Below are 44,947 nucleotides of genomic sequence, written 5' to 3'. Positions count from 1 at the left end.
AAAAACCCCCCCCCCCCCCCCAAAACCCCCCAGGGGGGGGGGGGGGTGCCCCCCCCCCCCCCCCCCCCCCCCCCCCCCCCCCCCCGCCCCCGGCTCCGGGGAACACTCCGACCACGCCACGCCCGAGGTGCGAGTCTTGCGGACACATGTCAGTCGTTACGCCCATCCCGCTCTGTGTGCGGCGATCGCCCTCGGCGTCGGAGCCGGCATCGGCGGCTGCGCAGCGAACCGTGATGGTCAGGAGCCGTTGCCTGCCACCCTGGAGGTGCCGCCCCCGGCCGTCAGTCAGTTCCCGGCGATCGCCGACGGCCGGATCCCGGAACTCCCGTTGGACCCCTATTTCCTCGACCCGCAGGAGCATCAGACACTGCTGCGGTCGCTGAGACTGCTGACCGGTGAATGCATGGCCGGGGCCGGAATCCCGATGCCTCCGGCGCCGGCTGCGCCGGCCCCCGCCGACACCGGTCGCAACGACCGGCGATACGGCCTCATCGACTCGGCCGAGGCGGCGGCCGGCGGGTATCACCCGCCGTCGCAGCCGGCGCAGGCGGATCCGCCGCTCACCCAGGAGCAACTGGACGCCCTGGCGGGAACGCCGGACGGTGGGCCGGGGCCCGGTGGTTCCCCGGCCATCGGCTGCAACAGCGCGGCAGCCCTGCAGATCACCGGCACGAGGGACTATCCGGCGAACGACCAGGTCGTGCGGGAGATCAACGTGGCGTCGTTCGAGCTGTCCCGCAAGGATGACCGGGTGGTGGCCGCGATCAGGAGCTGGTCCGCCTGCATGACCCGTTCCGGGCACGCCCAGCCGGACCCTCTGAACATCGACGGAATCTCCGAGGCCGGGGCGTCCGATGCCGAGAAGGAGATCGCCGGGGCCGACGTGGCATGCAAGCGGGAGACCGGCCTGGTCGCGGTCTGGAACGCCGTTGAGACCGCGTATCAACATGAGCTGATACAGAAGAACAAGAAGGCCCTTGACGAGGTCCTCGGCAAACGGGCGGCACAGTTGAAGAAGGCCCAGGACGTGCTGGCACGCCGGTGACTGCGGCGGCGCAGTAGGCCGCCCTCACGGACGTCCACGCGTCTGGCCGCCCCTGGACAGCTGAACGCTGTCGGCGCTGAATGACCGGGAGCCGAGGCCCGGGTCTGCCGCCCCTGCGGGACGTCCTCCTTCACAGCGGGGTGAGGATGTCCTGGTGCGCCCCGTCGAGGACGAAGCCGTTGTCCAGCCGGACCCGGACCGTCACCCGCCTCCCCTGCTCCCGGTACGCGGCCCACTCCGGCTCCAGCGCGGCGATCTCCGCCTCCAGCCGCTTCCGGCTCGCCTCCGGCATGGTGTGCCCGTAGTCCTCGAAGAGCGCTTTGAGTCGTTGGTACTCGCGGACCTCCTCGCTCTCCGGGAGTTCCCCGTCCACCCGCTCGACGGTGCCCTCGATCCCGGCTCCCAGCGAGAGGAACCCGACGACGGCCCCGGGCTCCCCGGCGACCGCGTCACCGATCCCGAGCTCCTCGGCCAACCTGACGCGCCGGCCTTCTTCCAGGGTCATCCGTTCTCTGCCTCTCCGTCGATCGGTGCCGCCGGCCCAGCCGGCCCGCGGCCCCGGCCATTATCCGCCGGGCGCGCCAGAGCGCCGGGCAGCTGACGCGGGGTGGGCCGTGCTTGCCGATCGCGCAGTCCTGGACGTCCTCGCCCGGGGCGGGAGCCGGCCCGCGCGGCCGGGCCCGGCCCGGGTCCGGACCGCGACGGCGGGGCTGCCACCGGGCGCCTGTATGTTGATCACCCGCCGACCCTGTCGGTGCCCCGTCCCAGGGTGTCGATGTGCGGGTCCGGCCTGGGCCGGTGACTGCTTCCCGGATATCGGGTCGCTGTCGCCGGGGGGATCAGAACAGACTTCGGCGTCGGGCTGAACATCCGCTCGTCATCTCAACGTGCTTGAAGGATTTCGCATGACCATTCCTGCCCCGCCCGACAGCCCGCAGCCCGCCGAGGGACCGGCCGACACCAACCCGTGGGCACCGCCGAGCCCGCGTCAGGGTGAGGGCCGGGGCGGGGCTCCGGGGCAGGGTGGGGCCACGACTCCTGCCACGGCCACGCATCCGGTCTCGGTCCCGACCCCAGTCCCGGTCGCGGTCCCGGTCCCGGTCCCGACCATGGCCACGGCCCCGGGCGAGCGCCCGGGTGTGCCGTACTGGCCGCCGTACCTGGCGCCGGCGCCGCAGCCTCGCAACGGCGTGGGCATCGCGGCCATGGTGCTCGGGATCGTCGGTGTCGTTCTCAGCCTGGGCGTCATCCTGTTCTGGCTGTCCTGGCTGCCGGCGCTGCTGGCCGTGGTCTTCGGTGTCGTCGGGCTGGGCCACGCGCGCAAGGGGCTGGCGACCAACCGGGCGATGGCGCTCGCGGGCGTGATCCTGGGTGTTTCCGGCCTGCTGGTCTCGGCCGGCACCGGGGTGCTCGTCGTGGCAAAGGTGCAGGCGGTCAACAAGGAGCGGCAGGCGGAGGAGGACGCCGCGCGCGCTCGCGCCGAGGCTGCGATCGAGGCAGCGAAGGAGCGGGCGGCGAAGGAGAAGGAGCGGATCGACGCCGAGCGGAAGAGGATCGAGGCCGAGCGGGAGAAGGAGGCTGCGGACGAGAGGGCCCGGCGCCTGTCGTTCGGCCAGTCCTACACGTACGGGGACGGGCTGAAGGTCACGATGGCCGAGCCGGAGCCGTACGTTCCGAGCACAACCGTGTTCGAGGCCCCCAAGAACGCCACGGTCATCCAGGTGAAGATCACCGTCGTCAACACCGGGTCGGAGGAGATCTCGCTCTACGGGTCCGGGATGCCCTCCGTCAAGGACGCCAAGGGCAACCCCGTCTACCTGCTGATCGACGGAAGCGGACGGTTGAAGATCCTCACCGGCTCTCTCGCTCCCGGCCAGCAGGCCACCGGCCTGTCTGCGTACGCCCTGCCGAACGACGCGGCCGACCGGTTCTCCGTCGAGTTCAACCACAGCTCCGGACTGCAGCGCAAGAACGTCATCTGGTCCGGTTCTCCCGGCTGACCCGAGGGCGCTCCCGCCGAAGCCCGCTGCGCGACACCGGCCCGCGCGGAACCGTCAACCGCCGCACGGGCGCCCGGGCGTGGGCCACGAGGTCGGGCTGACCTCGGAGGCCGTGGAACGCGGCCCTCTATGCTGGGGTCGTGACACCGAGAGCCGGGCAGGGACCAGTGCTGCGGGCGGATGCCGCGCGCAATCGTGCCCGGGTGTTGCAGGTCGCCCGCGAGCAGGTGGCCGCCGGTGACGACTCGCTCCAGCTGAACACCATCGCCCGGCTCGCCGGCGTGGGTGTCGGAACCGTGTACCGGCACTTCCCCAACCGCCATGCGCTGGTGGAGGCGCTGTCGGCGGAGCGCTTCCGGGAGCTGGTCGGCGAGGCGCAGGCGGCGGCCGTGGCCGAGGACGCGCTCGCGGGCCTGCACCGCCTGCTGCGCTTCACGCTCGACCGCGCGCTGGACGATGCCGGTTTCGCCGCCGTCCTGGAGTCCGCGAGCGATGCCGAGGAGCAGACCTCGGCGATGAAGGCCGAGCTGGACCGGGCGGTCGCGGACCTCTTGGACCGTGCCCGCCTGGCCGGCGTCGTCCGGGCCGGCGTCGAGGCGGACGACGTGCGCCGCCTGCTCTGCGGCGTCGAGCATGCCGTGCGCTCCGGTGACTGCGACCCCGCGCGCCGAGAGCTCTACCTCGACGTCCTTCTCGGGGGCCTGCGCCCGCCGCGCTGACGGCGGCACGCGCATCACGTCGGAACGCATCACGTCGGCATCGGCATCGGCATCGGTGCGGACCGGTACCGAGGACGCCCGACGGGCCAGTGCGCTCCCAGCTGACCGGATAGCTATCCGCTTGTGCTAGCGTGCCGCCATCGAAACGGATAGCTATCCGGATGCGGAATGACGGAGGGCAGAGCGGTGGGCCAACGGGCAGTGGTGACGGCGGGGACCGGGGGCATCGGCCTTGAGACCGCGATCGGACTCGCGGCGCGCGGGCTCGACGTCACGGTGGTCGGCCGAAACGCCGAGCGCGGCGCCCGCGCTCTCGAGCGGATCGCGGCGGTCGCGACGGGAGCCGCCCCGCGGTTCCTGGCCGCCGACCTCGCATCGCTCGACGACGTACGGGCGCTCGCCGCGCACCTGGCGGCCGAGGGACCGCTGAAGGTGCTGGTCAACAACGTCGGCGCGATGTTCGCGCAGCGGCAGCAGACGGTCGACGGGATCGAGGCCTCGTTCGCTGTCAACCACCTCTCCCCGTACCTGCTGACCGAGCTGCTGCTCGATCAGCTCCGGGCCGGCGGGCCCAGCCGGATCGTCAACGTCACCTCCGGTGCGATCAAGGTCGCCAAGCGCACCTTCGACGCCGTCGAGCCGCCGGGCGGCTACTACGCCTTCCACTGGTACGGGCGGGCCAAGCTCGCCAACCTCGCCTACACCCTGGAGCTGGCCGAGCGCCTGCGCGGCACCGGCGTCACGGTCTTCGCCGCCGACCCCGGCGGCGCCGCGACCGACATGACCGACGGCACCATGACCTCACCGACCATCGTCTCCCCGGGGCTGCGCCTGCTCTGGCCGCTGGTTCGCCGCACCTTCCGGCGCTCCACCGCCGGCCCGGCGTCCGTTGCCGCCCGGCCGTCCGTCCGCGCCGCCACCGACCCGTCGCTCGACGGGCAGACCGGCCTGCTCATCGGCCCCCGGACCCACCCCGTGCCCGCCTTCCGCGGATCCGCCGACCCCCGGGTCGTCGGCAACGTCCTCAGGCTCAGCCGAGAGCTGGCGCCGCTACGCGGAGGCTCCGACGTCCAGCCGGGGTGACGCCGGAGGGGCAGGCCCTGGGGTGACCAGCCTGACGGGAGTCCGGTCTGCTCAACCGTCCTTCCGGGGCGCCACACGCCGGATCGACTCCAGTTCCTCTGCCTGGACTTCGGCGGTGGCACGCTGCAGGCCTTCGAGCGGGCCCCGCACGTCAGCGGCGTCGCGGGCCGGCACGACGAGGAGCGGGTGCGGCGCGCGGTCGCCGAGGTCGGTCAGCTGATCACCGAACGCGAACGGCTCTTCCGGGAGCTGGGCATCGACGCGGTCGCCGAGTTCCGCCGCCGCCGGGACGCGGGCGAGCTGCCCGAGGGCACCCGCGCCGCCGACCTCCTCCTCCTGGTCGACAACTGGGGCGCGGCCCGCAGCGAACTCGACGGCCTGGACGCCGTCCTGCTCGACATCGCCGGCCGCGGCCTCGGCGTCGGTGTGCACATCGTGCTCACCGCCAACCGCTGGGCCGACCTGCGGATGGCGCTGCGCGACGCCTTCTCGGCCCGCCTCGAACTGCGTCTCAACGACCCGGGCGACTCCGAGCTCGACCGCCACTCGCCGCTCGCCCCGCTCGCCGACTACCTCCCGCAGGCCCGCGAGATCGGTCTGCACCTGGTGATCGCCCGCCGGGTCTCGGGAGCGGGCCGCCAGGCGCTCACCGAGACCCTGCTGGCCCGCATCCGTGAACTCGGCGCCGCCGGGCTGGTGCTCTCCGGCGACCCGCGCGAGGGCGTGCTGATCGGCAACGAGCGCGCGGCGCAGCGCCCGCCCGGCCGCGGCGTCCTGGTCCGCCGCCGGGACCCGTCCACGGTGGTCCAGCTGGCGCTCGCCGAGCCCTCGGCCGACGCCGGGTCCGATTCCGTCTCCGGCAACGACGCCGGGCCGAGCGCGTGAGCGGACGCGGACCTCGTCGTCCGGCCGGACCGGCTGCGCGGTCCTCCTGCCCGAGCCGCACGGCCTCCTACTTGGAGTCGACCCGCCCGAGTGGGTCGGGGCCGGCCGTGAGCGCGTCACGCGCCGTCTGCCACGCGGGATCCCCGGGGCGGAACGCGGTGCGGAGGAAGGCCCAGGTGAGCCGCTGGACCACTGCGACCCGCTCCGGGCTCTCGTCCGTGGTCTCGGCGACGTCGTATCCGGAGACCCCGCCGAGCCCGTGCTCCGCGTCGAAGAGGGTGAGCAGGGACTTGGGGCCGGGGGAGAGGACGTACGGATCGGTGTGCCATTGCGGGCCGCGGACCGTCAGGTGGTCGGAGGCGTCCTTGTCGCCGGCGACCACGAGGGTGGGCGTCGTCATCCCGGAGAAGTCCGTGGTCGAGAAGAAGGGGTAGTTCTCGGCCACGAACGTGGTGAGCGCGTCGCCGCCCCTGCCGGGCGCGGCGAGCAGGACACCCGCCTTGATCCGGGGCTCGGCCAGGTCCACCACCGTTCCGTCGTGCGGGTCGGTGAGCCGCGCGCCCAGCAGCAGGCTCGCGGTGTGTCCGCCCATGGAGTGCCCGGCCACCGCGACCCTGCTGTGGTCCAGGCGCCCGAGGAGCTGCGGGACGGCCGCCTCGATCGCGTCGAGCCGGTCGAGGATGTGCCGCATGTCCTCGGCCCGCGAGCGCCAGTACATCGGAGCCCCCGGGGTCCCGGGATCCAGACTCAGCGTGCTGGAGCTCAGATGGGTGGGCTGGATGACGGCGAAGCCGTGCGCCGCCCAGAAGTTGACGAGGGGCGCGTAGCCGTTCAGCGAGGAGAGGTTGTTCGAGTGGCCCTGACCGTGCGAGAGGAGGACGACCGGTAGGTCGCTCCCGGTCACCGGCGCGGAGACCCGCACCTGCAGATCGACGGCCCGGCCGGGAGCCGGCAGTACGACCGGACTGACCGACAGGACCGGAGTGGGCGGGCCGAGGATGTCGGCGGCGTGGGAAGACTCGCTCATGATGCACGTGTCCCTTCAGCGGCCTCTGCTGCCGGTCCCATCGGGCCGGCGGCGGTCGAGGCGGGCGGGAGTGTCCGGCTTCACCTGCGGTAGAGTCGGAACATTGTTCCGCTTAATGTACGGAACAATGTTCCGCTTCGTCAACTGTCATGGGAGGAGAGCGTGGTGCCCAGTTCCAGCCCGTCCGGTGAGGTGCCCGCCCGAAGCAGGCGGGCCGACGCGCTGCGCAACCAGCAGACGCTGCTTGCCGCCGCTGCCGAGGTCTTCGTCACCTCCGGCGTCGACGCCCCGATCCGTGAGATCGCGGCCAGGGCGGGCGTCGGTCTTGGGACGATCTACCGGCACTTCCCAACGCGGGCGGACCTCGTCGTCGCCGTCTACCGCCACCAGGTCGAGGCCTGCGCCGAAGCCGGCCCGACGCTGCTGGCCGGCTCGGGCTCCCCCCTCGCGGCACTGCGGCAGTGGGCCGACCTCTTCGTCGACTTCCTGGTCACGAAGCACGGACTCGCCAACGCGATGCAGTCGGACAGCAGTGGGTTCCTGGCGCTGCACACCTACTTCCTCGACCGCCTGGTACCCGTCTGCGCTCAGCTGCTCGACGCCGCGGTCGACGCCGGCGAGATCGGCCCGGGCATCCAGGCCTACGAACTGATGCGCGGCATCGGCAACCTCTGCATCGGACGCGACAGCGACCCGCGCTACGACCCCCGCCGATTGGTCGGACTGCTCCTTCAGGGGCTTCGGCCCGCGCAGTCATCGCTCTGACGCCGACGACACCCGATGGACCGGCCGGGCCAAGCGTCCGGCTCGGCCGTGGAAGTCGCCGGCGGCCGCCGGCGGCGGTCGTGTTGCCGGGGTCGGTCATCGGCCCTGTCGGCGGAAGTGGTCGCCGTGTTCGCGCAGGAAGGCGTCCAGGGTGCGGGGCGGGCGGCCGAGGATGTCGGCGACGGTGGTGGTGGGGGTCTCGGGCCGGGCGACGGCGAGTTGCTGGATCTCCGTCACGTGGTCGGCGAGCCAGGTCGGCAGGTGGGCGTGGTGGACGAGGTTGTCGCGCAGTTCGTTCGGGCCGAGGTCGACGTAGCGGATCTCCCTGCCGGTCAGGGCGGACAGCCGGGAGGCGAGTTCGGGGTGGGATACGGCTTCCGGGCCGGTGAGGGTGTACGTGCCGCCGGCGATGTCGGGCCTGGTGAGCGCGGCGGCGGCGACGTCGCCGATGTCGCGGCAGTCGACGTAGTTGCAGGGCGCGTCGCCCATCGTGCCGAGGATGATGCCCTGGGCGAGGGTGGGCGCCGGCCGCAGGAGGTTCTGCATGAACGCGTAGGGGCGCAGGACGGTGTGGGTGAGCCCTGAGGCGCGCAGGTGGTCCTCGACGGCGTGGTGTCCGCGGGATATGGCGACGGGGGAGTCGGGTTCGGCTGCGGGCGCGGAGATCTTGACGATGTGCCCGATGCCGGAGTGGGCGGCGATGTCGATGACGCGGGTTTCGAGTTCGACCTGGGCGGGGCTGTTGGCCATGGCGAGGAAGAGCCCGCTCGCGCCCTCGAAGGCGGCGCGCAGCGAGTGGGGGTCGGCGGCGTCGGCGTACCGGACCTCGACAGGCGGACGGTGTGCGCCGGTAAGACCGGGCAGCGGCCGCTGCGGGGCACGGGTCAGCGCGCGAACGGGTTCGCCGAGTGCGAGGAGGCTGTGGAGAAGGGCGTTCCCGGTGGCTCCGGTCGCTCCCATGACAACGATCATCGGTGTTCTCACTTCCTGGTGGGTTTCCTGGTGGGTTCCCGGCGGCGGGTGCCGCCGGGGTGGACCCGGCCGGGCCCGGGCCCGCGGGGCGGGCAGTCGGGCAGGCGGACGGGCAGTCGGCCAGTCGGCCAGTCGGGCAGGCGGACGGGCAGTCGGGCAGGTCCGGTGCCGCGGTGGGCTATGGCCGGGATGCGGTGGTGGTGGTGGTGATGATGCTGCGCCAGCGCAGGGTGACGATGGTGGTGGCGAGGGCCGCGGAGACGGGCAGGTCGATGCGCAGGCGTTCCAGCCAGGGGCCGGCCGGGGCCGGGGTGTGGGCGGGCAGCCATCGGGCGGCGACCCACCCCAGCAGGGCCGCTGCGCCGGCGGCGGTGACCACGAGTACGGCGGTCAGGGCGACGCGCGGTACGGCGGTGGTCCACCGCCGCGGCTGCCCGCCGTGCCCCAGCCAGGCGCCGACCAGGAACGCCACCACGGCGGAGGTGCCGGCGATGGAGGTGCACGCCGCAACCGCCAGGTCCCGCTGCCCGGTGACGACCCCGGCGGTGCCGGCCATCAGCGCGGGGGCGGCGTAGGCGGTCAGTACCTCGCGCCACAGGATGAACGGCCGGGACGCCGCCCGGCTTCGGCCGGCTCTGTCCTTCATTGCGGGCATGGGGCCTCTTTCTCGTCAGCGTGAGGAAAGCGAAGGGTTGCTGCGGGGTGGCCGGTGGACTTACCGGCCAAAGAAATTAGGTGGCTAACTATATGTTCGTGAAAAAGGCCCTGCCCGGAGGGCGGGGCCAGGGACGACCGGGAACCGGGTCAGTCGGCGGCCAGGGCCGCACTGCCGCGCACCACGCGCGCGAGCAGATCGAGGAACACCGCGCGCTCCTCGACGCTGAGCCCGCCCACCATCGCCTCCAGTCGCCCGAAGTGCTCGGGCGCCATGTCGCGAAGGCGCTGCGCACCGCGCGCCGTCAGAACGGCCACCGTGCCGCGTCCGTCCTCCGCGGACGGGCGCCGGGCGATCAGGCCCTCGCGCTCAAGGCCGTCCAGCAGGCCGGTGATCGTGGCCCGGGAGACGTCGAGGTCTGCCGCAAGGCGTGAAGGGGACTTCTCTCCGCCGTGGGCTTCGAGGTCGGCGAGCAGGCGGTAGCGCCCCGTCGACAAGCCGAACCTGGCGAAGTGCGCCTCGGCCGCCCGGCCGACCCGCGCGCCCGCCGAGATCAGTCGTACGGCGACGAGTACCGCCTGCGGATCGGTCTCCAGGCCGTAGTGCTCGACCTGCCGCCTGGCCTGGTCCAGCGTGGGTACCTCGTCGTCGACCCCATCCCTCGTCATGCAGGTAATATGGCGGCTAATTACCTTGGTTGTCAAGGCACCCCGGCACTTGGCCGCCCTGGCCGGACCTGACCCCCGGCGACCGGCTCGCTGACCCTGTGATCGGCAGGGGACCGGGCGATCACCTCCATGCCGAAACCCGGACCGTTGTAGACGCCGCCCCACGACCCGAAAGCGATCGGCAGACGGCGCAGCGCCAGGGACGTCGTCGCGAAGGTACCGGGGTAGTGCGCATCACCGGTACTGCCGCGGCCCTGCGCGACGATCAGCGCCGGCGTGCCCTGGCCTTGGTCCCAGTCGGCGTTCTCCCGGTACTCGATGACGTAGTTCCGCCCGCCGGGGGTCAGCACTTCCAGCGCCTGCGGAGGCAGAGCGGTGTCCCGGACGAGCCAGTGCCGGCTGCGCAGGGTGAACTCGGCGGCGCCCGCGGTGGCCGGATCGTAGGTGTGCACGTGGATCCACCCATGGCCCGGCGCGGTCGTCGCGTTCAGGCTCGGGCCGAGCCCCGAGTACTCGGGCCGGTTGTCTCGTGGCGTGGCCGGGAAGGTTCAGCGGCTGCCCTGCCGGGAGGCCGAGGAGAATGACGGCAGTTCGGACGACAGGCACGATCGGGCTCCATCATGCGTGGTGGCCGTGGCCGGGTCTGGTGCTCAGGACGCTCACGGCCCCGGAACTGTCCCACAGGCTGGTTGCACGAGGTCTCGTCACCGCAAGCAACCGGCGTGTTGCCCGGGTGTCGTCGGATCAGCCCGGGCGGGGCGCCGCGCTCGACACCGGCAGGCTCCCTGCGAAGACCGGATGCGCCCATGTCTGACCTGGGGAAACGTTCAGGCTGCGTGGCAGAGTGCCCCGGGGCCGGTCGGAGCCGGGGTGAGGGCAACGGTCGCGTGCACGGGAGGGGCATGGCGGACGGTGGCCGCGGCCTGCGAGCGGCTCCGCGTGAAGACGACCAGGCGCAGCACCGCGAAGCGCGCGACGCCGGCGAGTGCGGAGGCCGTCAGGTACACGGCCTGTTGAAGCAACGCACCGGGCGCCGCCGCCACCTGCTGCAGGACGAGCATCGCCAGGCAGGTCACCGCGTACGCCGCTGCCGCCGACCCGGCCGACTGGGCGTGCTGGTGCCACGTCGCGCGCCCGCCCGCGCCGAAGGTGAAGCGGGCGTGCAGCTCGGTGGCGAGGAGCGTGGAGACCACGGTGATCAGGGCGTTGGCCAGGATCCAGGGAATCCAGGAGGCGAGGGCCGTCACGGCGAAGCTGGAAGCCAGCCCCACCGAACCGCCGAAGAGGACGAAGCGGGCGAAGGCCGTGACGGCTCCGGGTGCCACCTGCTGCCGGCTCTGCACTGTCTCCATGATCCCCCCGCTGATGACCCACCCGCGCACCGCACGCCCGTCGGTCTGCGAGACCGGAGGGCACGCCGCCCGGGGCACCGGCCCACGACCCGCTGCCGCTGTTTCTGACGGTGGAAACGCTACGTTGCCTTCAGGCTTCACGCAACGAGACAGTTGCATGGAAACACTGTTGATGCAGGCCACGGCGTTAATATCGTTGCAATCGTCTCGCTTCTAACGCAATGACAGGTGCCCGATCGTTGCACCGGGTTGACGGTGAACGCTATGCCAGGATCGGGGAGACGTGAACGCATCCGCCGTGCGGCGGGGCGGATCGATTCGCCCCACCGCACGGCCCGCCGACCACCGCCCCGCCCTCCCGCTCCCGTGCGCGCATCGCCTCGCGCCTCGCGGTTCGCAGTTCGCGGTGCGACCAGCGCTTCCGGTCAGTCGTCGTCCTGGCCCTGGTCGTCGTCGCCGTCGCCGTGGTTCCCGGTGGCGCGGGCGAAGACCTGGTAGTCGGCGGTCGCCGGGCCGCCGGTGCCGGCGAGCAGGTTTCCGCTGGTCGAGCCGAACACCACCGTGTCGCCGTGGGCGTCCACGACCGGGTCGATCGAGGAGCCGTTGCCGAGCGAACCGTCCGGCGCGGTGGCGATCCGCTCGGTGCGGCCGGTCTTCAGGTCCTGGCGGTAGACGTCCCAGCCCTGGCGCTGCGGGCCCGCCACCAGGTTGTCGGCGGCGGAGGAGAAGTAGACCCAGCGGTTGTCGGCGGTGATCCGGCCGTGGTCGGAGGAGCCGACCGAGGTGGTCCCGGGCAGGCCGCCGCTGATCTTCGTCACGATGCCCTTCCTGAGGTCCCGGACGTACAGCACTGTGTGGTACCGGTGGCCGTTGGTCGACCCGCCGGGCTCGGGCAGAGCGTAGATCGCGCGCCGCCCGTCGGGGCTGATCGTCGCGTCGAAGCTCGCGTAGCCGAGCTTGCCGTCGAGGTCGAGGCTCGCGGCGGCGATGCGGCCGGAGTCCACGTCGTACGTGTAGTAGGCGCCGGTCGTCGGCCGGGCCAGGTCCGGCTGGACCAGGCTCGTCCGGGCGCTGCGGGGCACGGCCGCGGCGATGCCCGGGGCCGGCTCCACGTCGGCGGCGGCGCCCTCGGCAGCCGGGGCGGCGAGGGCGGGGGTCTGCTCGGCGGGCAGCAGGTTGCCGGCGAAGGAGGTGAAGCCGATGGTGCGGCCGTCCGCGCTGATCGTCGGGTTGAGGGACATGCCGTCGCCCGGCTTGCCGTCGACGCCGCGGGTCACCAGCCGGGTCTTCCCGCTCCAGCGGTCGGTGACGTAGATGTTGTAGTCCCAGGTGTAGGGCCTGGCCAGCGACGGGTCGCCGCCCTGGGGGCCGGGGACGAGGTCGGTCCGGCTGGAGACGAAGGCCACGTAGCGGCCGTTCGCGCTGACCGAGGGCGCGTACGAGGCGTGGAACCGGTCGGTGTCGGTGCTGGTGGGCCCACCGCTGACCAGCTCCGTGCGGCCGGTCCGCCGGTCGCGGATGTACACCTCGTCGCGCCCCTGGACCTGCATGCCGGGCACCACGTTCGCGGAGTCGCTGTCGAAGGCGACGTACCGGCCGTCGGCGTTGATCGCGACGTAGTCGGTGAAGCCGTCCAGCACGGCGCCGTCGTCGGACAGGTTGATCCGCTCGGTGCGGCCGGTCCGCAGGTCGCGGACATAGGCGTCGCGTCCGCTCTTCGCGGGCTGGGCCACCAGGTTCGTGGCCCACGAGGTGAACAGGGCGTAGCGGCCGTCGGCGCTGATCCCCCGGCTCCGTGACTGGTTGTCCGGCACGGCGCCGTTCAGCCCGACGCTGACCTGGACGGTGCCGCGCGGTGCCGGGTCGGCCTGGGCGGGTGCGGCGGACGCGGCGAGGACGGCGGCGGTCGCGAGGATGCTGCCACCGACGGCCGGCCACCGGTTGCGGGTGGTACGGGTGCTGCGTGCCATGAGGTCTGTCCTTCCCCCCTGTGATCGCCCGGCCGGGCTCCCTCCCGGCGGCGGGCTTCAGGAGAGCCAAACCGTCGGGAGGCACGGCGGTCAACGGTCACGGATGACCTCGGCGGGAAATACGTCAACAGGTGTACACCGCATGGGAGTCGGGCCCGCCTGCCGAGCGTCCCGGCCTCGGGGGGACAGGCGGAGCGGGAACAGTTCCACCCTCCGCGCCCGCTGTCCAGCGGCTCCGCGCTCCCGTACCGCTGCGCCGGCCCTGCCCCGGCAGCGTGTCGACCGTGCCCGCCACGGACGTCCTGGCGTACCTGCACACCGAGCGGGACGAGGCGGCCTACCAGGCAGTCGGCGAGCTCGCGACACTGGTCAACGACGCGAGCGTCCGTCCGGCACCGGTCGAACTGGACTCGGTGGCCCACGTGACGATCCCGGACGGGCCGCTCGCACCGCCGGGCCGCGAGGCCTTCCCTGGTCGACCTGACCAGGCCCCGGAGATCAGCTGCACCCTGTCGGCGCTGCCCCGCCGAACCCGGCAACCACCTCCCTGCGTCAGACTCCGAAACCGGTCACGGGGCCCATGAAATCCCAGGTCGGACCGTCTGTCAGTGCCGCCTCGTAGTGTGGGATCAACGTTGGAGGGGCGCCGGAAAGGCGTCGAAAAGGGCGTTGGAACAGGGGCAGAGGCATGTCGGTGAACAGGATCAAGCACAAGGTCAACCACGTTTCGCTCGTGGTCGACAAGTCCGGCTCGATGCGCCAGCACGAGGCGCAGCTCGTCCGCGTGGTGGACGAGTTCGTGAAGGGCCTTCAGGAGGAGTCCGACCGGCTCGGCCACGAGACCCGCATCAGCCTCTACGCCTTCGATCACGAGGTGCAGAACCTGGTCTGGGACATGGACGTCAAGCACCTGCCGTCCCTGCGGGGCCTCTACGCGGTCGACAACGGTGCGACGGCGCTGATCGAGGCGGCCGTGAAGTCCGTCGACGACCTGAAGAACATCTGGGAGGGGTACGGGGAGCACTCCTTCCTCCAGGTCGTCGTCACCGACGGCGAGGAGAACGCCTCGGGCTGTTCGGAGAGCGGCCAGATGCACACCCGCATGGCCGGTGGCAAGGGCACCGCGGTGCTGCGCAGCTGGATGGACCGGATCCAGGGTGCCATGGACGACCTTCCCGACCACTGGACCTCGGCGATCCTGGTCCCGAACTCCCTGGCCAAGCGCACCGCTCAGGAGTACGGCTTCCCGGCGGGCAACATCGCGATCTGGGACGCGGATTCCAGCAAGGGCGTCGAGGAGGCCATCGGCACCGTCAAGGCCGCTGCCACGAGCTTCCTGCGGGGCCGTGAACAGGGCGTGCGTGGCACCAGGAACCTGTTCGCCATGGGCCAGGACCTGAACACGGCCGAGGTGAAGGCCAATCTTGACGCCCTGGACACCGGCAAGTACATCCTGATCCCGGTCGACCAGCAGATGCCGATCCGCGACTTCGTCACCAGCGCCGGGCACGCGTACAAGAGCGGCTGCGCCTTCTACGAGCTGTCCAAGCGCGAGAAGATCCAGGGCGGCAAGCAGCTCGCCGTGGCGGAGAAGGACCCTGCCACCGGCCGGATGACGGGCAGGGTGTTCTCGGGCCCGGCGGCCCGCCGGCTCCTCGGCCTGCCGGAGTCGGAGGTCACCGTGAAGCCGGGTGACAACCCGTCGTACACCGTGTTCGTCCAGTCCACGTCCGTCAACCGGAAGTTGGTGCCGGGTACCAAGCTGCTTGTCACCCTGTAGCAGAGGGCCGCGGGGTTCGAGGGGTGGCGCCCGGGCCGAACACGCGGAGGGAGGCGACGGCGGCCTGATCGCACATCATCCGATCCATCACTCTTGACAACTGTTCATGTTCCTGACAGCACTGGCAGTGCACCACTCCCACGAACGGCACCACACCCCGAAGGGAGCGATCAGCGCATGACCAAGCCTGAGAGCGCGGGATACGACTACGACGTCGTCATCAGCGGCGCCAGCCTCGCCGGCAGCGCCGCGGCGATCCTGCTCGCTCGACGCGGTGTCCGCGTCGCACTGCTGGAACGCCGGTCGGACCCGGACGCGTACAAGGTGCTCTGCACCCACTCCCTCCAAGCCGGCGCGTACCCGGTGCTGGACGAACTCGGCCTCGTCTCCGCTCTCGAGGAGGCGGGAGCCGTCCGCAACGAAGCCCGCTGGTACACCCGCTGGGGGTGGATCGAGCCGAGGGCGGCGCCGGCGGGCCCCGAACTGCCGTACGCGTACAACATTCGGCGCAGCACCCTCGACCCGTTGATCAGGTCCCGTGCGGCGCAGACCCCTGGTGTCGATCTGTTCCCCGGTCACCAGGTCACCGGGCTGGTCCGTGAAGCCGGGCGAACCGTGGGGGTGCGCGCGTCGACGCAGAAGGGCGAGCGTGAGATCCGGGCCCGGCTGGTGGTCGGCGCCGATGGCAAGGACTCGGCCGTGGCGAAGTTCGCCGGAGTGCCTGCTCGGCTGCACGAGAACGCGCGGTTCGGCTATCTCGCGCACTTCCGCGATCTTCCGCTGCACGGCGGAATCGGTCAGACCTGGTTCCTCGAGCCCGACATGGCGTACGCGTTTCCCAACGACGACGGGGTGACGGTCATCGCGGTGCTCCCGGACAAGCGACGGCTGCCGGCCTTCCGGGAAGACCTGGAGGGCAGCTTCCTCGAATTCGTCCGCGCCCTGCCCGAGGCACCGCCCGTGGACTCCGCCGAGCGCATCACGAAGATCATCGGCACCGTCGACTACCCGCTTCACAGCCGCAAGCCGACCGCCCCGGGTGTCGCGTTGATCGGCGACGCCGCCCTGACCGGCGACCCCCTGTGGGGAGTGGGATGCGGTTGGGCCCTGCAGTCCGCGCAATGGTTGGCCGAGACGGTCGCCTCGGCCGCAACCGGTCGGGGTGACCTCGACAGGTCGCTCGCGGTGTACGCCCGCACGCACCGGCGCCGGCTGCGCGGTCACCAGTACCTGGCCGCCGACTTCGCCAAGGGCCGTCCGTTCAATCCCTTGGAGCGGCTCATGTTCTCGGCCGCCGCGCGTGATGAATCGATGGCGCGGCACATGTATCGCTTCGCATCCCGCCTGATAGGCCCGCTGCGATTCCTGAACCCCGTGGCACTGGCCAAGGCTTCGGCCGTCAACCTCAGGCACAGGGGGGCCGCCGTGCCACCCGCGCACCTGTCACACACAGGGTCGTGACCGGCTCCCGTCCCGGAACCGCCCCGGCATGCCTGCTCACTACCCAAGGCCGGGAAGTCATCGCCGGCCCGGGGGCACTCCAAACGAGTATGGACACGCGCTGACCTGGGGCTGCGCCTCTTTCTGAGGGCGTCTCCGGCCCGACCTTTCCCGGAATCCGCAGGGGGGCCAACGGGCTTCTTGGGTCCAACGGGCGGCTGCCCACCGTGGGGGCTTCGCAGCAGCTCCCGGGCGGTGGTTCCCTCGGACCGTCAGAGGTTCTGGTGGCCGACGGTGTGGTGGTGGGTGTCGTACTCGTCGAGGGTGTTCGGGTGGGAGGTCGCGGGGATGGGGATGGCGTAGGCGGTGAAGGTGGTGCCGGGGATGGTGGCGGTGGTGGCGGTGGTGGGTGTGGCGTTGCTGAAGGTCATGGTGGCGTCGGCGACTTTGGCGGGAGGCTGGGCGAGGAAGAGGCTGGCGCCGTTGGGGAGGTTTTGCTGGCCGTAGAGGCCGCTGGGGCTGGTGTCGGTGGGGTTCTTGACGCCGGTGCAGTCGCCGTAGGGGCTGGTGGCCCGGTCGTTGAAGGTGGTGCGTAGGCATACCAGGCCGCCGGTGGTCTTCTCGCCGGGTGCGAAGTCGGTGGGGATGGTGGGGTAGTAGGTCAGCGTCACCGACCAGGCGGCGCCGTTCAGCACGCCACTGCCCACGGTCTGCGAGAGCGGCGCGGCGGCCGGCCCCGAGGCGAGGGGTGCGGTGGTGGGCGAGATCTTCGGCGTGACGGGTGCGGCGGCGGCCGAGGCTTTCGCGGCGGCGATCGCCGAGGCGAGCGGATCGGCGGTGGCCGCGGCGGCGGAGTCGGCGCTGGCGGATGTGCTCAGGGTGAGGCCGGCCAACGCGGCGGCGGCCGCGGCGGCCGCGGCGAGCTTTGTGGTCCGTGCCTGGGTCATGGTTTCTCCTAGGTCGTGCAGGGGATGAACGGCAGGAGCGGCGCCTCTCCACCCGTGAGTACTCCCGCTCCGCCGAACGGGTTGCACGCATCGATCACCGGAGCGGTACGGTACAGCGCCTCCCAGGGAGGAACGCACCCGTCGTCTGCGCCGACCAGGTCGTCGTCCTCCTGGGACCGGCAAAGGCCGCCGCCGACGCGGACGGGAGTCTCCGGCCTGCCCTTTGCCAGGGGTCAACGGTCTCCATGGCCGACCGAACGGCTGAACCTGGGTGCCGTTGGAAGGCCTGCCAAGTGGATCGAGAGGCTCAACCGCCGGCCGTTCGGTCGCGCGGGCTTCCCGTTCTGCGCAAAGAGCCCTCCATATTCTGATCACCGATCAGGTGGGAACTGGATGGCAGCAGCGGCGGCCGATGTGCGAGCCTTCTTCTCCCCGATGCCGATCGAGAAGACTCCGGTGAACCACGACGACGCCCTCAAGCGGCTGAGCCACATCGCGCGAGAGAGGGCATTCGGCAGGCACGTCGGGTCCGACCGGCTCGTCCAGGCAGGGCTGAACGCGCTGATTGCCGGGGTCGAGAGCCCCTCCCTCGCTGTGCTGGCCGGTCTCCTCCGGAGCGAGGAGCCCGAAGCGCCGGCGCTCTTCGACCAGGTGCTGGGGGAGTTGGGACTGCTCTTCTGCCCGCCGGCTGACCCTCGGGCCGCACGATGGGCGATGGCCCACTGGGTCGCCGGCCAGATCGCCGACGGATCCCTCGATCCCGCCACCGGCACCCACCTCATCCGGGCCGAGATCGCCGATGACCTCGGCTATCCCGAGGAGCTGGAACCACTGGTCCACTGCGCGCACCGCCTGGACGGCTGGGAGGGGACCTGGGGAGCCCCCGTCGAGGAACTCAACAGGGAGGCGGTCGAGGCGGCGAAGGAGTTCCTGAGAAGGAGGTCGGCGGCCGAGGCGGGGCTCTGACCGGCGGTTCGTTCTCGCCACGGGGATTGGTCCACCGGCCCACGGTGCGCCATCCTGCCGTGGTCACCCGCTCGTGAAGGGCCGGACGCTCTGCGGGCGCGGCCGGGCCACGGCCCGGTCGGCATCGGCCTCGGGCACGTCGCCGAAGAGTATCCGCCGGGCGTCCTCGTACGGCGGGGCGTGGCCCGTGCCGTCGTCCGGCACGGGCGTTCCGAGAAAGGTGAGCATGCTCTCCCCGGACAGGTCCTGGCCGGCCCCATCGATTCCTCGAACGTCGAACGCCGGCGCACGCCTTCCACGGTGTGGCTGGGGCCACCGCCTGATCTTCCTTTGTCCACGCACACGGTGATCACCGCCGGCCGCACTCGGCTTCTTATCGCCCCCGAACCAGCGAGATCGCGGTGGTACGGCTGTCAAGGACCGGCCCCTCGATCCTGCGGCGGGGGAAGGAATCAGCTCTCGCATCTGTTCTGTGCAAGGAGTGAACTCATGAATGCCAGGCGAAGGGTGAGGCTGTGTCAGTGACCTTCAACGAGGAGACGCGCGAGCTGCTGGACGGGAGGAACTTCGCCACCGTCGCGACGCTGAATCGGGACGGCGGGCCGCAGACCTCGGTGGTCTGGATCGCGCGGGACGGGGACGCGGTGCTGTTCTCCACCACGGCGGGGCGCCGGAAGGCACGCAACCTCGCCCGGGACCCACGGGTCAGCCTCACCGTCTTCGACACCGAGAACCCGTACCACTCCGTGGACATCCGAGGCACTGTCGAACTGATCGAGGACCAGGAGAAGTCGCTGCCGCGCAGGCTCTCCCAGAAGTACCTCGGCGAGGACCCGCCGGCCGAGCCGGACGAGGTGCTCCGGCTCATCGTCCGGGTGACGCCGCATAGGATCACCGGCTTCGCGGTCTGAGCGCCGCGGCCGCCTGCGTCAGGGGTGGGCTCGGCCCGGTCAGAGCGGATCCTGCCGGTGGTCACGGCCACGTCGGCGCCTTCCCGCGCTCGCCCCGACAAGCACACTGGCCACACTGACCTCACAGGTCCGGGTTCAGTGGCCCGCCGGGGAGGCGGCCGGATATCTGTCGGCCCGTTCATTCCGTCTCTGACAGCGAATCCCGCGAATTCCTGCCAACTGGTGGGAATTCGCGGGATCCGGGAGCTCACACGGGGCGAGGGCCCTCACGGCGGCCTGCGCCGGGCATCGTCCGGTCGCCGGCCACTGTCGTCGCGGGTGGGAGCACGCATCACCCCGAGGACTTGACCACCGTCGGGAGTCGAGATGCGTGGGCGGTGGTCTGGCGACCGGTTCGGTAGCGGCCCGGGGTCGTTCCGATGATGCTGGTGAACGCCGCGATGAAGCTGCTGGGGTTGGCCCATCCGCAGGCGTGGGCGGTTTGGATGGTGTCGTGGCCGTCGGTGAGGAGCACGAGAGCGTGGTAGATGCGTAGCTGCGTGCGCCACTCATAGAAGGTCATGCCGAGTTCGCTGCGCAGCAGTCGGCTGAGGGTTCGGGTGCTGGCTCCGATCGTCTTCCCGAGTTCGGCCAGCGTGGCGTTGTCCGCCGGCTTCTCGTACAGCATCCGGGCGATGGCCTGCAGTCGGTCGTCCCGTGGCTCCGGCAGGTGCAGTGGCTGTTCGTGTGCTTCGCGGAGTTCGTCGACGAGGACGCGGAGGAGGCGAGAGTGCGCGGAGCGGCTGTAGCCGGACGCGTCGTCGTAGTTGCGGGGGCCGGTCAGGGCGAGCAGGACCTCGCGGGCGAGGCCGGAGGCCAGGAAGACGGCGGGATGGTCGGGTAGGAGCCGCGCGAGGGATGGCGTGAGAAAGACGATCCGCATGTCGGTGTCGCCGTGGGCGCGGTGGTAGTGCGTGAACCCGGTGGGGGTCCAGGCGACCCGGTTGGCGGGAACGATCGACGTGCCGTGCTCGGTGTGAACCGCCAGGACGCCGCCGGCTGCGTATACCAGGTGCCCCCGTGCGTGCGACTGTGCTGCGCTGGTTTCGCCGGACGGCCAGAGGTGGCGCCCGCCGGACGGCCACACATGGGACGTCACACCGGTGTGCAGGCGAGGTTGGCGGCGAACAGGCATCAGTTGGCATCCTACGGGTAGCACGCCACACCCTGATCTGGTGACACTTCTTCCATCCGGAGCGGTCGGTCGCGCAGGCCACCCGACCGGACCCGCCTGGCATCGAGGCAGCGTGCCTCGATGCCGCGGATCGAGAGAAGGAGAATCGCATGGCGACGTTCGTCCTCGTGCCCGGCGGTTGGCACGGCTCCTGGGCGTTCGAGGCGGTGGTTCCGCTGCTGGAGCGTGCCGGTCATGCCGTTCACGCCCTGACCCTGACCGGTCTGCGGCCGGGCGATGACAACGCGACGGTCGCGAGCGCCAACCTCGACACGCACGCCGACGACGTCCTGCGGCTCCTCGATCGCGCCCACATCACCAGCGCGACGCTCGTCGGCCACAGTTACGGCGGCATGGTGATCGCCGCAGCCGCCGATCGAGCCGACGGCCGGGTCTCGCGTCTGGTGCATCTCGACGCCTACGTACCGCGCGACGGCGAGTCGTGCTGGTCGTCGACGACAGACCGCTACCGGGAGGTGTTCGCTGCCGGCGCCGCGACCACCGGCTACGCCGTCCGACCGCCGGACGGCGGCGATCCCCGCCGCCGTCCCCATCCCCTGGCCTCGTTCTTGCAGACGATCCGGCTCACGGGCGCGCTCGCCCGGGTGCCCCGCCGGGAGTTCGTCTACTGCTCAGGATGGGAGGACCGGACGCCGTTCGCCGAACTCCGTACCCGACTGCAAGCCGATCCCAAGTGGCAGGTCCACGACCTCCCAACCGGCCACGACGCCATGCATGAGGCCCCGGAGGCGGTCGCTGCACTACTGCTCGACGAGTGCACCGAGGATGCCTCGACGCGCTGACGACGGGCCTACCGCTGAGGGTCGCGGATCGTCTTGACGTGTCGTCAGCAGCGAACCGGCCACCCAGGCAGGGGGTTTGATCGTCACCGGCCGCGATCAGGAACGGTGACGCCGTTTTTCGCTCTCCACCGCCGTTTCGCCGACATCCTGGCGGGCCGGCCGACCCCGATGTGGTTCGGGGGGATCCTCAGCGTCTTCCCCGGCGATGCAGGGAAGATGGTGATCAAGGACGACGACGACCACGTCTTCGGGCCGCTGCATCAGCGGGTGGTGGACGTCGGGGGCGGCCGGGGAGTTCACGATCGTCGAGTACGCCTACCTGCCCTCGCTGCTTGACGGGCCCGCCCTGTCCCCGATTCCCCCTTCGGCCCGGGCGCAGGTGTGCCCGGGCCGAGTGGACCCGTGCCGGCCGGCTGGCGCGATCACAACGTAGGCCACCCCGATGCCGGCCCCGTCTGGTTCGGCTTGATCGTGTGGAAGCCCGTGTCCTTCATGCCCAGCGGATCGAGGATGCGTTCGCGCAGGAAGGTCCCGAACGACTGGCCGGTGACCCTGGCCACGAGCACGCCGAGCACGCCGAGCACGTCGTGGCTAACGTTGCACAGTCGCGCTGTCCGGGCTGGTGGATCCGCGGGAGCGTGCCGAGGCGGCGCATCCATTCGTCAGGCTCGGGTGCAGGCAGCAACGAGGAGCCGCGTCGGCCCACGGAGGATGTCGACCGCCGGCGTTGCCGCAGGAGGCCCGAAGCCCATGAGCCGGCGGCGGTGACCCATTCCGCTCGGACCTCGCTTGACACTGACATATCGTTTTTCGATAACATCGAGAAACGATATGTCAGTGATGTTGGAAGGCGGGGACCATGAGCGGAACGTCCTGGTGGACGCGGGTGTCGGAGCACGTGCTGGAGCTGGCCCTGGGGGTGGCGCTGGTCGTGGTGGGGTTGTTCCGCGTCGTGATTCCGGTCGTGGGGGTGGTCGGCTCGTTGTGGCCGGTGGACGCGCGTGAGGTGCGGGTCGACGCGTCCGTGCAACTGCCCGGCGCCGCCGTGTCGCCCGGCGGGGTCTCGTCCGGGGTCGTGACGCTTCGGGGTTCCGACCACGTCGAGTTGGCCTTCGGTGACCCGGGTCTCGGGCAGCGCCTGTTCCTGGCGCTGCCCGGGATCGTGAGCGGTGTGCTGGTCGTCGTGATACTCGCGGTGCTGCTGCGGGTGGCCGGGACGTTCCGGGACGGCGACTTCTTCGTGCCGGAGAACACGCGGCGCCTCACCGTCGTCGCCGTCGTCCTCATGCTGATGGGGGTCGTCGTCCCGTTGCTGGAGATGATGACCACGAATCTCCTGGCCCGCGGGTTGCCGGTGGCGGAGGCGATTGCTCCCGCCAGGACCTATGAGGTCGAGCCGGTGTTCCTGGCGCTCCTCGTCGGCGCCGCGGCAGGGGCTTTCCGGGCCGGTACCCGCCTGCGCGCTGACACCGAGGGGTTGGTCTGATGCCGCCGGAGGAGCCGCACCAGATCGTGTGCCGGCTGGACCGTCTGCTGGACGAGCGCGGTATGACGCTGGCCGAACTGGCCGCACGCGTGGGCGTGACGGTTGCCAACCTCTCCATCCTGAAGAACGACCGCGCCAAGGCGATCCGTTTCAGCACGCTCAGCGCGATCTGCCGCGAGCTGGACTGCCAGCCCGGCGATCTGCTCACGTTCTCCCCGTGATCGCAGCCACCGGGGACGGGGACGCCCGTGGCCTGTCCGGCCAACAGCGCCGGTACTCGTTTGAGTACGGGTACTCAGGTGCCGGGCGGCGCGGGGCGCCTACCGTGACTGTTCGAAGAGAATCGGGGAGGGCCGGGGTGTTCGACAAGGGCTTGGCGAAGGGGTGCCTGGGCGCGGTGGTGGGCCTCGCCGGTATGCTCCTCGCCGTGTACGCGCTCAACGTGGGTGTGTGGTGGTACATCGGGCTCGACGACCCCTACGCGCCGAAGGCCGGGCCCGAGCGCGTCCGCCTCACCGCGGGCGAGTTCCGCGAGCGCAGCGAACAGGCGCTCCAGGACACGGTCGGCGGTCTCAGCCCTGGCCTGGTGCTGGTCGACACCGGCTACGTCGTCCAGCACGACGCGCCGCGTCCGAACGGCGATCCGAGCAAGCTGTCCCTCGTTGACCGGCAGCTCACCGCCCGTACCCGGATCCTCGCCAGCCACCGCCAGGAGCTGGCGGACGGCATCGCGGCCGAATGGCGCCGGCACGGCTACCGGCAGCAAGGCTGGATCTGGACTCCGTCCACGCCGGAGGAGGGCCCGGACTACCACTTCGACGCCGAATCTCCCGAGGGAGTCCGAGTCTTCGTCGCCCTCGCACCCGGGCCCGATCAGACTCTCACCCTCACCATGTCCATCCGCGGCGTCGGCGTCGAATACGCCCCGGACTCCGCCCGCCCCACCACGACCCTGGACCCGAATACCGACGACATCCACTGGTCGCACTGAGCCCAACAACGAACCGCGCCCCGGTTGCTCGATTTTCGCTGATGTAGCGATCTTCGAGTGAGGGTCAGGCGCCGGCGGCGGCCTAGGCGCGGGTGACGGCGAGGATTTCGGCCTTGCTGGGTTGACGTGCAGGGTTGGGCATATTGCGGGCGGCGATCATGACGCGGCGGCGGCTCCTCGACGGCGGGCAGGACGTGCTTATGGGCGTGCAGGCCCCCCACGTACCGGGTCAGCGGCAGCACCGCCTTGTCGTCGCCGAGGCGCTGCAGCACCGGGGCGCGCGGTCCGGTCGTGGCGGCGGGTGCGGTGCCGGCCAGCTCGTCCAGGGAGACGCCGTACTCCTTCGCCAGCTGCAGCAGCACCTCCAGGGTCGGCTTGCGCCGGCCGGTCTCGATCCGCGACAGCGTGCTCAGCGAGATGCCGGTCGCACAGCTGATGCCGGTGAGCGTGGCGCCGCGCTGCTCGCGCGCGGCCCGCAGCCGGGGGCCCATCGCCGCCAGCGTGTCGGCTATGCCGTCGTCCGCCATCCTCGCCCCGCTCCCTCCGGCCACGCCGCCCGACCCTGTCCTGCAAGTTTGCCGGATTGGCAAGACTGATCGCGTCGGGCGGCTGCCGCGCCGCATGATCGACGGGTACCCGCGTCCGCCCGTGAACCGAGGAGAAGCCCATGCACGCCGAGCCGTCCGCCCACCTTCGCCACCGCACCATCGAGGCGCCGGCCGGGCGCCTGCACCTGGTCGAACAAGGCACCGGCCCGCTGGTCCTGCTCGTCCACGGCTTTCCCGAGTCCTGGTACTCCTGGCGCAACCAGCTCCCGGCCCTCGCCGCGGCCGGGTACCGGGCGGTGGCGCTCGACGTGCGCGGCTACGGCCGCTCCTTCAAGCCAGCCGCGACGGACGCCTACCGGATGCTCGACCTGGTGGAGGACAACGTCGCCCTCGTGCGCGCCCTCGGCGAGGAGAGCGCGGTGATCGTCGGCCACGACTGGGGCTCCAACATCGCGGCCACCTCCGCCCTGATCCACCCCGAGATCTTTCGCGCCGTCGCCCTGCTGAGCGTCCCCTACACGCCGCCCGGTGGCCCCCGCCCCACCGACGTCTTCGGCCAGATCGGCGGCCCGGAGCAGGAGTTCTACGTCTCGTACTTCCAGGAGCCCGGCCGCGCCGAGGCGGAGATAGAGCCCGACGTCCGGGGCTGGCTCGCGGGCTTCTACGCGGCCCTGTCCGCCGACACCATGCCCGCCCAGGGCGAGCCCGACCCGCACTTCGTGACCCGCGACTCCGGCCGGCTGCGCGACCGCTTCCCCACCGGCAAGCTGCCCTTCTGGCTGGGCGAGGACGACCTCGACGTCTACGCCGGGGAGTTCGAGCGCACCGGCCTGACCGGGGCCCTCAACCGCTACCGCAACATGGACCGCGACTGGGAAGACCTCGCCCCCCACCGCGGAGCCTTGATCAAGCAGCCGTCGCTGTTCATCGGCGGCGCCCTGGACGCCTCCACGACCTGGATGGCCGACGCCATCGACGCCCACCCCGCCACCCTGCCCGCCCTGGCCGCCTCGCACGTCCTGGACGGCTGCGGGCACTGGATCCAGCAGGAGCGCCCCGAGGAGGTCAACCGCCTGCTGACCGCCTGGCTCGCCTCCCTCCAGGGCTGAACCAGGCAGGCTACCTGGGCAGCTTCGCGGTCCGTTCCGGGTGGGCCGCGCCGATGTAGCGCATGGCGGTTGACTCCGTGACGCCGAACCGCCTCATCAGCTTCAGCGGGTCGTCGCTCACGCTCGGCCTCGTCCCCCGGTCTGTCGCTGGCACGCGGTGGGAGCGCGTGGGCAGCCGGGCAGGTAGGCCAGATGCAAAGCCGCACCGCGCACGCGGTCGAGCGGGCCGTGCCCTTCGGCCTGGCTGCCTGCACGATCACCGTGCTCTGGTACGCGCTCCACGGCCACCACCCCGCCGACCTCGACGAGCGCCGCGAGCAGCAGCCCTGGTACACCACCAAGCGCGAGCCCGCCCTTGCCGACATGGTCGCCAAGCTTCGCCGCGTCATGATCGCCGCCCGCAATATGCCCAACCCTGCAGGCCGGCCCAGCGAAGCCGAAATCCTCGCCGTCACCCGCGCCTTGGCCGCTGCCGGCGCATGAACCTCATCCAAAGATCGCCACATCAGCGAAAGTCGAGCGGTTGGGGACGTGTCGGATATCTGACAATAAGGCCTCTGGCCTGCGACTTTCTTGGTGGCGGCGGCGCGTTGGCAGCGCTAGGGTCATGCCCGCCCGGGGACTTGACCTCGGCGTTCTACGTGAGGGTCACCGACTGATGTCCTGTCTGGTTTGTAGGGTGCGTCCGAGCCTGGGAGCGGACGGACAGTGCTTCGCCTGCGCCGGTGCGTACCGGTCACCGGCATCGCTGGGGACGGCAACCTCGATTCTGCTGGGGGTCAACGGCGCGCTCGCGCTCGCCGTGGCAGTGCTGGACATGTTCGACTACTCGTCGGTCGGGGCGCTGGCGGACGGCACGACCGACACGGCCGACGATTCCCTCGACACCATGCTCGCACTCTCAAACGCTCTGAACGTGCTCTCGGTGACCGTCCTGGTCGCGACGGCCGCCCTGTTCATCATCTGGCTCTACCGCGTGCGCGAGAACGCCGAGCTCTTTGCCCCGGGCACCCACCAGCACGGCAAGGGCTGGGTGATCGGCGCATGGTTCACGCCCATCGTGTGCCTCTGGTTCCCGTGGCGGATCACGGTGGACTGCTGGCAGGCCAGCGCGCCTGTCACCGGCCCCTACGGTGAGCGGCAGATTCTCTCCCAGGGCCTGCTGTCGTCCTGGTGGACGGCCTGGATCGGTGGGCTGATCCTCAATCGGATCACCGCGGCGTCCGTGGGCGCTGCCACCGTGGCGAGCGGAGACGTCGACGCCGACGTCGCGGCTGTTCAGACCTCGCTGGTGCTGGAGATTGCGGAGAGCGCCTTCACTCTCGCTGCTGCCGTCCTGGCGATCCTGGTCGTGCGCCGGCTGAGCGCCATGCAGGATGCCCGCGCCGGGCTGACCGCCCCCGTGCCAGCCGCGATGATGACGGCCTGAGAGCCCTGATACGGCCCTGGCACCTTGCAAAGCAAAGGGTCAGGGCTTGCGGCGTTGCTCGGGCTTGGCCCGGATGGACCTCGACAACGCGTGTCCGGACGGGCGGCACCGCACCAGCCCGGTCAGGCCCCGCTCGTGCGCAACCGCGGTCGCGCCTCCGTCGAGGTCGGTGGTGGTGACGACGTGGATGCCGGGCAGGAGTGCGGCAGCGCGTGCCCGGCCCCGTGCACCGAAGCGTCGACGAGGTCGACTGCCGCTTCCAGGTCGAGTACGTGAGTCTCGCAGCACCAGGTGCCGAGAGTTTCTCGTTCGCCACCGACGTCCCGGTGGCCCTGGCAGATCACCGGCTACCCGCCCGAACCGATATCCGCACACCGCCGGCGGCCAGCCGCCGGGCTACTGATCCCCGTCGGGGCGTGGGAACCGGCCCCGGCCGGATCGCTCCCGCTGGGCGCCGGCGTTGTCGGCGGGGCTCGGCGCAGTCCACGCGCGTGACCGAGAACCGCGAGCTTGACCGGCCCGGGCGGCATCCGATGCGGACCAGGACGCGTCGCCACGGTGCGGTCCCTGGTCCGGGCCGGCTGCTAGCCGAGCCAGGCCGGACCTCCCCGGGTCAGGAAGAGTACGAAAGGAACGGCGCCGAGCAGAGCTCCGATGGTTGTGCAGACCCGGCCGCCGGTTCTCCTGCCCGCGAGGAGCAGTAGGACGCCGGCTGGACTGATGGCGACGACAAACGGCAGCGGGATGAGGAGAAACGGGAGGGAGTATGCGATCTCGGTGCCGAACTGCAGCCAGCCGATGACAAGACAGGATCGGCGGAACCCCCTGGTGCCGGGCAACGGCAGGGGTAGCACGGTGACAGCGATGGCCAGGCAGCACAGAACGATGCTGCCCCCATTGGCACCCCGGTTCTTGGTCAGGTCCCCCGCTGCAAGTGGCAGCCACGAGGCGCCGGCCAGAGCTACGAGAGGCCATGGCCTGCGACGGGTGCGCCCTGGCAGCTGCGGTTCTGTCATGTCGTACCCCCTGGTGTGCCCGGTATTTTGAATGCGTTCAAAAATAGCGCCGTCTGCTTCCCTCAGGAAGCCCAGGGCGCCCGAACCCATCAAGGGAGCCTGCCCGTTGCGCGGTTGTACTGCCGCTCTGTCGTCCGGGGACGCGGCGCAGGTCACCAGGGTCGCCCGCTGTGGCGTCGGCCGAAGGGTCGGCCAGGTTCCGGAGCCGAGCCCGGCCAGCCGTGAGCCCGGGGAGATCGGCCGCCGGTGGACGCGCGCATCATGCCGCGTCGCAGTGGCCAGAGGGGGCGGGTCCGGACGGACGGGGAGCTGGGCGGCCGCTACTTCTGGTGGTCCGACGGCCTGATTCGTCCGGGACCCCGGCATCGACGACATGACTCAGGTGTTCGTCGGCCAACTTGACTCCGGTGACCTCGCCCAGGTTCTCCAGCGACTCGACGACGAGTGACCGCCGCCCCGGCTCCACTCCGAAACGATCAGTCAATTGGGCGACGTGGGTGGGACTACCCGCAAGGAAGCGCCGGGGCCAGGCCCTGTCCGGCGGATCTTCCCTGCGAATGCAACTGGTTCTCGTCGGAGCGCGTCTCGATGTTCGGTGACGTCAGAAGTCGCTGCCTGCCATGGTCGTACGAGGTCGAAACGTGTGGTCGAGAGGATCAGGAACCGTTCCGTGTCGGATGAGATGACAGTGCACCCTGTCCCCTGGCCTCCTGCCCCGATCAGCACCGAGCGGCTCGTGCTCCGCCAGTCCGAGGCCCGGGACCGTGCGGCGTTCATCGAGCTGTTCGCCTCGCCGGAGGTGGGCACCTACATTGGTGGCTCTCGACCACGCGATGAGCTCGAGAGCGCGGTGCCCGAGATGCCCGGGCGGAGGCCCGGCCTTTTCGTGATCGAGCTCGGCGGAGCGATGATCGGCACCATCGAGCTCAACCGGCGCGACTGGGAACATCGGAGTCAAGTCCGTCCGCATGCCGGGGAGGCCGAGCTCGGCTACCTGTTCCTGCCAGAGGCATGGGGACGCGGGTACGCCGCCGAGGCATGCGCGGCGGCGCTCGGCTGGTTCGCCGACGCGCTTCCCGGCGAGCCGGTGGTGCTCTGCACCCAGACCGCCAACGAACGCTCGATGCGCCTCGCGGCGAAGCTCGGGTTCACCGAGGTGCAACGGTTCGAGGAGTGGGGCGCCGAGCAGTGGTTCGGCGCGTGGTCCCCGGTCGCGCCGTCCGCTTGAGCCCGTGCTCGAGAGTGCGGATCCACCAGGCCACCGATCAGTCGTCGGCCTCGGCACGCCACTTGACCAGGTGGAGCACGTCGGAGGGGAAGCGAAGGACGGACGGGCGATGTCAGTCGCGCTGCGCGTGGTACCGGGAAGATCCACGGCGCCGGCGGGACAACAATCGAGACCGCCGCGCAGTGGACCCGCTCTCACGATTGCCGAGGCGTGCTCCGACTCGCCACCGTTCACCTCCGGGCGTCCGCCCGTGCGCGGCTCTCACGGGGTCCTGCGACTGGAGGGCGTGCCGTGCTCGGCGCCGTGGCAGGCGGTGGCACGATTCCGTGCTCTTCTCCGTGCTCCGCGCGGAGCGGTCCAGCGGCGAACTGATGCGAGAGCAACACGGTGATCGACCTGACGAGACCTCGGGGTCGCGGTCACCTTGCGGCTGACTGATCACGGATTGGGCCGGGGGCGGATCGAGGCCACGGTCACGGTGCCGTGGAAGCCGTAGGCACGCTTGTCGGAGCGCGTGACCACGGCTCGGGGGTTTTACGCCGTAGGAGGAGGAGCTTGCCGAAGGAAGCCGGTTGAGGTTTCAGCGGTCGGCTCGGGATACTCACGCGATGACCAACAACGCACCCTCCGAGGCGGCCGAACAGTGCTGGGACGGGCCCTGGTACCGGGTTCGTACGGACCGCTTCGAGGCGTCCTTCCTGCCCAGCGCCGGTGAAGACCTGGAGGCGGTGTGCAACATCGACGTCGAGGTCCGGTTGGCGGACGGATCGCGCTGGAGTGCGACCGTGTTCACCGTCTCCGAGGTCCAGCGGCTGATGGAGACGTGGTCCCGAAGTGGCGAAGCCCTGGGTGGCCGCTACTTCTGGTGTTCAGACGGTCTGATCGTCCGGGACCCGGGCATCGACAACATCACCCAGGTGATCACGGGCCTGCTCGACGAGGGCGACTTCGACCAGATCCTTCAACGGCTCGACGACGAGTGACCACCTCGGCCGGATTCTGAAACGATCAGTAGGGTTGTCCCCGCCCGCTCAGCCGGCTGGCCGGCCGCTGAGCGGGCGCGAGACGGGCGTGGCGGGTTCGCGGAGCACTCGAGTGCTCTGGCAAGTACGGACCATCGGTGCGCGGCTGCCGACCACCGAAGCCGACCAGTCGCAGAGAGCTGGCCGCCCCATGGCTACGTGGTGATCCGGTTCGGCCGGCGTGGGCGACCGGGGGCCGGGAGGCGGGACTTGGCGGCGTTGCGGATGCGCCGGGTGCGGCCGCCCTCGGCCAGTGTCTCCAGGGCGATCACGGCCGAGGACTTCTCTGCGGTGTGGAGCTGAAGCCAGTTGGAGCCGCCAGCAGGGTCGCGGCGTTCCACGGTTCGCCCAAGGTCATCGCCCGCAGCAAGGTCCACTCGCGCAGCCGCCGGGCGGAGAAGTCGTCCACCGCCACGGGGTCGGTCATCTCCTGGCACCAGGAGGGATAGCCAGGGTCCGTGAGTAGCTCTGCGGCCCGTCGGTCGAGCTACTCGCATACGGCGCTGTTCGCCATCCCCGAATCGGGGTCGGTGAGCACGCGAGTGACGAGGGCGGCTGCGTCCTCGGCGGACACCGTGCCGAATTCCCGGCGGTAGCGGGCAAACCGCACGTGCTCGTCCGGCTCCCAGCCCGGATCATCGGCTGAGACCACACCGCTCAAGGTCGCCGCCCATTCCCTTTCGGCCGCTGGGGCCCGGAAGTCTGCCACAGCCGTTGGTGGCTGAGCACCCAGCTCACGGCGGCCGGGGAAGCGCGGGTGGAGCTGGCCCCGCCCCGACGGCTGGCCAGGGTGTGGTTCACCGCGCCGCGCACCGGCGACGACGCGGCACCGGCGAGGACGCCGGACCGGCCCGGACAGGGGTCAACGCGAGAAGTCCGTTCAAGCGAAGAGGTGTTCGGCTTCCGGGCCGCTTCCGTACGTGACTCAAACCCGACGTCTGCGGCCGCGCGGCACCGGTGTCCTCTGTTCGTGACGGTGAGCTATCGGTCGATTGCCGCAGGCGTGCTGTCGGAGGGTTCCGCCACGGGGTGGACACTGCGCGACGGTGAGACCTGGTGCATGGTCACCCCTCCCCGTCACACCGCCGCGACCGACACGCTCCCGGCCTGGGACCGGTCCCTCCTCCTGGCGTAGGGCGCGAGGCCGGGGCCCCACCGGGCCGGGTCCCGGACTTCGGCGCCGGCCGGGGGCCCCGACTTCGCGCGCGACCTTGCCCCCGACTCCGCCGCCGACCCGCAGTCGCAGTGGGCGGACCAGCAGGTGAACCAGACCAACAACCCGAACCTGCTGGAGCACCTGCGCGCCGTCGAGGAGGACTTCGTCTGCGCCCTGCTGGCCGACTGACGCCGCCGGGCGGGACCTGCGCCGGATCCCCGGCGCGCGCCGCCCACCTGCATCCGCTCCCTTGTCACGACAGCGGAGCGCACCACCCCTCGGCCCTCAGACCACCGCCGCCGGGGGTGCGGCAGCCGGGACGACCGGCCCGGCCCCGTGGTCGGGCGGGTCACTCGATGGGGGTGCTCCGACGGGCGGTGGCGGCCCGGGTGGCGGAGGCTGACGTGGACGTGACCGCGTGTGGTGAGGGTGGTGTCCGGTGAGGGTGGTCGTTGATCTCAATCGTTGCCAGGGGTACGCGCAGTGCGCGTTCCTCGCGCCCGATGTCTTCAGGATGCACGGGGACGAGGCGCTGCTCTACGCCCCCCGGGCCGGGGCCGAACAGCGCGAGCGCATCGCACGGGCGGTCGCGGCGTGTCCGGTGCAGGCGATCGTCGTCGACGACCGGGACGAGGAGCAGCGCAGGTCCGTCGGTGGGACAGGTGTCGGCGGGGCGGAGGCCGGCGGCCACGGAGGTGGTCGGCGGTGAACGGTGACGGCTGGCTGGAGCGGCTCCGCCGCGAGGGACGCATTGTGATCGTGGGCGCCTCCCTCGCCGGGCTGCGGGCGGCGGAGACCTTGCGGGACAAGGGCTTCACGGGGCCGCTCACGCTGGTCGGCGACGAGCCCTACGGCCCGTACGACCGGCCGCCGCTGTCGAAGCAGGTGTTGCTGGGCGTGGCGTCCGCCGATTGCACCGCGCTGCCGCACCGGCGGGAGGTGGACGCGCACTGGCGGCTCGGCAACGCGGCGACCGGGCTGGACATGGCCACGCGGCGGGTGCGCCTGGCCGACGGCGACGAGCTGGAGTACGACCGGCTGCTGATCGCGACAGGGGTACGGGCCCGCCCCTGGCCGCAGCCGGATCAGGCCGCCCTGGACGGTGTGTTCGTGCTGCGCGGCCGCGACGACGCGGCCGCGCTGGAACGCCGGCTGGGAGCCGGCCCGCGCCGGGTGCTGGTGATCGGGGCGGGGTTCACCGGTTCCGAGATCGCCTCCGCATGCCGGGAACGCGGCCTGGCCGTCACCGTCGCCGAGCGCGGGGCCGCGCCGCTGGTGGGTGCGCTGGGCGGGGTGATCGGCGAGGTGGCCACGCAGATGCACCTCGACGCCGGGGTCGACCTGCGGTGCGGGGTCACCGTCACCGCCCTGGAGGGCGACGCGGCCGGCCGGGTCCGCTCGGCGGCCCTGTCGGACGGTTCGACGGTCGAGGCGGACGTCGTGATCGTCTCGCTCGGCGCGATCCGCAACACCGATTGGCTTGCCGGGTCGGGGCTGGGCGCCGGTCCGCGCGGGATCGCCTGCGACGCCGGCTGCCGGGCGTTCGACGTGCGCGGCATCGTCACCGACGACGTCTTCGTGGCCGGGGACGTGGCGCGCTCGCCGCACCCGTTGTTCGGTTACCAGTTCCTCTCCCTGGAGCACTGGGGCAACGCTGTCGCACAGGCGGAGGTCGCCGCGCACAACATGATCAACGCCGCCCCGCAGCGGCTGCCGCACCTGTGGGTGCCGGCCTTCTGGTCGTCCCAGTTCGGGGTGAACATCAAGTCGGTCGGGGTGCCGTCGATGGGGGAGGAGATCATGGTCACCCAGGGTTCACTCGCCGAACGCCGCTTCACGGCCGTGTACGGGCACCAGGGGCGGGTGATCGCCGCGGTCACCTTCGACCACGGACGCTGGCTTCCGTTCTACGAGGAGCTGATCCAACGCACCGCGCCCTTCCCGCCGCCGTTCGAGACCATGGACCGGCCTCACGGCGGCGGCGGCCCGCGCCCGGCCGGCTTCCCCGATCCGTCCGTGCCCTCGCACGGCCCCACGGTCACCGTCAGCGGCTACTCCCCGGCCGATCGGACCGTCACCTTCACCCCCGCGCGGGCCTGACCGTCGCCACCCGCCCGTCGCCCGTCGCCCGCCGTCCCCGTCCAGCCCTCCCGCGTCCGCCGTCCCGCCGCAGGCCGGCGAGCCGCGGGCCCTCCCGCGGACACCCCGCACCCGCACGACGGGCACGGTGCCCCACGAACCCGAGGACCGTCATGACCGACCTGACGTTGCTGCAGCAGATCACCGACTACTCCAACCGCCACGACCCGTACCCGTTGTATGCCCGGCTGCGGGAGAAGCCGGTCCACCACGACGAGAGCGGCCCGTACGTGATCGGCGGCTACCACGCGGTGCGCGCGCTGCTCCACGATCCGCGGATCAGCTCCGAGGCCCGCTACCGGGCCGTGCCCGACACGGCGGCGCCCGGGCAGGAGGAGGGCGACGCCGGCGGGGTGCTGCCACCGAACTTCCTGCGACTGGACCCGCCCGAGCACGACCGGCTGCGCGCCATCACCAACCGCCCGTTCGGCCCGCCGCACAGCCCCCACCGCATCGACGGCATGCACGGCGAGCTGGAGACGATCGTCACCGACCTCATCGACGCCCTGGACGGTGACGAGATAGACCTGGTCGACCAGTTCTCCTACCCGTTCCCCGTGACCGTGATCTGCCGCCTCCTGGGCATCCCCCGCGAGGACGAGAGCCGCTTCCACGGCTGGGCCGACACCCTCGTCGCCACCCTCGACCCACAACCCGGCCAGGACCTCACCGAACGCAACCGCATCGCCCAGCAGGCCCGCGTCGAGCTCGGCCTCTACCTGAACGCCCTCATCGAGGAACGCCGCAAGGCGCCCGGCGACGACATGCTCTCCCAACTCGCCACCGGACAGGGGCCCGAGGGCCGGCTGAGCGGCATGGAGGTGCTCAGCACCGCCGCACTCCTGCTCATCGCCGGCCACGAGACGACGGTCAACCTGATCACCAACGGCATGCTCACCCTGCTGCGCCACCCGGAGACCCTGGAGCGGCTGCGCGCCGACGCGCGGGTGGCGGTGCCGCTGGTGGAGGAGCTGCTGCGGTACGAGCCGCCGGTTCAGATGCTGCCCAGCCGCACACCGATCACCGATATCGAGGTCGCCGGCGTCACCATTCCCAAGGGGGCCTCGCTCTGGTTGATGCTGGCGGCCGGCAACCGCGACCCCGAGCGGTTCGCGGACCCGGACCGCTTCGACCCCGACCGGCCGGACAATCAGCACTTGGGCCTCGGCAGCGGCATCCACAGCTGCTTCGGCGCGCCGCTCGCCCGCCTGGAGGCACAGCTGGCACTGGCCGGACTCGCCCGCCGGCTGGAGCGGCCGCGCCTAGTGGAGGACCCGCCCCCGTACCGCACCAACGCGGTGCTGCGCGGGCCTCGCCACCTGCGGATCGCGATCGACGGCGTGCGGCGCTGAGACACCGGGCCCGCGCCCGCCACCGCGCAGCCCAGGGTGACACCGGCCGGTAACCACCCACGGGGGACCGGCGCGTGGAGCGACAACCAGCCGTCCGAGTACAACCAGCCGTCCGGCGACCGCATGAGGTTCCACGGCCGGAACGGCACTCTCGGCCGGACCCTCCCGGGCGGCTGCAGCACCGGCCCCGTCGCGCGCTGGGGCTGGGGGGCGCCGCCTGCTGCCGGACCGGCGCGGTGGCCCGGAGCCGTTCGTGGACCGGCATGCCGGCGAACCGTGGTGCCGAGTCGCGTTCCGCCGCGTTGGGTGCGGTCACAATCCACTTCGTGAATCTCTGTTGTACGGCCCGGGGACACGGCGTCGTTCCGCCGTCATCATGGTTGCCGAGAGGTTACTTACCGGTTGGTAACACTTCCGCCGGTGGATCACCAGACGTGTGTGGACGCTGACCTCACCGTCCATCGGACTCCCACGCCCTCACGCCCCCACGCCCCCACCCGTACCGGAGGACCGCCGTGCCCGCGCGAAAGGCCGCTCTGCCCCGTACCCGCCGTCTCCCTTGCGGGGGCGCCCGCGCCACCGGAACCGGACCGCCGGCCGAGGAATGACCGGGCGTCCTCGGTTCGGCTGACAACGCAGCCGGTGCCGGCACGTTCACGGGCCCGCACCCGACCACACGTCAGGCCCGGAGCGGGGCGCCTGCCGGACAGTCCCCACAGCCGCGTCCCTGAAAGGCTCCGCCCGGGCCCACGGCGGGCTGCCCCACCGACGCGGGCAACCCGTCCGGTGAGGCCGCCCTGCCGCCCTTCCGGGCCCTCATGCGGCTGCGCCGCCTGCCGGCGACCTCCAGCGCCGTGCCCCACCGCGGCCCAAGACCCCAACGCCCCACCCCGTACCAACGCCCCACCATCCGACCCACGAACCGGGGGAATCATGCGCACCGTCACGTCCCGACTCATGGCCGCCGCCGTCGTCGCCGCGATGGCCGTCACCGCCCTTCCGGCCGCCACGGCCGCAGCCGCCGCGCCGTCGGCCACCACGGCGAGCGACCCGTTCTACACCTACGACGGCAGCGAGCCCCTGGCCTCGTTCGCGCCGGGGACCGTGCTGAAGACACGGACGCTGCAGTACCACCTCGTGGGCCTGCCCACCCCGGTGAAGGCGATCCAACTGCTCTACCGCACCACCGACGCCCAGGGCCGTCCGGCCGCCAACGTCACCACGGTGGTGCGGAGTCTGACGGGCGACGGCAGCAGGGCGGTCTCCTACCAGTCGTTCTACGACTCCCTCGACCCGCGGGACAGCCCCTCCCGGGCCATCGCCGGCGACCTCACCCTGGGCGGCGCCATCGCGAACGCCGAAGCCGTCTTCCTGGCGCCGCTGCTGTTGCAGGGCTACAACCTCGTCATCCCGGACACCGAGGGACAGACCGCCGACTTCGCGGCCGGCCCGGAGTACGCGTTCACCACGCTGGACTCGATCCGCGCCGCGACCAGGTCTGCGGAGACCGGCATGGACTCCGACACCGCCATCGCCCTGATGGGTTACTCCGGCGGCGCCATCGCGACCAACTGGGCGGCCGCACTCGCACCGGGCTACGCCCCCGAGGTCAACAGCAAGCTGGTCGGCTTCGCCGAGGGCGGCCTGCTCGTGGACCCGGCGCACAACCTCAAGTACGTCGACGGCTCCCTCGTGTGGAGCGGTGTCATCCCCATGGCGGTCATCGGGGTCTCCCGTTCCTTCGGCATCGACCTCAAGCCGTACCTGAGTGACGACGGCCTGGCGGTGTACCGGGAGCTGGAGCACGGGTCGATCGTCGACGCCCTGGGCCACTACCCGGGTCTGACCTGGAGGAAGCTGGCGAAGCCGCAGTACGCCGACCCGAACTCGGTACCGCCCTTCCTCGAGGCGGTGAACAGGATCAACCTCGGCTCGGCCCCCACTCCGACCGTCCCCGGGTACGTCGCACAGGGCGACGGGGGTGTCCTGGAAGGGACCTTCAACAACTCCCCGGGTATCGGAACCGGTGACGGGGTCATGGTCGCCGGGGATGTCCGGGCGCTCGCCCGGCAGTACTGCGCCACCGGCAACGGCTCGATCAAGTACCAGCAGTTCGACCTGCTCAGCCACGTGGGCGTCCCCGTCGTCTGGGCGCCCGTCGCGATGGGCTGGCTCGCCGACCGGTTCGCGGGCCGGGCCGCTCCCTCCGACTGCGGTCGCATTCCCGTGGGGAGCTCGCTGGCCCCGGAGACGCCGGCACGGGCCTCCTGAACACCGCGCCGCCCGATGGCCCCGCCGTACCCGGATCCACGCCGTACCCGGATCCACGCGGCGGGGCCGCACGACGGGGGCCGGACCCTCGCCGGTGCGCCTGCGCCTGCGCGGGCACCGGCGGGAGGCGCGCCGTACGGTCCATGAGGCCGCGTGGAGATCAGACGTCCCTTTCGAGGGCGGTCGGCGAGAGTGCAGGACCGCTTCCCGGCTGGTTGTCGTAGCCGGCAGGAGGACGTTCAGCAGCCGCCCATGGGCGCCCCGGCTGCGGCGAGGACTTCGGTAGGGTCGGGGCAATGACGGGAAACCGAGACCGCCGGCCGAAGACCGACCAGGATCGTGGCATCGAGGACGTGACGCTCCTCATCCTGGAATGGCTGGGTGAGCAGGGCGTGAACGCCATGATCAGGGTGGACGCGGAGAGGGTGGCCGACAACGCGCCGGCCTGGACGTTCGCTGCCAGTGGGGGTCCCCTGGAGCATGGCATGCGCGTTGACGGGAGGACCGTGCAACAGTGCATGTCCGCCGCGCTGTCCAGGCTGCGCGAGGCGGGAGTGCCGGTTCCGTTCTGATCTTCGTTCGCCACTGATCTCGATCACGGAGCTGGTCTCCTCGCCGGTCCGGCCCTCGCGTTCGGCTCGGGCGGTGCGCGCGACGAGGTCGTGGCGGATCTCCTCGATACGGAAAGCGCTGGTCAGGGTCCGGCCGGTGCATCGGACATCGCGGCAGGCTTCTGCCGGCCGGACCGTCGGTCCGGCTTGCAGGAGTCGCCTCGGCCCGCTCCTTCGGGCCCGGGATCTCTGCTGCCGTGAGTGAGGGTGTTGACCCTCACGTGGCGTCAGGCTGCATAGTCGGTGCCGTGGACGATCACTGGACCGTGGGACGCGTGGCCGAGCTGGCCGGTGTGAGCGTTCGCACGCTGCATCACTATGACGAGATCGGGCTCGTTCGGCCGTCGGCGCGGACGGTGGCCGGGTACCGGGCGTACTCGGCGGGCGACGTGGAGCGGCTGCGGGAGGTGCTGGCCTATCGGCGGTTGGGCTTCGGCCTGCGGGAGGTCGCGGAGCTGGTCGGCGACCCGTCCACCGACGCGGTCGCGCACCTGCGTCGACTGCGCGGCCTGCTGCAGGAGCGGCGTGATCGCGCCGACGCCATGGTGGCGGCCATCGACAGGGAACTCGAGGCACGGGCGAAGGGACTGAGGGTGACACCGGAGGAGCAGTTGGAGATGCTCGGTGCACGGCTGTACGACGCGATCGGCGGCGCCTACACCGCGACGAGGCGCACCGAGCCGCGGATCGCCGCGCAGATCTGGGACGCGTTCGGCGACGCGCAGACGGTGCTGAACGTCGGGGCCGGCACCGGCTCCTACGAGCCGGCTGATCGCGACGTGACCGCGGTGGAGCCGTCGGCGGTCATGCGGGGGCAGCGGCCCGCCGGGTCGGCGCCGTGCGTGGCCGCCGCCGCGGAGAGCCTGCCGTTCGAGGACCATTCCTTCGACGTCGCGATGGCCGTCTCCACCGTTCACCACTGGGGGGACCCGGTAGCGGGGCTGCGCGAGATGCGGCGCGTGGCCCGTCGCGTGGTGGTGCTCACGTTCGACACCGACGAGCCCGGATGGCAGGACCGGTTCTGGCTCACCCGGGACTACCTGCCCGAGTTCGCCGCCGTCCTCGCCGAATTTCCCTCGCTTGCCGGGATGGCCGACGCGATCGGCGCCCGCGTCGAGCCGGTGCCCGTCCCGTGGGACTGCGCTGACGGCCTGTTCGAGGCGTACTGGCGCCGGCCGGGGGCGTATCTGGAGGACCACGTGCGCCGTGCGATATCGGTGTGGACGAGGGTCGGGCCGGAGGCCGAGCAGCGGGCGGTACGCAGCCTCAGCGACGACCTCGACTCCGGCCGGTGGGCCGAGCGCAACCGCGACCTCGCCGACCGCGACGCGGCAGATCTCGGCCTCCGCCTGCTCGTAGCCTGAACCGCGTCGCAGCGTCCGTGTCCTGGTGCTCCTGACGGCCCGCCGGTCAGTGCGGCGCTGAGCGGGCCTGGCGCTGTGGACAGGACGGAACGGGAGGGGACCGGGCGCCGGCCGGCGAGGTGGATCCGCTTGCGGAGTTCCGTCGCGGCCCATTCCAGGCGGATCGCCCTTCGGACCCGGCCGGACCGGACCCTTGGCTCGATCACTGCCGCGTCTTCCCGTCACCGGCCTCTGCGAAGCCCGGCCGAGCCGCGGGACTTGCTTCTCACCCTGCGGCTTCACCGCCGGGACGAAAGATTCTTCGGCGCTCTCCCCGGCGGGTGCCACGAATCCGGGGTTATCAGCCGAAAGATTTCCTGCGTGGTGGGGGAGCGGGCCGGCCTGCGGGGCGGGACGGCAGGCCCACGAGGTCCACGACCGGTTTCCGGCCGACCACGTGGAGGCGCCCCTGTGATGGGATGTCATGACAAACCGGCAGTACAACGGAGAGGCAGGAATGTCGCAGAAGACGGCCGTGAGCGAGGCACGGGTGCGGGGGCTGGTACTTGGGTCGGCGCTGGGAGACGCAGCCGGGGTGGCCCGGGGCCAGTGGCCGGCCGAGGGGCCGTTGCGGGTCGGTGTCAGTACCCAGCTGGCCGCGTTCACCATCGAGGGTGCGATCCGCGCCTCGATGCGGCTGAGCCACAAGGGCATCTGCCACGCGCCGTCCGTGGTGTGGCACGCGTACTGCCGATGGGCCTTCCTGCAGGGCATCGAGCCGGAACGGATCTCCGAGCGCTGGCCGGGCAGCAGCGACGGTCGGTGGCCGGACGGCTGGCTCGCTCAGGTGCCTGCCCTGAGTGAGCGCCGCGGCTCCGCGCCGTCCACCGTCGCGGCACTGACCGGGCTGACGAAGGGGACCCCGACGCAGCCTGTCTCCAACAGCCGAGGAGCCCACGCTGTCACCCGGAGCCTGCCCCTCGGACTGCTGTGGCACCTTTCCGGATCCGGCGACTGCGCCCCGGCGATCCGCGAGACGGCCGCGCTCACCCACGGCGCTCCGGACGTACAGGACGTGGCTCTCGGTGCGGCCGCACTCGTGTCCCACTGCCTGGCCGAGAGTGACCCCTTCCGGGCCTGGACTTCCTCCGGTCCGGGTGACGACCACCCGATCGACGCGCTGGTCCGCTCGCTGCCCGTGCTGAACTCGGCAAGCCCGGGCACGGTTCTGGACCTGCTGAAGGCGCCCGGCGGCGTCCCCGACCACGGGCAGCTTGCCTGGACGGCGCCGGACGCGACCGCCTCCTCGGCGCTCCTCGGCGCACTCTTCGTCGTCTCCCGCTTCCCCGGCCGCGACACCGTGGCCGCAGCCCTGCAGTTCGCGTCCGGGGCGCCGGACGGCACGTCGGTGGCGGCCACCGCCGGTGCGCTGCTCGGAGCCGCGCACGGCGTCGACGCGTTGCCTGTCGAGCTGCTGAGCCGGCTCGAACTCGCCTGGGTGCTCGACACCTTGGCCCGCGACCTGCTTCAGGAGCACGTCGACTCGCCCGGTGGCAGCGCTTACGTACCTGCCCGTGACCCGCACTGGTGGAACCGTTATCCCGGCTGGTGACAGCACGGGTGAGGTTCGGCTGTGAGTGGTCGAGAGGCGGCGCGCCGGTGCCGGTGATCGGGCGGCGGGTCCTGGTGGGCTCTTCCCCAGCGAGCGCCGGCTTGTAGGCCTGCGCACTGGCGGTACGGCGTCGAGCGGGGAGCCGTCGGCCTGGAGCCACTACGATGCGTGGCGTCGATGGGGCAGGACAGTGGGGGTGCGTGGCGTGGCTGGTTACGGCGGGCCCGGGTACGGGGATCCGGTGGGTGGCGCGGGCAGTCGGCCGCCGGCAGGGTGGCCCGGCCAGGGTTCCCCGGTCCCGCCGCCCAGGTCCGCGTACGCTCCGCCGGCGGGGTACCCGTACGCTCCGCAGGGTTATCCGTATGCTCCGTCCGCTTCTCCGCAGGGGTATCCGTACGCGCCGCCTTTCCCGCCTGCTTCGCCACCACCTGTCGAGCCGTCACGCGGCCGGAAGATCCTGCGCGGGGTCCGCAATCCGTTCTACGCCGCCCAGCGGACCTTCCGTCCTTCGCGTCCCGCGGTCGTGGACGATCCGGCGGTCCGCAGGCTCCAACTGTGGCGCACCGTGCTGGGCCTGGCCGCCTGGGTGGGCCTGATGGTCACCTACCACTCCGTCGTCAGTGCCGCCGACGTCAAGGCCGTTGCGGACGAGCGCCTCAACCAGAGCTGGTCCAGCGTCCTGGTGCTGGTCTGCACCTTCCCCGTGGTGGTGGGTGCGTTCGTGGCGGCCGCGCGGGGCGGGCTGCGGCGCGTCTACCTGCGTCGGGCCCTGCGCCCACTCGGTGCGGTGGTGGCCATCATGGCGTCCATGGGCACCGCGGCGCTCGCGATGGCGCCGGAGACGGCGGGGCTCCGGGAAGCCGTCGGGCTGCCGGGAACGATCGCCATCGGGGTGCTGTGCGTGTGGTCGATGGGTTTCGCCCTCTACGGCATCGGCCTGTCGCTCGTGCACGTTTTCCGTACCGCTGACATCCACGAGGTGCTGCCGCCGGTCCTTGCCGGCGTCCTGGTGTGGGAGATGGCGCTCCTGGACGTGATCACGGGCGCCTACCCCCAGGTTCCGGCGGGCGCCCGGGCGGTCTTCATCCTGGGCGCCCCCGTGACCGTCACGGCCCTGTCCTGGTGGGAGATGCGCCGGCTACGCCGCCACCACGGGCTGACGGTCCGTAACGCTCTGGGGCGCTGACCGCCCGGCCCGCCCCCCGCTTGCCGGAGATCACCGTGGCCCGGCCGGCCCCCGCCTGCGCGGGCAGGAACGGCCGCGAGCCCCCTCGTCTTCGCCGTCGGCGGCCGACCTCGCGGGTCATCAGGATCCGAGACTCTCCCCCCGCTCCCGCTCCTCGGATCGTAGGTCGGGGTGGTGGCTGGGGTGGGAGGGAACGAGGCCGGCCGGCCTCGCGACCACTGCACAGGCGGGCATGCACGTTCAAGCGTCGGTTTCCCGGTTGTTTGCCGGCCGCATTCAGCTGGGCTGGAAGAACGCCAGCATCTTCTTGGCGGCGTCCGGCGACGTCAGGATCTCCTGGACGTGCGCGGACTGCCGACCGGCGGCGCTTGTGCGGTCGAACATCTCGCGTTCGTATTCTTCGACGGCGGCGGGAAAGTCGTCCGGGTGCGCGGCCAGCGCGAGGCCGAGCAGCGCGCCGTCGAGCAGCGCCATGTTGGCGCCCTGCCCCACCGGCGGCATCAGGTGCGCGGCATCGCCGAGCAGCGTGACGCCCGGTGTCGACGGCCAGGTCAGGCCGACCGGGAGAGTGGTGATCGACCGTGGCAGGACGGCGTCGTCGCAGGCGGCGATCAGTGCGGTGAACCGTGAGTCCCAGCCGCTGAACAGGTCGATCAGCCGCACCCGGGCGGCGGCCGGGTCGTCGAACGGGATGCCGCTGGTGGCGAACCAGTCCTCGGCGGTGCTGAAGCTCAGGTAGAGGCGTACGCGGCCGTCGCCGTTGCGCTGCGCCGACAGGGATTGCCCGTCGCCGAGCACCCAGTAGTTGCCTCGTCCGACCATCGCCGCGAGGTCGGGGTGGGTGCGGTCGATGTCGGGGATGCCGAGCTCGACGACGTTCTGGCCGGTGTGCACCGGGCGGGCGTCGGTGAGAAGCGCGCGGACCCGGGAACCCGCACCGTCGGCGCCGACCAGCAGGTCACACGTCGCGCTGCCGCCGTCGGTGAAGTGCAGCAGGCCGCGGTCGGCGTGTTCGAACGCGTGCCCCCAGCGCACCGCGTGTTCGGGGAGAGAGTCCAGCAGCAGGGCGCGCAGATCGGCACGGTCGACCTCAGGTCGCTCGAGTGGGGCGTCGTCGGGCGTGTCCTCCTGGAGCAGCAGGGTGCCGTCCGGCTCGAGAAGTCGCAGGTCCTGGCCTTCGCGACGGGCAATCGCGTGGAACCGGTCGATCAGGCCGGCCTCGCGCAGCGCCCGCTGCCCGGTCCCGGAGTGCAGGTCGAGCATGCCGCCCTGACCGCGCGCGCCGCGGGACGGTTCGCGTTCGTACACGACGGCGTCGATGCCGTTCACGTGCAGCACGCGGGCGAGGGCCAGGCCGCCGAGGCCGGCTCCGATGATGGCGATGGTCATGGTTGCCTCTCTCCGATACGCCGTACTGACCGATACACTGTATCTCCCGATGCGATGTATTGTTAGCGGCATGTTGGTGTGGGAGAGGCCGGAGCCGCCGAATCGACCCGTGCCGGCCCCGCTGAACCGAGAGCGGATCGTGCGAGCGGCGATCCGGCTGGCCGACGCGGACGGCCTGGAGGCGGTGTCGCTGCGCAAGGTCGCCACCGCGTTGGGCGTCGGGCCGATGCGGCTGTACAGCTACATCGCCGGCAAGGAGGAGTTGCTCGACCTGATGGTCGACGCGGTCCACGCCGAGATCCGGCCGGTCGGAGACGGCTGGCGGGAGGTGCTGCGGTCCCTTGCCGAAACCACCCGGCAGGCCGCTCACGAGCACGAATGGCTCGCCGATCTGCTCGGTGGGCGTCCACAGCTCGGGCCGAACGCGCTGGCCAGGGGAGAGGCCGTGGTGGCCGCGCTGGGCGGCGTTGACGTGGACGCCATCATGCCGGTGGTCACCGCGGTCGACGCGTACGTGATCGGCGCGGTGCGCCGGGAGATCGCCGAGCGGCGTGCCGAGCGGGCCACCGGGATGGACGAGAAGCGCTGGCAGGCCTCACTCGGGCCCTATCTGGAGCGGACCTTCGCCACCGGCCGGTTCCCCGCGCTGGCCACGGTGGTGCGCGACGCCGCCCACCTGGACGCCGACCAGACCTTCCGGATCGGCCTCGACTTCCTGCTCGACGGCATCGAAGCCCGCACCTCCACCTGACGCGCCCGAAGGACAGGGCCGGTACCGCCCACAGCACCAGGTCGGCGCCGACGCGTCGAGACGACGTAACCTCACCGAAGGCTGAGCGAGGCGGTTCGCCGTCGGCGCCTGCCGGGCTCGCTCAGCCGGCCTGCGCGGGCCCGGGCCCGCGCCTTGCGATCGCGCCGGAGGCCGAGCCGTGCGCGGGGAGGCGCTCGGCGTCGGTCACTCGCACGGCCGTTTGCGGTCCGCGGCCAGCGATTCCGCCGCCGCGCGGGCGAGACCGCCGAAGAACTCCTCCAGGGCCTGCGGCACCTCGGGGCGCAGGCGGTAGTACGTGAAGCGGCCGTGCGGCTCCGGCTCCACGATTCCGGCCTCGCGCAGCACCCGCAGATGGTTGGACAGCGCGGTCTGCCGCGCACCCGTCTCCTCGATCAGGTGGTTGGTGCACAGGGCCGCCTGCGCGAGCAGCGTCACGATGCGCAGGCGAAGGGGCTCACCCAGCACTCGAATGAGGTCGCCCTGCGTCAGCGTCGCCTTGTCGGTCCCTGGTGTCAGCATGCCTCGATTATCACATATCACGCCATGCTGATACCACTATTGCTTGATATCACTGCAGCGTGATACGTTGCAGATGTTCCGGTCGCCCCACTCTCTCGGGATCGGTCGGATCCCCGCCGCGTGGCCCAGCAACGGCGCGGCGTGGTCCGGGCCGCAGCAGCCAGGCGGTCGGGCCCGACACCGCGGCCCCCGGCGGAGCCAACCGCCGCCGTGACCTATCAGGAGGAATCGCCTTGAGCACCCCCATCCGTGACGTGATCATCATCGGTTCCGGCCCGGCCGGCTACACCGCCGCGCTCTACACCGCCCGTGCCTCCCTCAAGCCGCTGGTCTTCGAGGGCGCCGTCACCGCCGGCGGCGCGCTGATGAACACCACCGAGGTGGAGAACTTCCCCGGCTTCCGGGACGGCATCATGGGCCCCGAGCTGATGGACAACATGCGGGCCCAGGCCGAGCGGTTCGGCGCCGAGCAGATCCCGGACGACATCGTCGCGGTCGACCTCACGGGTGACATCAAGACCGTCACCGACTCCGAGGGCAACGTCCACAAGGCCCGCGCCGTGATCG

45 protein-coding genes and 2 pseudogenes are annotated in these 44,947 nt (G+C 71.5%); 32 read left to right on the top strand and 15 right to left on the bottom strand.

Annotated elements, in window-relative coordinates; translation table 11 throughout:
* The first annotated feature begins 136 nt into the window (after positions 1-136).
* Entirely contained in the window at positions 137-1,045 is a 909-nt protein-coding gene (locus tag ACZ5WK_RS12320) for a hypothetical protein (protein WP_465547290.1), read from the top strand.
* A 130-nt stretch (positions 1,046-1,175) separates the two neighbouring features.
* Here ACZ5WK_RS12320 and ACZ5WK_RS12315 read toward each other — a convergent pair whose 3' ends face one another.
* The gene (locus ACZ5WK_RS12315; protein ID WP_465547289.1) at positions 1,176-1,550 is read right to left on the bottom strand and encodes a hypothetical protein; all 375 of its coding nucleotides are present in this window, start codon (positions 1,548-1,550) and stop codon (positions 1,176-1,178) included.
* A gap of 604 nt (positions 1,551-2,154) precedes the next feature.
* On the opposite strand from ACZ5WK_RS12315, the gene ACZ5WK_RS12310 reads away from it, so the two are divergent.
* The 4 genes and pseudogenes from ACZ5WK_RS12310 to ACZ5WK_RS12295 all read left to right on the top strand — a co-directional run.
* A complete protein-coding gene (locus tag ACZ5WK_RS12310) occupies positions 2,155-3,045 on the top strand; it encodes a DUF4190 domain-containing protein (RefSeq protein WP_465547288.1) in 891 nt (296 codons plus the stop codon).
* Positions 3,046-3,185: 140 nt separating this feature from the next.
* Positions 3,186-3,764: a TetR/AcrR family transcriptional regulator gene (locus tag ACZ5WK_RS12305; RefSeq protein ID WP_465547287.1), complete on the top strand. Its 579-nt coding sequence runs from the start codon at positions 3,186-3,188 to the stop codon at positions 3,762-3,764.
* 168 nt (positions 3,765-3,932) lie between these two features.
* The gene (locus ACZ5WK_RS12300) at positions 3,933-4,847 is read left to right on the top strand and encodes an SDR family NAD(P)-dependent oxidoreductase (protein WP_465547286.1); all 915 of its coding nucleotides are present in this window, start codon (positions 3,933-3,935) and stop codon (positions 4,845-4,847) included.
* Between the two features lie 81 nt (positions 4,848-4,928).
* Positions 4,929-5,732, top strand: a pseudogene (locus ACZ5WK_RS12295) (FtsK/SpoIIIE domain-containing protein); the annotation flags it as partial.
* Between the two features lie 67 nt (positions 5,733-5,799).
* Here ACZ5WK_RS12295 and ACZ5WK_RS12290 read toward each other — a convergent pair.
* A complete protein-coding gene (locus ACZ5WK_RS12290) occupies positions 5,800-6,759 on the bottom strand; it encodes an alpha/beta hydrolase family protein (protein WP_465547285.1) in 960 nt (319 codons plus the stop codon).
* 165 nt (positions 6,760-6,924) lie between these two features.
* Here ACZ5WK_RS12290 and ACZ5WK_RS12285 point away from each other — a divergent pair, with 165 nt between their 5' ends.
* Complete coding sequence (locus ACZ5WK_RS12285) at positions 6,925-7,524, top strand: TetR/AcrR family transcriptional regulator (RefSeq protein ID WP_465547284.1); 600 nt, start codon at positions 6,925-6,927, stop codon at positions 7,522-7,524.
* 96 nt (positions 7,525-7,620) lie between these two features.
* On the opposite strand, the gene ACZ5WK_RS12280 is transcribed toward ACZ5WK_RS12285, so the two are convergent.
* From ACZ5WK_RS12280 to ACZ5WK_RS12255, 6 genes are all read right to left on the bottom strand, one after another.
* Positions 7,621-8,484 carry an SDR family oxidoreductase gene (locus ACZ5WK_RS12280; protein ID WP_465547283.1) on the bottom strand — a complete coding sequence of 288 codons (864 nt, stop codon included), beginning with the start codon at positions 8,482-8,484 and terminating at the stop codon, positions 7,621-7,623.
* A 190-nt stretch (positions 8,485-8,674) separates the two neighbouring features.
* The gene (locus ACZ5WK_RS12275; RefSeq protein ID WP_465547282.1) at positions 8,675-9,151 is read right to left on the bottom strand and encodes a hypothetical protein; all 477 of its coding nucleotides are present in this window, start codon (positions 9,149-9,151) and stop codon (positions 8,675-8,677) included.
* Positions 9,152-9,300: 149 nt separating this feature from the next.
* Positions 9,301-9,819, bottom strand: a complete 519-nt coding sequence (locus ACZ5WK_RS12270; protein WP_465547281.1) for a MarR family winged helix-turn-helix transcriptional regulator — start codon at positions 9,817-9,819, stop codon at positions 9,301-9,303.
* Between the two features lie 32 nt (positions 9,820-9,851).
* On the bottom strand, positions 9,852-10,271 hold the full coding sequence (locus ACZ5WK_RS12265; protein WP_465547280.1) for a hypothetical protein: 420 nt from the start codon (positions 10,269-10,271) through the stop codon (positions 9,852-9,854).
* Positions 10,272-10,646: 375 nt separating this feature from the next.
* The gene (locus ACZ5WK_RS12260; protein ID WP_465547279.1) at positions 10,647-11,171 is read right to left on the bottom strand and encodes a GtrA domain-containing protein; all 525 of its coding nucleotides are present in this window, start codon (positions 11,169-11,171) and stop codon (positions 10,647-10,649) included.
* A gap of 425 nt (positions 11,172-11,596) precedes the next feature.
* Positions 11,597-13,141 carry a hypothetical protein gene (locus tag ACZ5WK_RS12255; protein ID WP_465547278.1) on the bottom strand — a complete coding sequence of 515 codons (1,545 nt, stop codon included), beginning with the start codon at positions 13,139-13,141 and terminating at the stop codon, positions 11,597-11,599.
* Positions 13,142-13,425: 284 nt separating this feature from the next.
* On the opposite strand from ACZ5WK_RS12255, the gene ACZ5WK_RS12250 reads away from it, so the two are divergent.
* The 3 genes from ACZ5WK_RS12250 (at position 13,426) to ACZ5WK_RS12240 (ending at position 16,382) form a co-directional block, all read left to right on the top strand.
* Positions 13,426-13,725, top strand: a complete 300-nt coding sequence (locus tag ACZ5WK_RS12250; RefSeq protein ID WP_465547277.1) for a hypothetical protein — start codon at positions 13,426-13,428, stop codon at positions 13,723-13,725.
* A 104-nt stretch (positions 13,726-13,829) separates the two neighbouring features.
* Positions 13,830-14,921 (top strand): vWA domain-containing protein, encoded by a 1,092-nt coding sequence (locus tag ACZ5WK_RS12245; RefSeq protein WP_331742318.1) that lies wholly within the window; start codon positions 13,830-13,832, stop codon positions 14,919-14,921.
* Positions 14,922-15,098: 177 nt separating this feature from the next.
* On the top strand, positions 15,099-16,382 hold the full coding sequence (locus ACZ5WK_RS12240; RefSeq protein WP_465547276.1) for an NAD(P)/FAD-dependent oxidoreductase: 1,284 nt from the start codon (positions 15,099-15,101) through the stop codon (positions 16,380-16,382).
* A gap of 251 nt (positions 16,383-16,633) precedes the next feature.
* Here the strand turns inward: ACZ5WK_RS12240 and ACZ5WK_RS12235 are convergent, their stop codons facing one another.
* The gene (locus tag ACZ5WK_RS12235; RefSeq protein ID WP_465547275.1) at positions 16,634-17,308 is read right to left on the bottom strand and encodes a hypothetical protein; all 675 of its coding nucleotides are present in this window, start codon (positions 17,306-17,308) and stop codon (positions 16,634-16,636) included.
* Positions 17,309-17,701: 393 nt separating this feature from the next.
* On the opposite strand from ACZ5WK_RS12235, the gene ACZ5WK_RS12230 reads away from it, so the two are divergent.
* Positions 17,702-18,274, top strand: coding sequence for a hypothetical protein (locus ACZ5WK_RS12230; protein WP_465547274.1), 573 nt, complete (start codon positions 17,702-17,704; stop codon positions 18,272-18,274).
* Positions 18,275-18,337: 63 nt separating this feature from the next.
* Here the strand turns inward: ACZ5WK_RS12230 and ACZ5WK_RS12225 are convergent, their stop codons facing one another.
* Positions 18,338-18,502 (bottom strand): hypothetical protein, encoded by a 165-nt coding sequence (locus tag ACZ5WK_RS12225; protein ID WP_465547273.1) that lies wholly within the window; start codon positions 18,500-18,502, stop codon positions 18,338-18,340.
* A gap of 293 nt (positions 18,503-18,795) precedes the next feature.
* On the opposite strand from ACZ5WK_RS12225, the gene ACZ5WK_RS12220 reads away from it, so the two are divergent.
* Positions 18,796-19,185 (top strand): PPOX class F420-dependent oxidoreductase, encoded by a 390-nt coding sequence (locus ACZ5WK_RS12220; protein ID WP_465547272.1) that lies wholly within the window; start codon positions 18,796-18,798, stop codon positions 19,183-19,185.
* Positions 19,186-19,516: 331 nt separating this feature from the next.
* On the opposite strand, the gene ACZ5WK_RS12215 is transcribed toward ACZ5WK_RS12220, so the two are convergent.
* On the bottom strand, positions 19,517-20,359 hold the full coding sequence (locus ACZ5WK_RS12215; protein WP_465547271.1) for a helix-turn-helix transcriptional regulator: 843 nt from the start codon (positions 20,357-20,359) through the stop codon (positions 19,517-19,519).
* Positions 20,360-20,508: 149 nt separating this feature from the next.
* Here ACZ5WK_RS12215 and ACZ5WK_RS12210 point away from each other — a divergent pair, with 149 nt between their 5' ends.
* Both ACZ5WK_RS12210 and ACZ5WK_RS12205 read left to right on the top strand, forming a co-directional pair.
* Positions 20,509-21,201 (top strand): alpha/beta fold hydrolase, encoded by a 693-nt coding sequence (locus ACZ5WK_RS12210; RefSeq protein ID WP_465547270.1) that lies wholly within the window; start codon positions 20,509-20,511, stop codon positions 21,199-21,201.
* 105 nt (positions 21,202-21,306) lie between these two features.
* A complete protein-coding gene (locus ACZ5WK_RS12205) occupies positions 21,307-21,537 on the top strand; it encodes a hypothetical protein (protein WP_465547269.1) in 231 nt (76 codons plus the stop codon).
* A 137-nt stretch (positions 21,538-21,674) separates the two neighbouring features.
* On the opposite strand, the pseudogene ACZ5WK_RS12200 reads toward ACZ5WK_RS12205, so the two are convergent.
* A pseudogene (locus tag ACZ5WK_RS12200) lies at positions 21,675-21,880 on the bottom strand (serine hydrolase); the annotation flags it as partial.
* A gap of 219 nt (positions 21,881-22,099) precedes the next feature.
* Between ACZ5WK_RS12200 and ACZ5WK_RS12195 the strand changes: the two are divergent.
* The 3 genes from ACZ5WK_RS12195 (at position 22,100) to ACZ5WK_RS12185 (ending at position 23,678) form a co-directional block, all read left to right on the top strand.
* Positions 22,100-22,687 (top strand): DUF2975 domain-containing protein, encoded by a 588-nt coding sequence (locus tag ACZ5WK_RS12195; protein ID WP_465547268.1) that lies wholly within the window; start codon positions 22,100-22,102, stop codon positions 22,685-22,687.
* The gene (locus tag ACZ5WK_RS12190) at positions 22,687-22,908 is read left to right on the top strand and encodes a helix-turn-helix domain-containing protein (protein WP_465547267.1); all 222 of its coding nucleotides are present in this window, start codon (positions 22,687-22,689) and stop codon (positions 22,906-22,908) included. The genes ACZ5WK_RS12195 and ACZ5WK_RS12190 overlap by 1 nt, the downstream gene beginning before the upstream one ends.
* Positions 22,909-23,045: 137 nt before the next feature.
* A complete protein-coding gene (locus ACZ5WK_RS12185) occupies positions 23,046-23,678 on the top strand; it encodes a hypothetical protein (protein WP_465547266.1) in 633 nt (210 codons plus the stop codon).
* Here the strand turns inward: ACZ5WK_RS12185 and ACZ5WK_RS12180 are convergent.
* Entirely contained in the window at positions 23,561-24,205 is a 645-nt protein-coding gene (locus ACZ5WK_RS12180; protein ID WP_465547265.1) for a helix-turn-helix domain-containing protein, read from the bottom strand. The two genes, ACZ5WK_RS12185 and ACZ5WK_RS12180, sit on opposite strands and share 118 nt — an antisense overlap.
* A 140-nt stretch (positions 24,206-24,345) precedes the next feature.
* On the opposite strand from ACZ5WK_RS12180, the gene ACZ5WK_RS12175 reads away from it, so the two are divergent.
* From ACZ5WK_RS12175 to ACZ5WK_RS12110, 14 genes are all read left to right on the top strand, one after another.
* The gene (locus ACZ5WK_RS12175; protein ID WP_465547264.1) at positions 24,346-25,335 is read left to right on the top strand and encodes an alpha/beta fold hydrolase; all 990 of its coding nucleotides are present in this window, start codon (positions 24,346-24,348) and stop codon (positions 25,333-25,335) included.
* 192 nt (positions 25,336-25,527) lie between these two features.
* Positions 25,528-25,818 carry a hypothetical protein gene (locus tag ACZ5WK_RS12170; protein ID WP_465547263.1) on the top strand — a complete coding sequence of 97 codons (291 nt, stop codon included), beginning with the start codon at positions 25,528-25,530 and terminating at the stop codon, positions 25,816-25,818.
* Positions 25,819-26,014: 196 nt separating this feature from the next.
* Positions 26,015-26,764: a DUF4328 domain-containing protein gene (locus ACZ5WK_RS12165; RefSeq protein ID WP_465547262.1), complete on the top strand. Its 750-nt coding sequence runs from the start codon at positions 26,015-26,017 to the stop codon at positions 26,762-26,764.
* Between the two features lie 1,698 nt (positions 26,765-28,462).
* Positions 28,463-29,008: a GNAT family N-acetyltransferase gene (locus tag ACZ5WK_RS12160; RefSeq protein ID WP_465547403.1), complete on the top strand. Its 546-nt coding sequence runs from the start codon at positions 28,463-28,465 to the stop codon at positions 29,006-29,008.
* Positions 29,009-29,616: 608 nt separating this feature from the next.
* The gene (locus ACZ5WK_RS12155; RefSeq protein ID WP_465547261.1) at positions 29,617-29,991 is read left to right on the top strand and encodes a hypothetical protein; all 375 of its coding nucleotides are present in this window, start codon (positions 29,617-29,619) and stop codon (positions 29,989-29,991) included.
* A 332-nt stretch (positions 29,992-30,323) separates the two neighbouring features.
* On the top strand, positions 30,324-30,479 hold the full coding sequence (locus tag ACZ5WK_RS12150; protein WP_465547260.1) for a hypothetical protein: 156 nt from the start codon (positions 30,324-30,326) through the stop codon (positions 30,477-30,479).
* A 1,146-nt stretch (positions 30,480-31,625) separates the two neighbouring features.
* On the top strand, positions 31,626-31,895 hold the full coding sequence (locus ACZ5WK_RS12145) for a ferredoxin (protein ID WP_465547259.1): 270 nt from the start codon (positions 31,626-31,628) through the stop codon (positions 31,893-31,895).
* The gene (locus ACZ5WK_RS12140) at positions 31,892-33,286 is read left to right on the top strand and encodes an NAD(P)/FAD-dependent oxidoreductase (RefSeq protein WP_465547258.1); all 1,395 of its coding nucleotides are present in this window, start codon (positions 31,892-31,894) and stop codon (positions 33,284-33,286) included. The genes ACZ5WK_RS12145 and ACZ5WK_RS12140 overlap by 4 nt, the downstream gene beginning before the upstream one ends.
* 152 nt (positions 33,287-33,438) lie before the next feature.
* The gene (locus ACZ5WK_RS12135; RefSeq protein WP_465547257.1) at positions 33,439-34,677 is read left to right on the top strand and encodes a cytochrome P450; all 1,239 of its coding nucleotides are present in this window, start codon (positions 33,439-33,441) and stop codon (positions 34,675-34,677) included.
* Between the two features lie 933 nt (positions 34,678-35,610).
* The gene (locus ACZ5WK_RS12130) at positions 35,611-36,948 is read left to right on the top strand and encodes a lipase family protein (RefSeq protein ID WP_465547256.1); all 1,338 of its coding nucleotides are present in this window, start codon (positions 35,611-35,613) and stop codon (positions 36,946-36,948) included.
* Between the two features lie 296 nt (positions 36,949-37,244).
* The gene (locus ACZ5WK_RS12125) at positions 37,245-37,520 is read left to right on the top strand and encodes a hypothetical protein (protein WP_465547255.1); all 276 of its coding nucleotides are present in this window, start codon (positions 37,245-37,247) and stop codon (positions 37,518-37,520) included.
* Between the two features lie 305 nt (positions 37,521-37,825).
* Complete coding sequence (locus ACZ5WK_RS12120) at positions 37,826-38,923, top strand: MerR family transcriptional regulator (RefSeq protein ID WP_465547402.1); 1,098 nt, start codon at positions 37,826-37,828, stop codon at positions 38,921-38,923.
* A gap of 496 nt (positions 38,924-39,419) precedes the next feature.
* On the top strand, positions 39,420-40,514 hold the full coding sequence (locus tag ACZ5WK_RS12115) for an ADP-ribosylglycohydrolase family protein (protein ID WP_465547254.1): 1,095 nt from the start codon (positions 39,420-39,422) through the stop codon (positions 40,512-40,514).
* A 523-nt stretch (positions 40,515-41,037) separates the two neighbouring features.
* Positions 41,038-41,700, top strand: a complete 663-nt coding sequence (locus ACZ5WK_RS12110; RefSeq protein WP_465547253.1) for a hypothetical protein — start codon at positions 41,038-41,040, stop codon at positions 41,698-41,700.
* A gap of 276 nt (positions 41,701-41,976) precedes the next feature.
* On the opposite strand, the gene ACZ5WK_RS12105 is transcribed toward ACZ5WK_RS12110, so the two are convergent.
* The gene (locus ACZ5WK_RS12105) at positions 41,977-43,089 is read right to left on the bottom strand and encodes an FAD-dependent oxidoreductase (RefSeq protein WP_465547252.1); all 1,113 of its coding nucleotides are present in this window, start codon (positions 43,087-43,089) and stop codon (positions 41,977-41,979) included.
* A 70-nt stretch (positions 43,090-43,159) separates the two neighbouring features.
* Between ACZ5WK_RS12105 and ACZ5WK_RS12100 the strand changes: the two genes are divergently transcribed.
* Positions 43,160-43,840, top strand: a complete 681-nt coding sequence (locus tag ACZ5WK_RS12100) for a TetR/AcrR family transcriptional regulator (protein ID WP_465547251.1) — start codon at positions 43,160-43,162, stop codon at positions 43,838-43,840.
* A gap of 204 nt (positions 43,841-44,044) precedes the next feature.
* On the opposite strand, the gene ACZ5WK_RS12095 is transcribed toward ACZ5WK_RS12100, so the two are convergent.
* Positions 44,045-44,380 (bottom strand): ArsR/SmtB family transcription factor, encoded by a 336-nt coding sequence (locus tag ACZ5WK_RS12095; RefSeq protein ID WP_465547250.1) that lies wholly within the window; start codon positions 44,378-44,380, stop codon positions 44,045-44,047.
* Positions 44,381-44,613: 233 nt separating this feature from the next.
* On the opposite strand from ACZ5WK_RS12095, the gene ACZ5WK_RS12090 reads away from it, so the two are divergent.
* Positions 44,614-44,947: NAD(P)/FAD-dependent oxidoreductase (locus ACZ5WK_RS12090; RefSeq protein ID WP_465547249.1), on the top strand; the 334-nt coding region annotated here is incomplete at its 3' end.

The sequence above is a fragment of the Kitasatospora sp. NPDC032757 genome, from assembly GCF_055579305.1.
This window is presented reverse-complemented; position numbering and strand designations above follow the sequence as displayed.

What these genes read in the sequence shown, in the direction of transcription:
- ACZ5WK_RS12315 (WP_465547289.1), bottom strand. Translation starts at nt 1,550, where the DNA reads ATGACCCTGGAAGAAGGCCGGCGCGTCAGGTTGGCCGAGGAGCTCGGG.
- ACZ5WK_RS12310 (WP_465547288.1), top strand. Translation starts at nt 2,155, where the DNA reads ATGGCCACGGCCCCGGGCGAGCGCCCGGGTGTGCCGTACTGGCCGCCG.
- ACZ5WK_RS12300 (WP_465547286.1), top strand. Translation starts at nt 3,933, where the DNA reads ATGACGGAGGGCAGAGCGGTGGGCCAACGGGCAGTGGTGACGGCGGGG.
- ACZ5WK_RS12290 (WP_465547285.1), bottom strand. Translation starts at nt 6,759, where the DNA reads ATGAGCGAGTCTTCCCACGCCGCCGACATCCTCGGCCCGCCCACTCCG.
- ACZ5WK_RS12280 (WP_465547283.1), bottom strand. Translation starts at nt 8,484, where the DNA reads ATGGGAGCGACCGGAGCCACCGGGAACGCCCTTCTCCACAGCCTCCTC.
- ACZ5WK_RS12275 (WP_465547282.1), bottom strand. Translation starts at nt 9,151, where the DNA reads ATGCCCGCAATGAAGGACAGAGCCGGCCGAAGCCGGGCGGCGTCCCGG.
- ACZ5WK_RS12270 (WP_465547281.1), bottom strand. Translation starts at nt 9,819, where the DNA reads ATGACGAGGGATGGGGTCGACGACGAGGTACCCACGCTGGACCAGGCC.
- ACZ5WK_RS12260 (WP_465547279.1), bottom strand. Translation starts at nt 11,171, where the DNA reads ATGGAGACAGTGCAGAGCCGGCAGCAGGTGGCACCCGGAGCCGTCACG.
- ACZ5WK_RS12255 (WP_465547278.1), bottom strand. Translation starts at nt 13,141, where the DNA reads ATGGCACGCAGCACCCGTACCACCCGCAACCGGTGGCCGGCCGTCGGT.
- ACZ5WK_RS12245 (WP_331742318.1), top strand. Translation starts at nt 13,830, where the DNA reads ATGTCGGTGAACAGGATCAAGCACAAGGTCAACCACGTTTCGCTCGTG.
- ACZ5WK_RS12240 (WP_465547276.1), top strand. Translation starts at nt 15,099, where the DNA reads ATGACCAAGCCTGAGAGCGCGGGATACGACTACGACGTCGTCATCAGC.
- ACZ5WK_RS12235 (WP_465547275.1), bottom strand. Translation starts at nt 17,308, where the DNA reads ATGACCCAGGCACGGACCACAAAGCTCGCCGCGGCCGCCGCGGCCGCC.
- ACZ5WK_RS12230 (WP_465547274.1), top strand. Translation starts at nt 17,702, where the DNA reads ATGGCAGCAGCGGCGGCCGATGTGCGAGCCTTCTTCTCCCCGATGCCG.
- ACZ5WK_RS12225 (WP_465547273.1), bottom strand. Translation starts at nt 18,502, where the DNA reads ATGCTCACCTTTCTCGGAACGCCCGTGCCGGACGACGGCACGGGCCAC.
- ACZ5WK_RS12215 (WP_465547271.1), bottom strand. Translation starts at nt 20,359, where the DNA reads ATGCCTGTTCGCCGCCAACCTCGCCTGCACACCGGTGTGACGTCCCAT.
- ACZ5WK_RS12210 (WP_465547270.1), top strand. Translation starts at nt 20,509, where the DNA reads ATGGCGACGTTCGTCCTCGTGCCCGGCGGTTGGCACGGCTCCTGGGCG.
- ACZ5WK_RS12190 (WP_465547267.1), top strand. Translation starts at nt 22,687, where the DNA reads ATGCCGCCGGAGGAGCCGCACCAGATCGTGTGCCGGCTGGACCGTCTG.
- ACZ5WK_RS12180 (WP_465547265.1), bottom strand. Translation starts at nt 24,205, where the DNA reads ATGGCGGACGACGGCATAGCCGACACGCTGGCGGCGATGGGCCCCCGG.
- ACZ5WK_RS12175 (WP_465547264.1), top strand. Translation starts at nt 24,346, where the DNA reads ATGCACGCCGAGCCGTCCGCCCACCTTCGCCACCGCACCATCGAGGCG.
- ACZ5WK_RS12170 (WP_465547263.1), top strand. Translation starts at nt 25,528, where the DNA reads ATGCAAAGCCGCACCGCGCACGCGGTCGAGCGGGCCGTGCCCTTCGGC.
- ACZ5WK_RS12160 (WP_465547403.1), top strand. Translation starts at nt 28,463, where the DNA reads ATGACAGTGCACCCTGTCCCCTGGCCTCCTGCCCCGATCAGCACCGAG.
- ACZ5WK_RS12155 (WP_465547261.1), top strand. Translation starts at nt 29,617, where the DNA reads ATGACCAACAACGCACCCTCCGAGGCGGCCGAACAGTGCTGGGACGGG.
- ACZ5WK_RS12135 (WP_465547257.1), top strand. Translation starts at nt 33,439, where the DNA reads ATGACCGACCTGACGTTGCTGCAGCAGATCACCGACTACTCCAACCGC.
- ACZ5WK_RS12130 (WP_465547256.1), top strand. Translation starts at nt 35,611, where the DNA reads ATGCGCACCGTCACGTCCCGACTCATGGCCGCCGCCGTCGTCGCCGCG.
- ACZ5WK_RS12125 (WP_465547255.1), top strand. Translation starts at nt 37,245, where the DNA reads ATGACGGGAAACCGAGACCGCCGGCCGAAGACCGACCAGGATCGTGGC.
- ACZ5WK_RS12115 (WP_465547254.1), top strand. Translation starts at nt 39,420, where the DNA reads ATGTCGCAGAAGACGGCCGTGAGCGAGGCACGGGTGCGGGGGCTGGTA.
- ACZ5WK_RS12105 (WP_465547252.1), bottom strand. Translation starts at nt 43,089, where the DNA reads ATGACCATCGCCATCATCGGAGCCGGCCTCGGCGGCCTGGCCCTCGCC.
- ACZ5WK_RS12100 (WP_465547251.1), top strand. Translation starts at nt 43,160, where the DNA reads ATGTTGGTGTGGGAGAGGCCGGAGCCGCCGAATCGACCCGTGCCGGCC.
- ACZ5WK_RS12095 (WP_465547250.1), bottom strand. Translation starts at nt 44,380, where the DNA reads ATGCTGACACCAGGGACCGACAAGGCGACGCTGACGCAGGGCGACCTC.